This window comes from Streptomyces sp. NPDC033270 (assembly GCF_055576575.1).
In genome coordinates, this window is the sequence record NZ_JBVIRA010000030.1 from 1 (window position 1) to 49,413 (window position 49,413).

General features: G+C 70.1%; 32 protein-coding genes and 7 pseudogenes. 20 read left to right on the forward strand and 19 right to left on the reverse strand.

Annotated features, from left to right (window positions below):
- Nucleotides 1–137: 137 nt before the first annotated feature.
- Nucleotides 138–782, reverse strand: a complete 645-nt coding sequence (locus ACZ5XZ_RS32360) for a LysE family translocator (RefSeq protein ID WP_468984598.1) — start codon at nt 780–782, stop codon at nt 138–140.
- A gap of 459 nt (nt 783–1,241) precedes the next feature.
- On the opposite strand from ACZ5XZ_RS32360, the gene ACZ5XZ_RS32365 reads away from it, so the two are divergent.
- Nucleotides 1,242–1,769: a hypothetical protein gene (locus ACZ5XZ_RS32365; protein WP_468984601.1), complete on the forward strand. Its 528-nt coding sequence runs from the start codon at nt 1,242–1,244 to the stop codon at nt 1,767–1,769.
- Nucleotides 1,770–1,776: 7 nt separating this feature from the next.
- On the opposite strand, the pseudogene ACZ5XZ_RS32370 reads toward ACZ5XZ_RS32365, so the two are convergent.
- Both ACZ5XZ_RS32370 and ACZ5XZ_RS32375 read right to left on the reverse strand, forming a co-directional pair.
- Nucleotides 1,777–2,204, reverse strand: a pseudogene (locus tag ACZ5XZ_RS32370) (transposase); the annotation flags it as partial.
- Between the two features lie 322 nt (nt 2,205–2,526).
- Nucleotides 2,527–3,555, reverse strand: a pseudogene (locus ACZ5XZ_RS32375) (MFS transporter); the annotation flags it as partial.
- A gap of 20 nt (nt 3,556–3,575) precedes the next feature.
- Here ACZ5XZ_RS32375 and ACZ5XZ_RS32380 point away from each other — a divergent pair.
- Nucleotides 3,576–3,968, forward strand: coding sequence for a tyrosinase family protein (locus ACZ5XZ_RS32380; protein ID WP_468984604.1), 393 nt, complete (start codon nt 3,576–3,578; stop codon nt 3,966–3,968).
- A gap of 65 nt (nt 3,969–4,033) precedes the next feature.
- Here the strand turns inward: ACZ5XZ_RS32380 and ACZ5XZ_RS32385 are convergent, their stop codons facing one another.
- Together ACZ5XZ_RS32385 and ACZ5XZ_RS32390 are read right to left on the reverse strand one after the other, a co-directional pair.
- On the reverse strand, nt 4,034–4,843 hold the full coding sequence (locus ACZ5XZ_RS32385) for a hypothetical protein (protein ID WP_468984606.1): 810 nt from the start codon (nt 4,841–4,843) through the stop codon (nt 4,034–4,036).
- Nucleotides 4,844–5,069: 226 nt separating this feature from the next.
- A complete protein-coding gene (locus ACZ5XZ_RS32390; RefSeq protein ID WP_468984608.1) occupies nt 5,070–5,534 on the reverse strand; it encodes a hypothetical protein in 465 nt (154 codons plus the stop codon).
- Nucleotides 5,535–5,675: 141 nt separating this feature from the next.
- Between ACZ5XZ_RS32390 and ACZ5XZ_RS32395 the strand changes: the two are divergent.
- The 3 pseudogenes from ACZ5XZ_RS32395 to ACZ5XZ_RS32405 all read left to right on the forward strand — a co-directional run.
- Nucleotides 5,676–5,804, forward strand: a pseudogene (locus ACZ5XZ_RS32395) (FTR1 family protein); the annotation flags it as partial.
- 247 nt (nt 5,805–6,051) lie between these two features.
- Nucleotides 6,052–6,612 (forward strand): annotated as a pseudogene (locus ACZ5XZ_RS32400) (EamA family transporter); the annotation flags it as partial.
- A pseudogene (locus tag ACZ5XZ_RS32405) lies at nt 6,612–8,021 on the forward strand (amino acid adenylation domain-containing protein); the annotation flags it as partial. The pseudogenes ACZ5XZ_RS32400 and ACZ5XZ_RS32405, both read left to right, overlap by 1 nt.
- A 7-nt stretch (nt 8,022–8,028) precedes the next feature.
- Here the strand turns inward: ACZ5XZ_RS32405 and ACZ5XZ_RS32410 are convergent.
- The gene (locus ACZ5XZ_RS32410) at nt 8,029–9,123 is read right to left on the reverse strand and encodes a hypothetical protein (RefSeq protein ID WP_468984611.1); all 1,095 of its coding nucleotides are present in this window, start codon (nt 9,121–9,123) and stop codon (nt 8,029–8,031) included.
- 113 nt (nt 9,124–9,236) lie between these two features.
- On the opposite strand from ACZ5XZ_RS32410, the gene ACZ5XZ_RS32415 reads away from it, so the two are divergent.
- The 5 genes from ACZ5XZ_RS32415 (at nt 9,237) to ACZ5XZ_RS32435 (ending at nt 16,724) form a co-directional block, all read left to right on the forward strand.
- A complete protein-coding gene (locus ACZ5XZ_RS32415; RefSeq protein WP_468984613.1) occupies nt 9,237–9,512 on the forward strand; it encodes a hypothetical protein in 276 nt (91 codons plus the stop codon).
- Nucleotides 9,513–10,288: 776 nt separating this feature from the next.
- A complete protein-coding gene (locus ACZ5XZ_RS32420) occupies nt 10,289–11,395 on the forward strand; it encodes a radical SAM protein (RefSeq protein ID WP_468984616.1) in 1,107 nt (368 codons plus the stop codon).
- 1 nt (nt 11,396) lies between these two features.
- Nucleotides 11,397–14,195 carry a class IV lanthionine synthetase LanL gene (gene lanL, locus ACZ5XZ_RS32425; RefSeq protein ID WP_468984619.1) on the forward strand — a complete coding sequence of 933 codons (2,799 nt, stop codon included), beginning with the start codon at nt 11,397–11,399 and terminating at the stop codon, nt 14,193–14,195.
- Nucleotides 14,196–14,200: 5 nt separating this feature from the next.
- Nucleotides 14,201–14,302, forward strand: a complete 102-nt coding sequence (locus ACZ5XZ_RS32430; protein WP_220377855.1) for an ALQxL family class IV lanthipeptide — start codon at nt 14,201–14,203, stop codon at nt 14,300–14,302.
- 121 nt (nt 14,303–14,423) lie between these two features.
- Entirely contained in the window at nt 14,424–16,724 is a 2,301-nt protein-coding gene (locus ACZ5XZ_RS32435) for a M14 family zinc carboxypeptidase (protein ID WP_468984622.1), read from the forward strand.
- Here ACZ5XZ_RS32435 and ACZ5XZ_RS32440 read toward each other — a convergent pair.
- Together ACZ5XZ_RS32440 and ACZ5XZ_RS32445 are read right to left on the reverse strand one after the other, a co-directional pair.
- Nucleotides 16,687–17,400 carry a response regulator gene (locus tag ACZ5XZ_RS32440; RefSeq protein ID WP_468984624.1) on the reverse strand — a complete coding sequence of 238 codons (714 nt, stop codon included), beginning with the start codon at nt 17,398–17,400 and terminating at the stop codon, nt 16,687–16,689. The genes ACZ5XZ_RS32435 and ACZ5XZ_RS32440 overlap by 38 nt on opposite strands.
- Entirely contained in the window at nt 17,393–19,441 is a 2,049-nt protein-coding gene (locus ACZ5XZ_RS32445) for a sensor histidine kinase (protein ID WP_468984626.1), read from the reverse strand. The genes ACZ5XZ_RS32440 and ACZ5XZ_RS32445 overlap by 8 nt, the downstream gene beginning before the upstream one ends.
- A 170-nt stretch (nt 19,442–19,611) precedes the next feature.
- Between ACZ5XZ_RS32445 and ACZ5XZ_RS32450 the strand changes: the two genes are divergently transcribed.
- On the forward strand, nt 19,612–21,723 hold the full coding sequence (locus ACZ5XZ_RS32450; protein WP_468984628.1) for an AfsR/SARP family transcriptional regulator: 2,112 nt from the start codon (nt 19,612–19,614) through the stop codon (nt 21,721–21,723).
- 244 nt (nt 21,724–21,967) lie between these two features.
- On the opposite strand, the gene ACZ5XZ_RS32455 is transcribed toward ACZ5XZ_RS32450, so the two are convergent.
- The 8 genes from ACZ5XZ_RS32455 to ACZ5XZ_RS32490 form a co-directional block, all read right to left on the reverse strand.
- Nucleotides 21,968–24,367: an MMPL family transporter gene (locus ACZ5XZ_RS32455; protein ID WP_468984629.1), complete on the reverse strand. Its 2,400-nt coding sequence runs from the start codon at nt 24,365–24,367 to the stop codon at nt 21,968–21,970.
- Nucleotides 24,368–24,581: 214 nt separating this feature from the next.
- Complete coding sequence (locus ACZ5XZ_RS32460) at nt 24,582–28,463, reverse strand: SDR family NAD(P)-dependent oxidoreductase (protein WP_468984631.1); 3,882 nt, start codon at nt 28,461–28,463, stop codon at nt 24,582–24,584.
- Nucleotides 28,460–32,101: a type I polyketide synthase gene (locus ACZ5XZ_RS32465; protein WP_468984632.1), complete on the reverse strand. Its 3,642-nt coding sequence runs from the start codon at nt 32,099–32,101 to the stop codon at nt 28,460–28,462. The genes ACZ5XZ_RS32460 and ACZ5XZ_RS32465 overlap by 4 nt, the downstream gene beginning before the upstream one ends.
- 77 nt (nt 32,102–32,178) lie before the next feature.
- Nucleotides 32,179–32,985: a GNAT family N-acetyltransferase gene (locus ACZ5XZ_RS32470; RefSeq protein ID WP_468984634.1), complete on the reverse strand. Its 807-nt coding sequence runs from the start codon at nt 32,983–32,985 to the stop codon at nt 32,179–32,181.
- A 499-nt stretch (nt 32,986–33,484) separates the two neighbouring features.
- Nucleotides 33,485–33,895 carry a RidA family protein gene (locus ACZ5XZ_RS32475; protein ID WP_468984636.1) on the reverse strand — a complete coding sequence of 137 codons (411 nt, stop codon included), beginning with the start codon at nt 33,893–33,895 and terminating at the stop codon, nt 33,485–33,487.
- 611 nt (nt 33,896–34,506) lie between these two features.
- Entirely contained in the window at nt 34,507–34,635 is a 129-nt protein-coding gene (locus ACZ5XZ_RS32480; protein WP_468984638.1) for a hypothetical protein, read from the reverse strand.
- 91 nt (nt 34,636–34,726) lie between these two features.
- On the reverse strand, nt 34,727–36,424 hold the full coding sequence (locus ACZ5XZ_RS32485) for a DUF885 domain-containing protein (protein WP_468984641.1): 1,698 nt from the start codon (nt 36,422–36,424) through the stop codon (nt 34,727–34,729).
- Nucleotides 36,425–36,818: 394 nt separating this feature from the next.
- Nucleotides 36,819–37,217 carry a hypothetical protein gene (locus ACZ5XZ_RS32490; RefSeq protein WP_468984643.1) on the reverse strand — a complete coding sequence of 133 codons (399 nt, stop codon included), beginning with the start codon at nt 37,215–37,217 and terminating at the stop codon, nt 36,819–36,821.
- A 421-nt stretch (nt 37,218–37,638) separates the two neighbouring features.
- Here ACZ5XZ_RS32490 and ACZ5XZ_RS32495 point away from each other — a divergent pair, with 421 nt between their 5' ends.
- From ACZ5XZ_RS32495 to ACZ5XZ_RS32510, 4 genes and pseudogenes are all read left to right on the forward strand, one after another.
- A complete protein-coding gene (locus ACZ5XZ_RS32495) occupies nt 37,639–38,655 on the forward strand; it encodes a sensor domain-containing protein (RefSeq protein ID WP_468984646.1) in 1,017 nt (338 codons plus the stop codon).
- The gene (locus ACZ5XZ_RS32500; protein WP_468984648.1) at nt 38,652–40,424 is read left to right on the forward strand and encodes a DNA/RNA non-specific endonuclease; all 1,773 of its coding nucleotides are present in this window, start codon (nt 38,652–38,654) and stop codon (nt 40,422–40,424) included. Before ACZ5XZ_RS32495 ends, ACZ5XZ_RS32500 begins: the two co-directional genes overlap by 4 nt.
- A gap of 46 nt (nt 40,425–40,470) precedes the next feature.
- The gene (locus ACZ5XZ_RS32505; RefSeq protein ID WP_468984650.1) at nt 40,471–41,514 is read left to right on the forward strand and encodes a hypothetical protein; all 1,044 of its coding nucleotides are present in this window, start codon (nt 40,471–40,473) and stop codon (nt 41,512–41,514) included.
- Between the two features lie 45 nt (nt 41,515–41,559).
- Nucleotides 41,560–41,709: pseudogene (locus ACZ5XZ_RS32510) on the forward strand (IS21-like element helper ATPase IstB); the annotation flags it as partial.
- Nucleotides 41,710–41,753: 44 nt separating this feature from the next.
- On the opposite strand, the gene ACZ5XZ_RS32515 reads toward ACZ5XZ_RS32510, so the two are convergent.
- Together ACZ5XZ_RS32515 and ACZ5XZ_RS32520 are read right to left on the reverse strand one after the other, a co-directional pair.
- Nucleotides 41,754–42,929 (reverse strand): GNAT family N-acetyltransferase, encoded by a 1,176-nt coding sequence (locus ACZ5XZ_RS32515; RefSeq protein WP_468984653.1) that lies wholly within the window; start codon nt 42,927–42,929, stop codon nt 41,754–41,756.
- Nucleotides 42,916–43,410, reverse strand: coding sequence for a type II toxin-antitoxin system RatA family toxin (locus ACZ5XZ_RS32520; RefSeq protein ID WP_468984655.1), 495 nt, complete (start codon nt 43,408–43,410; stop codon nt 42,916–42,918). Before ACZ5XZ_RS32520 ends, ACZ5XZ_RS32515 begins: the two co-directional genes overlap by 14 nt.
- Before the next feature lie 572 nt (nt 43,411–43,982).
- On the opposite strand from ACZ5XZ_RS32520, the gene ACZ5XZ_RS32525 reads away from it, so the two are divergent.
- The 5 genes and pseudogenes from ACZ5XZ_RS32525 (at nt 43,983) to ACZ5XZ_RS32545 (ending at nt 47,972) form a co-directional block, all read left to right on the forward strand.
- On the forward strand, nt 43,983–45,005 hold the full coding sequence (locus tag ACZ5XZ_RS32525) for an SDR family oxidoreductase (protein ID WP_468984658.1): 1,023 nt from the start codon (nt 43,983–43,985) through the stop codon (nt 45,003–45,005).
- The gene (locus ACZ5XZ_RS32530; RefSeq protein WP_468984661.1) at nt 45,002–46,252 is read left to right on the forward strand and encodes an aspartate aminotransferase family protein; all 1,251 of its coding nucleotides are present in this window, start codon (nt 45,002–45,004) and stop codon (nt 46,250–46,252) included. Before ACZ5XZ_RS32525 ends, ACZ5XZ_RS32530 begins: the two co-directional genes overlap by 4 nt.
- A gap of 191 nt (nt 46,253–46,443) precedes the next feature.
- Nucleotides 46,444–46,638, forward strand: a pseudogene (locus ACZ5XZ_RS32535) (hypothetical protein); the annotation flags it as partial.
- Nucleotides 46,639–47,055: 417 nt separating this feature from the next.
- Nucleotides 47,056–47,577 carry a cupin domain-containing protein gene (locus ACZ5XZ_RS32540; RefSeq protein WP_468984764.1) on the forward strand — a complete coding sequence of 174 codons (522 nt, stop codon included), beginning with the start codon at nt 47,056–47,058 and terminating at the stop codon, nt 47,575–47,577.
- Between the two features lie 11 nt (nt 47,578–47,588).
- Nucleotides 47,589–47,972, forward strand: a complete 384-nt coding sequence (locus tag ACZ5XZ_RS32545; RefSeq protein ID WP_468984766.1) for a VOC family protein — start codon at nt 47,589–47,591, stop codon at nt 47,970–47,972.
- 424 nt (nt 47,973–48,396) lie between these two features.
- On the opposite strand, the gene ACZ5XZ_RS32550 is transcribed toward ACZ5XZ_RS32545, so the two are convergent.
- The gene (locus ACZ5XZ_RS32550) at nt 48,397–48,891 is read right to left on the reverse strand and encodes a DUF6233 domain-containing protein (RefSeq protein WP_468984664.1); all 495 of its coding nucleotides are present in this window, start codon (nt 48,889–48,891) and stop codon (nt 48,397–48,399) included.
- Nucleotides 48,892–49,413 lie beyond the last annotated feature (522 nt).

Sequence of the window (49,413 nt, forward strand, 5' to 3'; positions counted from 1 at the left end):
GAAAGGCCGCGGCGTCTGGTGCGGTGCATCGCAAGGCGCCGGAGCGTCTCGATAGCGGAGCTATCGGGACGTTTCGGCAACGCCGCGAGGTGCCGCACCAGACACCGCGGCCCCGGCCATGACCCATCGGACAGGCCCTAGTCGGCCCGGCCCGTCGCCGCCACCGTCACGCCCAGGCCGATCATCGCGAAGCCGCCCGCCCCGCCGACCATCGAAAGGCGGCGGTCCGAGCGGGCGAACCAGGAACGGGCCGCCGAGGCGCCCAGGCCCCACAGGGTGTCGGTGACCATGCCGATGGTGACCGGGACCAGGCCCAACGCCATCATCTGGAGGGGGACATGTCCCGTGGAGTGATCCACGAACTGCGGCAGCACCGCCGCGAAGAAGACGATGCCCTTCGGGTTGGTGACGCCCACGAGAACACCGTCCAGGATCGTGCGCAGATCGCCGCGCCGCTCACCCACCGGTGCCTCCATGCCCGCCGCGCGCATCTCCTTGCGGTGCCGGAACGCCTGCACGCCGAGGTAGACGAGGTACGCCGCTCCCGCCAGCTTCACCCCCATGAACACCGCCGCCGAGGTCTCCACCAGCGCCCCGAGTCCCCACGCCACAGCGATCACCAGGGCGTACGAGCCGATCAGGTTGCCGAGTACCGTGGCGAGCGCGGTGCGGCGGCCGTGTGCGAGGGCCCTGCCGATCACGAACAGCACACTCGGCCCCGGAATCACGATCACCAACAGCGACATCGCCGCGAACGCGAGGATGCTCTCCGTGGACACCATGTGCCCCTCACCTCCTGAAATGTTGCCCGGGGGCATACAAACAGATGGCGGACCATCGGCTCTAGGCTCATCCGCATGCCGATATCAGCCGCACGGCGCCCCGGTGGTTGCGGAGGGGCGAGCGAGCGCCTCCGTGGACCACTCGCACGTGCCTCCCAGGCCGCCCGAAGTGGTCCGGGAGGTGCGCGCGGCCGCTGGGCAGGTGTCGCGAATCGACTGTTCGGGGTGAGGGGCGCCGACGTGAAGGCAGCCGTTGGCCGGTCTCACTCGCCCGACCGGCCATCCGGACTGTCTCTTCCGGCGCCCCGGACGGTAGCGGCTCAGGCGCAGGAGGGGCCGACGCACACGGTGTTCAGGAGTGTCAACAGGCCGACGCAGTCGTGGGTGCTCGTTGCCGTCATCCGTGGGCTTCAGGCTCCGGGATACGCTGCGCCGATCCCCCTGACTGGAGGCATCTGAGTGTTCCCCGCACGGGCACGGGCCGCTGCTCCGTTGGCCCTGGTAATTCTCTCCCTATCCGGCTGCTCTTCGCCCTGGGGCTGTACCGACACGACGGCAGAGCGCGGTGAGGCCGGTGTCAGGGTGCAGGTCGTCGACACGTCAGGTCGGCCTCTCGGCGCCACCGCCGAGGTCGTGGACTGGCGCCTTGAGCCCCACCCGCAGGTGCCCTCCGAAGGCGACCAAGTCCACTTCCACTACCGCTTCAACGGCGCCGACGAGATAGACGGCCCTGCAGTGGACGCCTGCGCGGTCGACAAGGAACGCGTGGCGTTGATGTGTCGGACGGTCTATTCCTCTGAGGCGTTCGGGCCGGGCGGGGATCACACGGGCGACGACTGGCTCGCCATCGAGCACCCTGAACGGGTGGCCGGGGTGCTATTGATTCCCAATGACCAGTCCTACGACCGGCGAACCTGCGAGCAGGACATCAAGGATGGAGGTGGGATGCACCCTCCGGATCCAGCCAGCGTGGGGGACCAACTGTAAGCCGTTGTCAGTTGGTGAGGCGGCGGTGGCATATGAAGGTCGCGGCGATGGCGGTGAAAGCCAAGAAGTGTCGAAGTGTTCCGGCTTGCGCTCGTAGCAGCGGTGGATGCGTCAGCAGCCGGACAGCCAGGACACGGTCCGTTCCACGACCCAGCGGTGTTTGCCCAAGTGTTGGGATGACTTGATGCCCTTGCGGGCGAGGCGGTGCCGGATGCCGCGAGAGGACAGCCATCGCCGCAGGTGACGATAGTCGTAGCCTTTTCTCCGTGTAGTTTTCCAGAGCCGTCGACGTCGGGGGCCGCGGCGGGAGCGGATGGGTGGGATGCCGCAGACCATCGGGATGAGGGCCTGGCTGTCGTGCAGACTCGCGGCAGAGACACCGGCCGACAGGGGCAACCCTCGGCGGTCGACGACGAGGTGGATTTTCGATCCCTCCCACCACCGGCCGCCCGCCTACGCCCGCACGTGACCGTCCACCCGCTGCGCTGCCTGCGCACCCACCACGGCTACCCTCTTCACCTGTCACCCCGTTGCCTGTCACGCGGCGCGCGTTGCGTGCGCCGGCCCAGTGGTGCGGCAGCCAGCAGCACGGCCAAGGCGGCGTAGCCAGTGCTGAGGGTGGACGCGGCGGCGATTCCGGCGACCAGCAACGGACCGCCTGCGTCGCCGAGTTCGCGGCCGATTTCGGCGGCGCCCATGTCTGCCCGAGACGCTCGGGGGGTGTGGCGGCGGCGAGCGCCGCAAACGCCAGCGGCGTGATCAGCCCCGTACCCACGCCGACGCCGACCGCGGCCAGTACCACTCCAGCCACGCCGGGCAGCATCGCGGCGGCCAGCCCCGCGGCGGTGAGCAACAGTCCCGCGCCGATGCCACGGCGCGCCGTGATACGTCCGGTGTCCAGGGCGCGACCCGCCCGGGGCTGGACGATCGCGGCGCAGGCTGCGAGCACGGACACCACGGCGCCGGTGGCCACGGACCCCAGCCCGGCAGCCGCGCCGGACACCGGCAGGAAGCCCACACCCACGGAAAGCGCCGCAGTGGCGGCGGCCAATGCACCGGTCGGCCGCAGGAATCCCGGTTCGCTCAGGCGCCGGGCCAGGTCCAGCACGGTCTGCCGGGCCCGAGGCAGGGGCGGAGCGGTGGGCACCGCGACGACGGTCCAGAGCGTCACGGCCGCGGCAAGGACGGCCATGACGGCGAACAGCAGCGACAGGCCGCCCCACGCGACCAGCACGCCGCCGAGCAGCGGTCCCGCGGTGTAACCAAGGCCCTTGCAGAAGCCGTAGGAGCCGAACGCGCGGCCGTGCCGGGCCTTGGGATTCAGCCGTGCGACCAGCGCGCCGGCGGCCGGGGAGAACGCGGAGGCGGCGGCGCCCTGTCCCAGCCGGGCCGCCCACAGCCAGCCGCTGTCACCGGCGAGCGCAAACGCGGCCGATGCGGCGGCGAAGCCGACCAGGCCGCCGAGCAGCACCGGGCGCGCCCCGATCCGGTCCGCCAGGGTGCCGAACACCGGCTTGAGCACAACTTCCGCACCGTCGTAGAGGGCGAGCAGACCACCGAGGGCCAGCAGGGAGGCATGGCGGCTCTCGGTGTACCCGCCGAGATTGGCCGCAATGCCGTGCGCACCGAACGCGGTAGTGAACCCGGCCGCGTACAGCGGCCACCTCCGCCACCCCGGCGTCGCCACGGCGGTGTCCGGTCCGCTTCGAGCCGCGGAAGAATTCATCTGTCCTCCTCGTTCCTCGGCCTTGAGCCACTGCATGGCTCCCCTACCGGGAAACTGCATGGCTTCCCTACTGGGACTACGTGAACGATCACGGCAGACCGGACGGCCGGGAGATCGTCGCCCACAACAATGTGCACGACTGGTGCGACGGAACCGTCTCCAGCCCGCCCACCGCGGCCAAAGACCCGATCTTCTGGCTGATCCATGCGCACGTGGACCGGGTCCGGGACAAGTGGGAGCTCACGCACAGCGGCATGCCGAATGTGACCGGAGCGGACGCCGGGCTGGCCGCCTGGTGGTCGTCTTCTGCTGGAGGGGGCACCACTACGGACGTCAAGGACGTCACTGTCCTCGGCGCGACGGACGTCAAGGACGTCGCTGTCCTCGGCTACTCCTGCCAAGAGCCGCACCGCGGCGGCCCCGTCGCGCGACCTCCATGGCGGTCACAAGGCTCGGCCCCAGGAGCCGATTGACTTGACCTCACCTGTCGCACCTGACGGCTGGGGCGGCGTTTGGCCCGCCGCCCCAGCCGCCGGTGTCAGCCGACGCGCAGCGTCAGCGCTGCGGTGTGCAGTTTGCCGCCGGTCTGGAACTGGAGGAACAACCGCCAGTTGCCGGGCTTGGGCAGCATGGCCTGGAACGCCAGGTCCGGCCTCGGCCTGCCCTTGCCGCCCTCCGCCTTGGTCTCGGGGTGGAGGTGGGCGAACGCCTGGTCGCCCTCGTGGAAGGCGGTCAGGTGGGCGTAGGTCTCCAGGTACGGCTGAAGGTCGGTGACCGGCTTGCCGTCCTTGCTGATGCTGACGGTCACGGGGTGGGTCATGCCGGCCGTCACATCGCCCTTGACGGTGACCGTGTAGCCGTCGACCTCGGCGCCGGTGGTGGCCGCCGGCAGCGGGGTCTTCTTGGCGTCGCCGGGGACGGTGACGGTACGGCTGAGGACGAGGCCCTTCCCCTTGCCCGGTCCGTTGTCCGGGGTGAAGGAGGCGTACGTCCGCCAGGTGCCCGGCTTCAGTGCCGCAAGGTCGGCGGTCCAGGTGCCGTCGTCGGCCATGGTGGGGTGCAGGTGCTGGAAGCCGGTGAGGTCCGAGCGGATGGCGTAGAAGTGCAGCCGCTTGGTCTGGTCGACGGCGAAGCCGGTGACCCGCTTGCCATCCGGGCCCGTGATCTTGAACCTGTACGTGGTGCCCTTGCCCGCCGGCAGTTCGGTGGCGGCGGAGGTCAGCTTGTAGCCGTCCTTGGTGTCGGCCAGGCCGTCGCCCATGCTGCCGTGATCCATGCCCGGCATCGAGGAGTGGTCGTGCGCCGACGACGAGGCCGTGGGCTGGGAGCCATGGTCCATGCCCGGCATGGAGGGGTCGGACTCCTTCGGCGAGCCGCAGGCCGCCAGCGTCACCGCGAGAACAACGGCCGTACCGGCCACTGCCAGGCCGCGACGACGGGGAGAGAGACGGGGAGAGAAACGAGAAGTGAACGACATGAAGCAGAACTTTCGGTGTGTGCGTGCCGCACCGGCGCGCGACTGATCAGGACACGTGGCCCGAAGCCCCGAAAAGCGGGCACGGGCGAGATGCCTGTCAGTTCCGCGCTACACCCACCGCCAACAGCAGGTCGCGACCGTTCCCCGGTGGACCGCGCCGCCCCGCCTGCCCTGCGGCCGGATGCCGCCGCGCGAGTGTCCACGCCGTGAGGCCCGCGAAGGTCACAGCGGCCAGGAGCCATACCGTCGGCAGCAGGATGCGGTCACGAGCGGGAGTCGCCACGCACTGGGTCCCGTGCTCGCCCGTCATGGACTGTGTGGCCACGTGCGCCGAGGCAGAGGACTTGCCCGGGCTCATGCCTGGGCTCATCTCGGCTGCAGCGCTGTGCCCACCGTGATCAGCGTGGTCAAGAGGCGCGGCAGCGTGCTCCTGCATGAACCCGTGGCAGCCGGTGGCCGCGCCGGCCGGTGCGCCGTGCATGAGGAAGAGCCCGAACAGCACCGCGCACGCAGCCAGCAGCCGGGCGAGCGCCCGCTTGCTGAGCTGTCCGCTGCTCGTCACTGCCTCGTGCCTCTTCCTTTTTCCTTATTCCTTCACGATCAGCCCAAACCCGGGGAGGGTCGGCCGCTGCCCACGATCGGACCATACCCCCGCCCCGTATCGCTAGTAGCTGGATCACATTCACGGGCAGCTGCGGCGGAGATGGCCCTGGTGACCTGGATGGTCTTCTGGATGCGCCGCACCGCCCGGCATTTGAAGGCCGAGCTGCACGGAAAGCTGGACCAGACCCTGGCCCTCACTTCCATGGTGGCAACGAGGTCGATCGACGTACATCCGACCCACGACATGGTCGACAGGCTGCGTCCATCAATCCTGCACCGCGGCGCCTGTAACGCGCCTCCTACGCCTCCGCATTGATCGGGATCCGGAACGGGTCGTGGCGGCCCCGGCTCGGCTGCCTCACGCGGCCGTGGCGGCAGCAGCCCGGTCGGTGGCGACGCGCGAGGGACACGAGTCGATCACTCCGGACGCCCGAGCAAAAACCGACCAGTGAGGTTGTTAGGTAAGGCTCACCTCACTTAGTGTGCTGGGCGTGGCGCTGCTGGTGCTGCAGCCGCAGGCGGGTGTGGATGCCGTCGGCGTTCTGGCCGGGCTGGCGGGCGCAGTCTGCATGGCGTCCGGCATCGTGCTCACCAAGCGGTGGGGCCGCCCGGAGGGTGTGGGCGTTGTGACCTTCACCGGTTGGCAGTTGGCCGTCGGAGGTCTCGTTCTGGCGCCGGTCACGCTGGTCGCCGAAGGGCTGCCCGGCCGCATCAACGGCACGAACATCGCCGGGTTCGCGTACCTGAGCGTGATCGGGGCCCTGTTCGCCTACGCCATCTGGTTCCGGGGCATTGGACGGCTGCCCGCACTGGCAGTGTCGATCCTGGGGTTCGCCAGCCCGCTGGCCGCGACGGCCCTCGGATACGTCACCCTGGGCGAGGCATTGACGCCCTTGCAGATGACCGGCGCCGCAGCCGTCGTCGCGGCGGTTGTCCTGGCGCAGCCCAGGCAGCCGCGCAGTGTCCAAGAACCGGCCGAGGAGCCGCCCGTCACGCGCGCGTCCCAGCACGTACCGTCCGGCCGAGGGGAGCTGTGATGGCGACCGCGCCGTTCAGCGCACGAATACACAGCACTCATCTGGGCGGTTGCCTGACGGGCCTGCTCAGGGAGCAGGCCGAGGTGCAGCCCGAGGCCGTCGCGGTGGTCTGCGACGACCAGCGCCTGACCTACCGGGAGCTGGAGAAGGCGGGCAGTCGGCTGGCCGCCTGCCTGCGGGATCTGGGTGTCGGCTCCGATGACTGCGTGGGGCTGTACGTCGAGCCGTCCCTGGAGTTGATGACCGGGGTGTGGGGCATCCTGTTCGCCGGGGCCGCCTATCTGCCGCTGTCCCCGGAGTACCCGGAGGACCGGCTGCGCTACATGATCGAGGACAGCCGCACCCGGGTGATCGTCACCCAGGACCACCTGGCGGTTCGCGTCGCGGAGCTTGCCCCGCCGGGGACGCGGGTCGTCACCCTGGCCGACGCGGCGGACCGCGCTGAAGTGAGCCCGGCGACGGTGCGGCCGGATGCGCTGGCCTACGTCATCTACACCTCCGGCAGCACCGGCAGGCCGAAGGGCGTGATGGTCGAGCACCGCAGCATCATGTCCCAGATGCGCTGGATGCACGCCTACGGACACGTGGGCAAGGGCACCACGGTGCTGCAGAAGACGCCGATGAGCTTCGACGCGGCGCAGTGGGAGTCCTCGCCCCCGCGGTAGGCGGCCGGGTTGTCATGGGCACTCCGGGCATCTACCGGGACCCCGAGGCCGTGATCGAGGCCGTCGTCAAGAACGAGGTGACCGCACTCCAGTGCGTGCCCACCCTGCTGCAAGCGCTGCTGGACACCGAGGAGTTCCACAGGTGCACCACGCTGCGACGGGTGTTCTCCGGCGGTGAGGCACTCTCCTGGCGGCTCGCACGGGCCTTCGCCGCCGATCTCCCGTGGGCGTCGCTGGTCAACCTGTATGGGCCGACCGAATGCACCATCAACGCCACCGCGTGCCTGGTCGACCCGGACGCGGCCGACGACGGCTCGGGCACGGTCCCCATCGGTGTGCCGGTCGACAACACCCAGTGCTTCATCCTCGATCGGAACCTGGCGCCGGTGGACATCGGTGAGACCGGCGAGCTGTACATCGGCGGCATCCAACTGGCCCGCGGTTACCTGCACCGTCCCGAGCAGACCCGGGAACGGTTCATCCCCTCGCCGTTCGTCCCGACCGAGCGGCTCTACGGGACCGGCGACCTGGCGTACTGGAACCCTGACGGCACCATCCAGTTCGCGGGCCGGGCCGACAACCAGGTCAAGCTGCGCGGCTACCGCGTCGAGCTGGACGAGATCGCGCTGGCGATCGAGGAGCATCCCTGGGGTGCGGCATGCGGCCGCGATCGTCACCGACGACGAGCGGACCGGCTTTCAGAACCTGGTGGCCTGCATGGAGCTGAACCCCAAGGAAGCTGCAACCCCCTTTAGGACCGCGTCGCCCTCCCGCACTCGTCCCCAGAGGGCTCGCCCCGCCCGACCGGCACGCTGCGGTCGTACGGGTCGATCTCCGTGCCGGCCTGGTCCCCCTGGCGATCCGTGCCGAAGGGAGGGGTGAAGTAGCCCGTCGGGGCGCCGCAGCCGCCGTTGGTCATGTCGTACTTGTACGAGACGATCGAGAACGTGCCCGGCTCGGTGATCACCTTGTCAGGGTCGTCCCAGCTCAGGACCAGCTCGCGCCGGACGATCGTGCGCACGATCTCGTCGTTGCCGCCCTCGTCCGCGCGGGTGACCGGGTAGACGAAGGTGACGTCGGCGGTCACCTGGAGTGCGCCGCGCTCGCCCTCCCGGTAGGTGAGCCGGCCACGGGTCTTCACGACGTCGCCGACCAGGTGGGTGCGGGAGGGCTGGAAGCGGCTGAAGAGGAGGAGGGGGTCGTCCTTCTCGCTCGGGGTTCGGAAAGCGGTTTTCAGAAGGTCTTGGACGTCCTTCTGGTGCGGGTTGATCAGTGCAATCGCCTTCTCCGGGCGCTCGCCCCGCAGCACCCCGCGGTCCAGGCCGGACGCGACGAGGAAGTCCCGGCTGCGGGCGAGGGCCCGCTCGACCTCGGCGGCGCTCATCCAGCCGACCGCCCCGGCCTTCGGCACGGTGATCCCGGCCGCTCCGCTCGCCCAGCTCGCCGCCGGCGAGCCGCGGAACGGCTCGTCCATGGTGGGGCGTTGGGCCGCCGTCACCGCGGGGGCCTGAGTCGGGCGGGCGGTCTCGGCCGCCAGCGGCGGGGAGTCAGCGCCGGCGAACAGGCCCACTATTCGCCCCGGCGCGAGCGCCACCACCAGCAAAATTAGCGAGGCCAGCAACCCAGCCGCGTACCAGCCCGTGCGTCGCTTGGGCCGCGCGGGCGTGTAGCTGCGCCAGCCGTCCAGCCCGCGGCCGGGCTCCGCGCGCAGCCGATTTGCCACGTCGCGGGCCCGAGCCGACGGCTCCTTGGGCGCGTCGGCGGCACCGGCCACCGACTCGCGCAGAAACCGCTCCCACTCCTCGTCGGATCTGGACGAGCCGTCCGGCTCCGTACCCGCACCCATCCCCAACCCCCTGGCCACCAGTAGACCGCGGCCCGCTCCTCTGGGGACGCGTCCGCATAATGACACAGAGCGAGAAAGGGGCAGGTCCGGGGCGGGCATTTAGTGTGGAGGCCGTGAAGTGGAGTGAGGTGGACTACCTCGACTGTCTGCGGTCCGAGCGGCGCGGCTACGAGTGGGTGATGCGGCACCATGGTGGGCTCACGCCAACGCAGGCGCGGGAAGCTGCCCTGGAGCAGTACCCGTACGAGCCAGACGACGCCCCGTACCGTGGGCTCTTGTTTCACGATGAGGCGTGGCACTGGGCGATGCTGGCGATTCACGGCGATCGGTACGTGGTGGAACACCCCGAACTAGCCTACCCGTCACCCGAGTACCTGGCCCTTGAGTGAGCGTCGTGCTCAGCGGCACGTTCCACTTCTCAGGCCGGTGATGGCCGTCCGCTTCTGCTGAGTCGGTGGCAGCCGATGGCGGCTCCCTTTCTCGCTGGGACTTCAGAGCCGATCCTTCAAAGAGACGTACACGGACGAAGACTCGCGCGTGTACCGCCAAGAAGCGCCCTTCACTGGAGAGATGGCCACAAAGGGACGGCGAAGGTCGACTGACCAGCCTCGTGAACTACGTCGAGGGAGTCGAATGCGGGCCCGCTACCGGCGGGAAGCGGCGTGGGGCGTGGGGGCTGGTGGACCGCCGGGCCGCCCGGGCCTCGGTCCGTCCTGAGGCGTGCGGATGATCCCTTCGTGGCTGACGAGCAACGGGCGGTGAAATGGAACCGCCTGGCGGTGTCCAGGCCGAACCGGCCGACCACGGGCTCGGCTGCTCGCCGCCGTCGCGCCAACCGAGGCTCGCCCCGAAGCTGACGTCAAGATTCGGACCATTGACGGACCAAGGCTCCCTCGACGGCAGTCACATTCGCCGTTTCAGCAGGTCGCACGGTGTGAGTTCAGTGCCACCGGCGAACGAAGAGCCCGCTGGTGTCGTATGCGCCGAAGAAGCTCGGCTTCTTCCGGACGCCCGGGACGAGGCGTCTGACCTGGGCTTCGCCCGTCAGGCCCGTTTCGCGATGCCGGCGCCCTAAGGACGGACTAAGGCAACGCACAGAGTCGTGAGCACCATGACGGACAGGGGACATCGCCCCACGATCCCTCAGGAAGGGGGTACTCAGGCAATGGACGGTCCGGCCGATGCCACGACGGCTCCGAAGCCCGGCTCCACCGGGCCCAGGGACGTCATCTGGGACCTCACCTACGCGTGCCCGCTGCGCTGCACCCACTGCTACTCGGAGTCGGGCCGGCGCCCCGCCCAGCAGCCGGGTCACGAGGAGTTGCTGCGGATCGCGGATGCCATCGTCGCGCTGCGGCCCGGTGTGGTCTCCCTGGCCGGGGGCGAGCCCCTCCTGGTGCCCAGGATCGCCGAGATCGCGGCGCGGCTGACGAACTCCGGTGTCCAGGTGGTGCTGTACACCGGCGGATGGCGACTGACTCCCGGCATGCTGGACGATCTCGCGGACGTGTGCCACCGCGTCGTCGTGAGCCTGGACGGCGCCACCGCGGAGGTGCACGACCGGATCCGTGGCAGGGTGGGGTCCTTCGAGCGGGCGCTCGACGCGCTCGACCTCCTCGACCGGACCTCGCGTGCCCGCCGCGAACAAGGCGTGCGGCCCGTCCAGTTCGGTGTGGACTGCGTGGTGGTCCGCAGCAACTTCGACCGGCTCGAAGAGTTCTGCACCCGGATCGCGCCACGCTTTCCCGAGATGCGGATCCTGTCGTTCGGCGCGGTGATCCCGGCCGGACTCGCCAGTCGGACCGGCTTCGCGGACCATGAGCTGCTCTCCGACGCACAGATGGCCCAACTCTCCGGCGTGCCGCTCCACCAGCGGCTCACCGCGCTGGCCCCGTCGTCCGTGCTCGTCCTGGTCACCGACAACCTGCATCTGCAGATGCACCCGGGCCAGATCGCGCGGGGCCTCGACTTCCAGGCGATCCAGGTGGAGCCCGACGGCGCGGTGCGGGCCATGCCGGTCTACGAAGGCACGGTCGGCAATCTCCTCACGGACCCCCCGGACGTGCTCTGGCAGCGCGCGGTCTCCCGGTGGAGCGACCCGTTCGTGGTGCGGACGCTCACCCCGGTACGGACCGTGCGCGACTGGGCGGAGGCCGCCCGGCGGATCGACTACCGCTTCGGCTCGGACGCGGTCCGTGCCCGTATCGACCGGCGGCCCGCCTTCGTACCCCACGATCTCCCCTCCCCGGCTGATGGAAACCGAGGTCAGTGACATGGATTCGATGCCGCCGCGGGACGCACGACGCGCGGGCGACGACGCCTTCCTCGTCGATGTCGTGAAGTCGGTGTGCTCCCGGCACCAGGACGAGGGCGGCGCATGGCGCGTCCGCCCGGGGGACTTCTGGTGCTATGTGTCCCCCGTCGACGAGCCCACCAGGGTGCAGGGCTGGAAGCTGCACATCTCCGCGACTCCGCTGTCCGCGCCGCTGGTCCTGTCCCGTGCCGCACAGGTGCTCGTACGCCGGCGGTGCAGGTTCAAGTTCGCCGGCACCGTCGGCCGTGCCGCGGAGCTGGTGTCGCACCGCTACGACCGGGGCGGCGGAGGCAAGTTCCTCACCGTCTATCCGGAGTGCGACGACGACGGGCTGCGCGCCCTGGCGGAGCAGCTGCACCGCGCCACCGAGGGGCTGCCGGGGCCGGGTGTCCTCTCCGACCGTCCGTGCTTTCCGGGCAGCCTGGTCCACTACCGGTACGGAGTGTTCAGCGGTGTACGTGCCCTGAGCGACGACGGCATGCACGAGGCGATGCTGATCGCTCCGGACGGCTCACTCGTGCGTGACCGGCGCAAACCGTGGTTCTGCCCGCCGCCCTGGGCGCCCCGTGACCCCTTCGTTGTGGAGCAGGCCCCCGCGCCTGGTACGGCCGCGGCTCCGGCCCCCAAACCGGTTCTGCTGGACGGCCGCTACCTGGTCCATGAAGTGATTCGGCACGCGTTCGCCGGCGGCGTCTACCGGGCCACCGACCAGGCGACCGGCGCCCCCGTCATCGTCAAGCAGGCACGCCCGCACACCGCCGCGACCCTGACCGGACAGGACGTCCGCGACCGGCGACGCCATGAGGCCGCCATGCTGGACCTGTTCGCCGACAGCGGCTACACCCCGCGCCCGGTCTGCGTCTTCGAGCAGCAGAACGACATGTTCCTCGTGCAGGAGGCCGTTCCCGGCACGACGCTGCGTCAGTGGGTGCTCGACCACCTCGTCTTCGACGACGGGGGCTCCTGGGGAATCCCCCTCGCAGACGCCCTGCACCTGGCGCGCGGCCTGACCGGCGTCATGCGCTCCGTCCACACGACGGGGTGGGTGCTGCGGGACTTCAACCCCAACAACGTGATGATCGGTGGCAGCGGCGAGGTGCGCCTCATCGACCTGGAGATGCTCGCCCGGCCCGGCGAACCCACGACCCGTATCTACACACCGGGATACGCCGGCGCCGAGCAGAGCACCGCGCCCAGCATCGGTGCGGCGCCCCGCCCCGCATCCGACCTCTACAGCCTCGGTGCCACCCTCTTCTACCTGGTCAGCGGCGTCGATCCGCTGCTCGCCGCCGACGCACCGGCCACCCGCCCGTACGGCGAACGCCTCGCCGCCTGGCTGCTACGCCTGTCGTCCGGCAACGCGGCGGCGCACCGGCTCGCCCCGCTGATCCTGGACCTCCTTCACCAGGACCCGGAGCTGCGACCTGGTGTGGACGAGGTCCTGGACCGGCTGGCGGAGACGGCCGTCGACGAGAGGTCGCCCAGCGGCCTCGCCCCGGCGCGCGGTCTCGCGGGCCACGGGCTGAAGCAGCTCGTCTCGGACGGCCTCGACCATCTCCTCGTCACCATGGACCCGGAGCACGCGGAGCGGCTGTGGCCCACCGGCGCGGTGGGGGCGGCGACGGAGGCGTTCAACGTCCAGCACGGTGCGGCGGGTGTCCTCAGCGTGCTCGTCCGTGCCCACTGCGATGAGCCGCATCCGGGGCTGCGTACGGCCGTGGAACAGGCGGCCCGGTGGATCAGCCGACAGGTCGGGCGGGAGCCACGGACCCTTCCGGGGCTGTACTACGGCAGGTCCGGGACCGCCTGGGCCCTGCTGGACGCGGCCGTAACTCTCGGCGACGCGGCGCTGCTGGCCCATGCGAAGGAGCTGGCGGTGCGGGTTCCGGTGCGCTGGCCCGGTCCCGACATCTGCCACGGGGTGGCCGGTGCGGGCATGACCCAGCTGCGGTTCTGGGAGGCCACCGGAGATGAGCGGTTCCTCGACCGGGCGCGGCAGGCAGCCGACCATCTCTCGGCAGCTGCCGTCCACCAGGAGGGCTCCGTGGTATGGCCCGTGCCGGGGGAACTCCTGGCCAGCCCGTCCGACCTCACTCACTACGGGTTCGCCCATGGTGGCGCCGGAATCGGCGCGTTCCTGCTTGCGGCGGCGCGGGCCACCGGCACCGCCGCGTATGGGGAGCTGGCGGCCGAGGCCGCACGGACCCTGCTGGCTCTGGCCGAGGTGGCGGAGGGCGCCGCGTACTGGCGCAGCGGGGAGAAGAACAGCCCCCGCAAGACCCACTGGTGCAGCGGCTCCTCCGGTGTGGGGACGTTCCTGGTGCGGATGTGGCAGGAGACCGGCGAGGACGCCTTCCGGGAGGCCGCACACGGGGCCGCCGTCGCCGTCCGCCGCTCCCGCTGGCACGTCGGCACCGCTCAGTGCCACGGTCTCGCGGGCGACGGGGAGTTCCTGCTCGACCTCGCCGAGGCGTGCGGCACGGACACCTACCGCGAGTGGGCGGGAGAGCTCGCGGCAGGGATCCATGTCCGTCATGTCCTGCGGGACGGGCGTGTCGTCCTGCCGGACGACGGCGGGACAGAGGTGTGGGCCGACTTCAACACCGGCCTGTCGGGAGTCCTCGCCTTCCTGCTGCGCCTCACGCACGGCGGGCCCCGGCTGTGGCAGCCGCGTTCCTTCACGGGGCGCGGCGACGAAGACTCCGGCACGGCAACGGCCGTGCCGGTCCAGCACCGCCGGACAGCGGAGAGGGGGTGAACATCATGGAGTTCGACGTGAACGCTCTCCAGCTCCTGGAGGAGGAGACCGCCGAGAGCGGCGCCTGGCCGCCGCCGACCGCGTGCTCGTGCTGCAGCACCTTCTGACGCAGCGGCACCTTCGGCCCACCGTTCCCGCCCTCCGACGGCGGGAGCGGTGGGTGCCTTCATGGGGGCACCGGCCGCGGACCGGCGCGGGCCCGGCACGGCGACACGACAGGAGCGGGACATGGGGACACGGCATCCTTCCGGCAGGGCGGTACGGGCCAGGCTCGCGGCTGCGGTGAGCGGTGTGGTGCTCCTCGCCGTGCTCGCGCCGGCATCCCCCGCACCGGCCGCCTCCTCGCGGCAGGTCCTGTCCGCCGAGCGGGCGGTGCCCCGGCCGTGCCACACCGCCCTGCTGCCCCCGCACACACCGGGCGTGGCCGCGCGCCCGGTGACCGCCACTGCGGACGGAGTGCTGCGCGCCCGGCTCGCGCCCCTCTCCGGGGCGGAGGGCGACTGGGACATCGCCGTCTTCGACGCGGACAGCGGCACGCTCCTGGCGGCCTCGGCAGCGCCCCGCAGCCGTGAACTCGCCGAGACCGCCGTCGCCGGGGGCCGGCACCTTGTGGTGCAGAGCTGCCGGAGGCTGGGGCCCGCGCGCACGGTGTCGCTGCGTGTCGACCTGTTGGCGCAGCCTCCAGGGAGCGGCCCGGCACCCGCCGCCGCTCACACCGAAGGCGCCGCTCCACACAGCTCTGCGTTGCCGTCCGGACGGTCCGGCTACCGCCAGCTGTACGAGTACGAGTACGAGCTCAAGGAACTCGCCCGCGCCCACCCGTCCCTCGTGCGCTCCTTCGTTCTGCCGGACCCGACGGTCGAGGGCCGGGACGTCTCCGGAGTCGAGGTGAGCAGCCACGCGCCGCACATCGCCGACGGCAAACCGGTGCTGCTCACCCTGGGGCTGCACCATGCGACCGAATGGCCCAGCGGTGAGATCGCCCTGGAGTGGGCCTATGAGCTGGTGCGCGGCTACCGCACGGATTCGCGGGTCCGGGGCCTGCTCGACCGGACCCGTGCCGTCATCGTCCCGGTGGTGAACCCCGACGGGTTCTCGGTCTCCCGCGAGGCCCCGCCGCTGGGTGACTTCACCCGCTTCGACTACGAGAACAAGCGCAAGAACTGCAGCGCCGTGGACGCCCCGCCCTCCCACGCCTCGGGGGCGTGCGGGGCCAACCCCGCGGGCCGCGACCGCGGTGTGGATCTCAACCGCAACTACGCCGGGTTCTGGGGCGGTGTGGGCGGTGACCCGCAGTGGTACGCCGACCACTACCGCGGCCCCGCTCCCTTCTCCGAGCCCGAGACCCGCAATGTCCGCCATCTCGTCTCCACCCGGCAGGTCACCGACCTCGTCTCCCTGCACACCTACGGCAATCTGGTGCTGCGCCCGCCGGGAGCCCTCGACACCCGTCCGCCGCTGGACGAGCCGGCCTACCGGGCCCTGGGCGCGCGGCTGGCCTCCCGCACCGGCTACCTCAGTGAACCGGCCTGGAGGCTGTACGAGGCGACGGGCATGACGGAGGACTGGTCTTACTGGGCGACCGGAGGCTTCGGTTTCACCCTGGAGATCGGTCCCGCCAGGGCCCATGGTCCGTACGCGGACGCGGTGGTGGCCGAGTACACCGGCAGGGGGCCGGCGGCCGGCGCGGGAAAGGGCGGAGTCCGCCGGGCGCTGTTCGATCTGCTCGCCCACACCGCTGACCCGGCCGGGCACGCGACGCTGACCGGCACGGCGCCCCGCGGCCACCGGCTGCGGCTCCACAAGACCTTCCGGACCCCGACCTCGCCGGTGCGCGGGGCCGACGGCTCGACCGGGCCGCCGCTCCAGGTCACCGACACGCTCGTGTCGGACCTGGTCGCCCCCGGCGGCCGGTTCACCTGGTCCGTCAACCCCTCCACCCGGCCGTATGTCGCGGGACGCTACGGAAGGGACCCGCAGGGCCCGGCCCAGCCGGTGGCCGAACTCGCCAATCCGCCCGGTCTGCCGCCCGAGAACACCGGGTTCCCGAAGGACCCGGCCGCGGACCGGGTCCCGTTCATCGTCCTCGGTCCGCCGCAGGCCGACGCCGGCCGGATGACCGTGTCGGTGTCCTGGACGTCGCCCCGCACCGACTGGGACCTCTACGTCCTCGACGCGGACGGCCGTCCCGTGGCCCAGTCCGTCACCGGCGGGGCCAACTCCGAACAGGCGGTCCTCCTCGACCCTTCCGCGGGCCGCTACACCGCCGTCGTCGTCAACTACGACCAGACGGAGACGGACCCCGACGACTGGACGGGCCGGGTGACCTTCCAGTCGCCGCTGCCCGCCACCCACGGCCCCTCGGAGTCGTACTCCCTCAGCTGCTCGGACCGCGCCGGGCGCACCCTCGGTGTCGCCGAGGTGCGGGTCGGGCGGGGTGAGCGGGTGGACCTGGGCGAGGTATGCGCCCGGCCGGCGCGCGGCGCCGCGTTCACGCCGGCCCGGTCGGGCCGTGCCGCAGATAGGTGAGCACGGCGGTGACCCGGCGGTGCAGCTGGGACTCCTCCGCCAGGCACAGCTTGGCGAACGTGGAGTTCACGTGTTTCTCGATGGTCGACTCCGACAGCGACAGCGACTCGGCGATGGTCCGGTTGTTCATGCCCTGCGCCATCTGCCGCAGTACGTCGAGCTCGCGGCGGGTGAGCTGGGCCAGCGGTGAGTCGGTGGTACGGATGTGGCTGCCGACCAGCACCTCCACGATGCGCGGATCGATCACCGAGCGCCCCGCGGCCACCTCGCGCAGGGCCCGCAGCAGCTGATCGAGTTCGCCGATCCGCTCCTTGAGCAGATACGCCAGGCCGTCCGTGCCGCGCTGGAACAGGGCGAAGGCGTACTGCTCGTTGGCGTGCTGCGACAGGACGACCACGCCGGTGTCCGGGTGCCGTGCCCGGATGGCGTGTGCGGCGGTGATGCCTTCGGTGTGGTGGTCGGGAGGCATCCGGATGTCCGCGATGACCGCGTCGAGCCGGAACCGCTCGACCGCGTCGAGAAGTTCCCCGGCCGTACCGACCGCCGCAACGACATCGACCTCGCCGGTGTCCTCAAGGAGCCTGCGGGTGCCCTCCCTGACCAGATAGTGGTCCTCGGCGATGACGATGCGCAGCCGCTCGGGGGCGGTCGCGCCGGGTGCGTTCCGGTCAGGCATGGGTTGTTTCCCTCCGCCGCTCGGTGAGCCGTGCATGGACGGTCGTGCCGCCCCCGGGCCGGGATTCGATGGACAGCTCCCCGCCCACCGCCTCGATCCGGTCGCGCATCCCGGTCAGCCCGGAGCCGAGCCGGGAACCGGTGGGGAAGCCGACTCCGTCGTCACTGATGGCCAGGAGCAGGGCGGCTTCGACGTGCGAGATCCGGATGGTCACCCGGGTCGCGTCCGCGTGTTTGAGCACATTGGTCAGCGCCTCGGACACCAGGAAGAACGCGGACTCCTCGATCTCGGGCGCGAAACGCCGCGCGCACACCGTGGGTTCCACATGGACGGTGACGGGGATCGGCAGCCGGCGGGCCCGGGAGGTCACCGCGGCTGCGAGGCCCTGGTCGGTCAGGACCGGGGGGTGGATACCGTGCACGAACTCCCGCAACTCGTCGATGACCCGGACGGCGTCCTCCTGGATCTCGGTGAGGGTGCCGTCCACGGTGCCGCCGTTGCCGCGTAGTTGATTGCGCGCCAGCCGCAACTTCGCTACCAGCGCCACGAGTTCCTGCTGGATCCCGTCGTGCAGCTGCCGTTCGATGCGTCGCCGCTCGGTGTCCTGTGCCTGCACTATCCGGGTCCGTGAGGCGTCGAGTTCGCTCGCCTGGCGCTGGACCTCGTCGACCCGCGCCGACAGTTCGGCCGTGAGCCGGGCGTTGTGCACGGCGAGCGCCGCCTGTCTGGCCAGGGTCTCGACCAGGTCCCGGTCCTCGGGGGTGAACCAGCCCTCGTTCTTGGGCCCGTACTCGATGGACCCGAGGATCTCCTCGCCGTGCCGCAGCCGCACCCCGGCCCGTGAGCCGGTATCGCCCGCGGTACGGGAGCCGGCCGTCGCCACGGCGAAGGGCCCGTCCCCGGATTCTGCCGCGCCCAGCTCGACCCGTACCCAGCGCAGGTTGAGTCCCTCCCGCAGGCTGGTCGCCAGTTGCGGTGCCAGCCGTTTCACGTCGTAGGCGTGTTCCAGCGTGGTGCCGCATTGCACGAGCAGTTCGAAGTTGGAGGGGCGCGCCCCGAACACCCGGCGCGCCGCGAGCTGGTTGAGCCGCCCGCGCACCGGCTGGAACAGCATGGTCGCGCTCACCGCCACCAAGACAGCCAGACCGATGGGCAGGTACTGCCCCGCCGTCAGGCCCAACGCGGTGGTGGTGCCCAGATACCAGCCGCCGATGATCAGCCAGAGCAGCCCGTACACCACGGGTTTGCGCAGGGCGATGTCCATGCCGGGCAGCAGATGCCGGAACCCGGCGTACACCACGCCGACCGAGATCAGCAGATAGGGCAGCGCCCCGAGCACCGCACCGATGAAGTACGCGACTCCCGTCTCTCCCTGCCACATCCGGAACAGCCGCGATGAGCCGCGCCCCAGCAGTACGGCGAACGCCACCGCCGCGACCAGCGTCAGACGGTTGCTTCGGGCACCGCGGTCCCGCGCCGGCAGCAGGGACCGGAGGAGCAGCAGGCCCGCGCCCACAGCCGGCAGCCACGCCTCCGGCTGCACCAGCAGCCGGGACAGCTGTGGTTCGGGAATGTCCGACGCCATCAGGGCGGGCGGGCAGAGCGTCAGCAGCCACAACGCGTTGAGCAGGACACGTTCGTGGACGTACCGGTGACGCCCGTCCGGCAGCAGCGCCACCAGGCGGACCAGCAGCACGCTCACGACCACGTCGAGCGTCCTGGCCACCAGCACACCGGTCCACACCAGCGGCGTGGGCGGGTGCCAGCCCGACGGCTCGACGAAGAGCGCCAGCGTGAAGCGGACGACCAGCCCCAGTGCCGCACAGGAGCCGGCCGTCACCAGCCGCCGGGCCACCGGGTGTGCCGGAGCGCGCCACCACAGGAACAGCCCGGCCGCATAGCAGGGCAGCACCGCGCCCAGGCTCCAGGCCAGCGTCCGCTCGGCGGAGATCCAGATGCCGCCGGCGGGCACCGCGTAGAGCAGTCCGAGTCCGCCGCACAGGGCGAGGGCGCGGACCGGCCAACCGTGAACACCTGCCATCCCACGAGTTTCCCGGCCCCGCCGCACGGTGTACAGAAAGCCTGCCTCCACTCCCCCATGGCGGCAAACCTCCATACCGAAGCGAGGCCGCCCGGGTGCCACGCGCCCCGAGCGCCGGACCACACTCGTCATGTCCGGGGTCGTGCCCCGGAGCTGGGGGGGGGAGCACGATGACGATCACACCGACCGAGGAGTCCGGCCGTGCGGCGGGCTGTACCGGGGAGGGCTGGACCGTCGCGCCCGGCCTGCTGCGCCGGGCCGCGTCCTGGACGGATCCCATGGAACCGGCGCTCGGACAGCGACTGGGAATGACCTACCAGTTGCTGGGTGAGCCGGCCCGCGCCCTGGACATCCACCGCAGGACCGCCCTCGCCGGGTCCGGGACCCCGGACGAGATCACGTCCCTTGCCTGGGCCGCCGCCGCCCACTGCGCACGGGGCAGGCTGCGCCCGGCCCGCGCGCTCGGACAGCTCGCCCTGCGGGGCCTGCGGCACTGCTGCGATCCCCGGGCCCGGGCCGTCACCCACACCACCGCCGCGACAATCGCCGCGCTGGGGGGCCACGGCAGTCTCGCCGGGCACCACGCGGACCGGGCCGGGGAGGCGGCGCGTTCCTCGGGGGACGCGATGCTCCATCTGTTCGTCCATACGAGCCTGGCGGCACAACGTCTTGAGCACGGCGCTTGCCGGGACGTCTGCGACACGCTCGACACCGCGCTCCGGGCCCTCGGCGGGGGTCGTGACGGCGTCGATGTGCCGCTGGTGCTGCTGGCTCGCTGTCGGCGTGGCGCCGCGCACCTGGCCCTCGGCGAACTGGACCGTGCCATCGCGGCCTTCACCGACGCGCTCGACGGCTACCAGCGGCTCGGCGAGTCCTTGGAAAGCTGCCAACTGGGCGCCGCGGCGCTGGTCGGCCTGGGGGACGCGCACCGGGAGCGCGGTGATCTGGGCCCGGCACGGGCGGCCTATCAGGAGGCGGTGGTGCGCACGGAACACTCGGGCGACGCCCAGCTGCTGGCCTCGGCGCTGACCGGTCTGGCGCTGACACGATGTACCGACGCGCCCGGTACCGCGGCTGTGCTGGCGCGCCGGGCGGCCGACGGGTGCGTGGGCCCACAGCGGATCCGTGCCCTGCTCGCCGGCGGCTGGATCGCTCTCGCGGACAACCGCCCCGAGACGGCGGCCGAGGCGGCCCGGCAGGCGGCCGGGGAACCGGCCGCGCAGATCTCGCGGACGGCGTGCGCGGAGATCCTCGAACTGGAGGCGATGTGCCCGGCCGACGAGCACGCGCGGCAGCGGCTCCTCGACGACGCGGAGGCGTTGTGGGCCACGGCGCAGCGTCCGCTGGCGGTGGCGCGAGTGGCCGTGGCCCGGGCGCGGCTGCGTCCCGCGCCGGCACAGGGCCCGGTTCAGGCGCTGCGTGAAGCGACGCTCTGGCTGAGGCAGTTCGGCGTGTCGCCCGCGGCGGCCGAGGCGGCCGGTCTGCTCAACCGGGTCATGGCGGACCAGGAACCGTGCGTGAGCGTCCGCGTCCTGGGCGGCTTCCGGGTGATCCGGGACGGTGTACCGGTGGGTGCCGAGGAGTGGCAGTCGAAGAAGGCCCGCGATCTGCTGAAGGTGCTGGTCGCCCGGCGCGGCCTGCCCACGTCCCGCGAGGTCCTGATCGACACCCTGTGGCCGGACGAGGATCCGGCCCGCTGCGCCAACCGTCTGTCGGTCGCCCTGTCGACGGTACGGCTCGTGCTCGACCCCGGACGCCGGATGCCGCAGGACCACTTCATCACCGCCGACAAGCATGTCGTCGGTCTGGCCCGGCTCCGCGTCGACGTACAGGAGTTCCTGGCCGCCGCCCGCCATGCGATCGGCAGTGCGCGGCGCACCGGAAGCGGCGCCTTCGCCTCCCTGGCCGCCGCCGAGGGGCTGTACCGGGGGGACGTGCTGGAGGGCGAGCCGTACGCGCCGTGGGCGGCGGGCCTGCGCGAGGAGGCGCAGGCCGTCTATCTGGAACTCCTCACCCAACTCGCCGCGGCCGCCGCCGAGAGCGACGACCACCACTCCGAGGCGCACTACATCCTGCGGCTCCTGGAGCGCGACCCCTACGACGAGGACGCCCATCTCGGCCTGGTCTCCCTGCTGACCACCACGGGCCGCCACGGCGAAGCACGCCGCCGCTACCTCCTGTACGCCACGGCGATGGCCGAGATCGAGGTGACCCCGGCAGCCTTCCCGTCTGCTCGCGTCGCTGCAGACCGTCGTCAAGCTCCTGCCGGCGCTGATGGGTGACCGGCCTGCCCACGGCCTTGTACAACACGCTCCAGCTGACATCAAGATCCGGCCCATTCACGGACCAACGCCACGCCGATAGCCGTCGCTGTCGCCGTTTCAGCAGGCCAGATGGTTGTGCGGGCTGTACCGCCAGCAGACGAAGAATCTGCTGATCCATCGCAGTGACCGCGGCGCGCAAGGCGCTTCCATCCGGTACTCCGGCCGGCTCGCCGAGATCGGTGCCGCCGCCTCGTCGGCTCCGTCACGGACTCCCATGACAAGGAGGTGTCGGGGGCGACGTGGCGAAGGGCCCTGTGACGGTTGCAGCCACGTGGCGAGGCGGCAGGAAGCGGTGCAAGGGGTGGGGAAGCCACCAGTTGGCGGATCCGGCGAGCTTCATGACCGCGGGCACGAGCAGCGGCCGGATGAGTACGGTGTCCAGCAAGACGGACAGGGTCGTGCAGACAGCGATGAGTTTCACAGAGACGACCTCTGCGGTGGCCAGGGCCAGCAGGACGGTGACGACCAGGGCGGCGGAGGCGATGAAGAGCGGTGCCGCGGCTTGCAGGCCGACTGCGGTGGCCTGCACGGTGTCACGGGTACGGGTGCGGGCTTCCATGATGCGGGACAGGAGCAGGATCTCGTAGTCCATGGACAGACCGAATGCCAGGCAGAAGACCACGATGGGCATCATCACGTCGATCGTGCCCGTGGGGACGAAGTCGCCGACGAGCCAGCGCAAGTGCCCGTCCTGGAAGATGAGGACCATGGCGCCGAAGGTGGCGGTGAGGCTGAGCAGGTTGAGACAGAGCGCTTTCAACGGCAGGAACAGGCTGCGGGTGTAGGCGAGGAGCAACAGAAAAGTCGCTGCGGTGGCCAGAATGAGAGCGGCGGGCATGCGCTGCGAGACGATGGTTTGGGTGTCGAGGAATTCGGCTGTCGGCCCGCCGATCAGGGGGCGCGCTGGGGCAGGCAGGGCGCGGATCCGTCGCACCAGGTCCACTGTGGAGGGCGCGTAGGTGTCGCTGGAGGTCGTGATGGACAGCCACACGCCGGACTGACTGCGGTAGCGCTGGAACAGGGGACAGCCGGACGACGTGGCGGTGGTGTTCGCGGGTGGGTGGCAGACAGGACTGGCCGGCGCACCGTTGAGGTACTCGCCGGTGGCTGTGCGCAGTGCCTGCACGCCCGGCAGCCGTGACAGGCTCCGGGCGTAGGCGTCCAGTGCGGTCGTGCTGCCCGGGCTGTTCGATTCGGCGGCGCGACGCCGGCCTGGGAGGACCACGTCGATCTGCGTACCTGGCTGGGGGAAGGCAGTGCGCAGGGCGCGCGCGGCTTGTGCCACGGGAGCGTCGGGGGACAGTCCTCGTTCGTCGCTGAAGCCGAAAGCGGCGTGGTGGAAGGGCAGTACGAGGGCCGCCAGAAGCCCGGCGGAGGCCACGGTGACCGAGACAGGGCGGCGCATGACGGCCAGCGCCAGTCGCTGCCAGGCTCCGCCCTTCGAACGGGTACCACGTCGCCATCGGGCGAGCACGTCGCCACGGCCGATGCGATGGCCGAAGCAGGCCAGTCCAGCGGGGACGATCAGCAAGGACGCCGCGGCTGCCAGGATGGCCACGCTGATGCTGGCGTAGGCGAGTGAGCGCAGGAAGTAGAGGGGGAAGAACAGCAGTCCCAGGAGTGAAAGTGCCACGGCAGCGGCGGAGACGACAACGATGCGTCCTGCCGTGCGGACGCAGCGGTTGAGCGCATCGTCGTGGGTGTACCCCGCAGTGATGTCCTCGCGGTACCGGGTGACGAGGAACAGGCTGTAGTCGGCCGAAAGAGCGAGCCCCACCGCCGTGGTGATGTTGAGCGCGAAGGTGGACACCTCGGTCACCGTGGTCAGAGCACGCAGCAGGGCCGCGCTGCCGGATGTGGCCACCAGGCCGACGGCCAGGGGCAGGCAGGCGGCCGGGACGCTGCCGAAGATGAGCACCAACAGCAGCAAGGTGGCGGGAAGCGCGAGCATCTCGGTCCGGACCAGGTCTCTTTCGCTCTGCTCCCCCAGCGCGCGGGAGACGACGGCCGCGCCGGCGGCCTGCACGAGCAGTGAACCGTGGCGGCCGTTCGCGTAGCTCAGGATGCGGTCAGTGGTGATGCGCCGTTGATGGGTATCACCCTCTAGGCGCACAGCGACCAGGGCAGCGCGGCCATCCGCCGAGCGGAGCCGGGATGCCTCTGCCACGGCGGGCTGCGCAGCGTTCGATCTGCCGACAGTCGCCGTCGGCTTGGGCGCGCGGTAGCCGGTCCAGTACGACTCGAGGCCGATGACACCTGGCTGTTTGCGCAGACGGTCAGTCAGTGCTGCTCCCGCTTGACGGGCCGGGGCACTGTCCACCGACGTGTTCGCGCGGACCAGGAGCAGGACGTCCGCCGGACCCGCATGGAATTTCGTGTCCAAGAGGGTTCGCGCACGTGCTGAAGCGGAGTCTTGGGAAATCCATCCGCCATTGACCAGGCGCGAGGACAGGCCAAGTGTGGACGGAACGCTGACGATCACCACCAGCACGGCAGCAACGAGGATCTCCCGCCGTCTGCGCACACTGAAGCACGCGACCCGTTCCAACAGTGCGGACAGACCAGGGCGGGTGGAGCACGCGTACCGGTTAGGGCGGTCCATGGGCAAGCTGACTCCTGACTGGGGCCGTCTGCTGGCCCGGCGGTCTTCGGCAAGGTGAGCTGGACCGGCGGCGTCGAGAGACCCGGACGGACAGGTACCGGGCAGTGGGGGAAGCGAGGGCCGGCAGCGCGCCTGTCGGCCGAACGCAGTGGGTGCGTGCGACCGCCAGTGAGTTCCGATGGTTTCGTCACGGCTTCGGTGGTGCGGTTCATGCTCATTCTTTGCTTGCTGGTTCCGGTTGTGCTGCGACTGCCGGGCCGTGGAGACCGGTGGGCTGCGGCTCCTGTGAGGGTGCTCCTGAGGGGCTTGTCGGGCGGTGGTTCAGCCGGTGCAGGCAGCGTCGGGCGAGGTCGCTGATCGAGGCGCTGTTCACGATCTCCAGCATGGGGAATTCGCAGCCGAACCTCTGCTGGATGGCGCTCTTGAGCTCCATGCCCATGAGAGAGTCCAGACCCAGTTGTGCCAGGGGCCGGTCGGCCGACAGTCGGTCTGTGGTCGTCTGGAGGATGTTCGCGAGGTTTTCGGTGAGGGCTTCGGTGAGCAGGGAGAGGGCGTCCTCGGGCGTCGCCGTGGCCAGTTGCCGGAGCAGGCTGTCGTCGGTCCGGTGGACGACTTGGTCCGCGGGCAGGACTGTGGAGAAGCGGGCGGCCAAGGCGGCCGGGCTCAGACGCTGTGCCTGGTTCCAGTCGACCTCGGCCAGGACAGTCACATCGCTGCCGTCGGCCAGGAGGGAGCCGAGCGGCTGCAGGAGTTCGGCGGGAGGGACAGGGGGCAGACCGATGCCCCGCAGGTATTCACCCATGTCGTTCCGGGCCACGTGGCCGACCTCGGCGACGGCTCCCCAGCCGACAGCCAGCGCCTGCCGTCCCGCATAGCGGCGGGCCCGGGCCAGGGCCTCCAGAAACACGTTGGCCGCCACGTAGTTGCTCTGGTGCAGGTTGCCGATCAGCCCGGTGACCGAGGAGTGCAGCAGGAACAGTGCGAGGTCACGGTCGCGGGTCAGTTCGTCCAGGACGGCGGCGCCCGCCGCCTTGGGAGCCAGTACCTGCCTGAGGCGTTCGTCGGTCAGCTCCGTCAAGGGCGCGTCGTCAAACACCGCGGCTGCGTGGACGACGCCCCGCAGCGGGTGTTCAGGGGTGTCGACGGCGTCCAGGACGGTGCGCATGGCCGTGGCATCGGAGGCGTCTGCGGCATGGGTGGTGACATGCACGCCGTGCCGGCGCAGCGCGTCGAGGAGCGCGGGCGCTCCGGGCGTGTCCCCACCGCGCCTGCCGGTCAGTGCGAGGCGGCGTGCTCCTTGCCTGGTGAGCCACTGGGCGGTGGCGGCGCCGAAGCCGGCGAGTCCCCCGGTGACGAGGTAGGTCCCCTGAGGATCCAGGGTGACTGGTGTGGGCTCGTACTCCAGGTGCGGCGCAGGGTCCAGGGAGATGACGACTTTGCCGATGTGGCGTGAGTGCTGCAGGGCCTCGAACGCGTCGGTGATCCGATCGGCGGGGTAGACGTGATGCAGGATGGGCCGGTAGACGCCGTCGCGTACCCGCTCGGTGATTTCGGGCCCTTCGACGCTCGCGATCTCCGGGTGGTGGGTGAGCAGTTCGTTGACGTCGCCCACTGCTGACAGGGTGAGGTTGTTGAGGAAGGGGCGCAGCAGCAGTCGGCTGTTGCCGTAGAGGTCGCGTTTGCCCAGTTCGATGAAGCGGCCGCCGCTCCTGAGCGTCTCCAGGCCCCGGCTGATGGCTTCGCCGGCCAGGGAGTTGAGGACGACATCGACTCCTTGGCCGCCGGTGAGGTCCTTCACTTGGTGGGCGAAGTCCAGGGAGCGGGAGTCCAGTACGTGCCGGACTCCGAGCAGCCGTAGCAGGTCGCGTTTGGCGGGGGTGCCGGCGGTGGCGATGACCTGGGCGCCTGCGTGTGCCGCGTACTGGAGCGCGGCCAGGCCGACGCCGCCGGCTGCTCCGTGTACCAGGACCGTCTCGCCGGGCGCGAGCCGGGCGAGACGGTGCAGGCCATGATGGACGGTGAGGTACACGGCGGGCAGCGTGGCGGCCCGGCAGAAGTCCATGCCGTCGGGGACATGACCGACCAGGGATGCCTGGATGGTGGCGTGGGAGCGCAGGGTATCGGAGCCGAATCCGAAGACCTTGTCTCCCACCGCGATCCCGTTGACGCGGGAGCCGACCGCGGTGACCACCCCGGCGCATTCGAGGCCGAGGGCGCCGTCCTTGCCGGCCGCCCCGTCCTTGGGGGCGCTGAGCGGGATCATGCCGAGGGACTGCAGGACGTCGCGGTAGTTCAGTGCTGCGGCGCGTACGGAGATGAGCACGTCGTCCGGCCCGGGACGGGGAACGTCGGCGGGCACCCATGCCAGCTGGTAGGCGCGCCCGGGGGTGCGCATCCGCAGCGCGAAGGGGGTTGCCTCCGGGGTCGGTCCGGATGTCGTGTGCGCGGGTCGGGCGTGGATCCGGGGCACGAAGCGACCGGAGGGGGTGAGCAGGATCTCGTCCTCGGCGGTGGGGTCGGCGAGTTCCACGGCCAGCCGGGCGGCGTCCGTCTCGGGCCGGTCTCCGCTATCCAGTGAGATGCGGCGGACGGACAGTTGAGGGTGTTCAGCGGCGAGGCAGCGTCCCACGCCCCAAACCGTCGCGGTCTCGGGGGCCAGGGGGCGTTCGGGGGCCGGCAGCGCCCCGGTCGGGGGTGTGACCAGCCACAGGTCGACATCGTTGCGTCGCGAGGCGGACGTGACCAGGGCTCTGAGCGTCGCGAGGCGGCGCACGGTACGGTCCATGTCCAGGTCCGGGCAGGCGTCGGTGTCCTGGCCGAGCAGCAGGACGACTCCGGTCTCCCCGGGCCGTTTGTCGAGCAGGGTCGACCAGTCGGCGGGTTCGGTGCTCAGTGCGGCGCGGCACACGTCCGGGCCGTCCTTCGTGCGGAGCTGTCGGACGAGCGCGTCGGCGAGCAGGTCGTGCTGCGGCTCCGCGGCGACGAGCCAGGCGCGCGTCTTTGCGGTGGACGCGGCCGGAACCGTGGCGCTTGCGGGTTCGGTGCGGTGCGGTCGCCGGGCGAGGAGGACGGAGGCGTCGTGTTCGCTCTGGCCCAGCACGACCGCGTCGTCATAGCCGGCGTGTGCCAGGACCTTTGTCCACGCGTCGGCGGACAGCAGTGGCCCGTCAGGCCGCAGACCGGTGTCGTCCTGCTGCCAGAAGCCGGGGAGGAGACCGAAGAGCAGTGCCGAGGCGGCCGGGTCGTGGTTCTCGGTGGCGAGGAGGTGGCCGCCGTCCGAGAGGAGCCGGCCGATGTGGCCGAGTGTGCGCTGCACGTCCCCTGCCGTGTGCAGCGCGTGGCCGGCGACCACGATGTCGAATCCTGCCTCGGGCAGCCCCTGCGTCACGGGGTCCTGGTCGAGGTCCAGCGTCCGGTAGCTGACGAAGTCATGGGCGCGGAAGCGCCGTTGGGCCCGGGGGAAACAGCTTTCGGAGACGTCGGTGTACACGTAGTGGGTTCGCTCGGGCGGCAGTACGGGCAGCAGGAGCCCGGTGGTGCCGCCGCTTCCCGCGCCGACCTCCAGAATGCGCAGGGGCCGGTCGGCGGGCCAGGCGCTGACAAGGGTCTCCAGGGCCGTGCGGGCTGCTCGGGCGCTGAACCAGGACATGCCGCCCCCGGTGTACATCTCCTCCAGCAGGGGCCGGTTGGTCTCGGTGAGCAGCACGTCCTCCGGGGCCTGGCGGCCTCGCAGCACGTCGGGCAGTTGCGCGCCGCAGGAGCCGAGCAAGGTGAGCTCGACGGCGAGGCTCGGATGCCGGCCGGCGAGTTCGCGGAAGCGCTCCTGCGGGACGGCAGGGCGTACGATCCGCCACTCGTGGGCGTCGGAGGCGACGAGCCCGTGGGATTGCGCCGTCTTCAACAGCAGGCCGAGCAGCTTCGCGTGCCCGTCCGGTACACCCGCCTCGATCAGATCGGCCACCGTGAAGCCGTTGGTGCCCGCGTCGGGCAGTACGTTCGCGATCGCCGCCGTACCGAAGTGCGCTGCGAGTTCTCGTGCCACGTCGAAGGCATGGGCGCGGTCGCTGCGGCGTAGGGACGAGCGCAGTTCGTTCACGCCGGGTCCGCACGCGCGCGCGACCTTGTGGGGGCTGGGCAGCGGGCTGGGCCTGGACCGTGGCCGGGGCGGCAGGCCGCGCGCATCACGGTGACGTGGTGGGCGCCGGCGGTTTTGGGCTTGTCGATCCGCCGCAGTCGGACACCTTCCAGGAGCAGACAGACCTGCCCGTCGGTGTCGAGGACGGTGAGGTCCAGGAGCGACTCACGTGCGGACCGGGCCCGGAGTCGAGCGTGGAAGAGGCCGGCGGCAGGCAGCGGTTGCCATGCACGGACCCGGTCGACGGACGCGGGGAGATGCGGAACCCCCTGCACGGCCAGGTCCTCCAGCAGGACAAGGCCGGTCTGAACGGCTCCGTCCAGCAGAGCGGGGTGTGCCTCGTAGCCGGACAGATCGGCCTCGGTGGTGTAGCGGGTCAGGGCCTGGTCCTCGCCGATCAGGAGATCTTCGCTCAGCACCAGGAAGTCCGGGCCGTACCGGACGCCCGCCCGCTCGATCCCGCGGTAGAACTCCTGCGGCGTCCGGCGCTCGGTCAGTCCGTCCGCGAGACCGTCGACGTCGATGCGTTCGGGCCGGGGTTCGAGCAGTCTCCGGGCCCGTCCCCGGGCATGCTCCTGCCAGGCATCGGTGCCTTCGCCGCAGCTGGCGATCCGGGCCAGACCGTCGTCTGTCGACAGCGTGGTCTGGATGTGGACCTGCCGGGCGTCGTCGAACGGCAGGACGAGCGCTCGGGGAATGATGAGATCGGTGACCTCCACGGCGGTGTTCCATGCCCGCCGGCCGGCGGCCAGCACCATCTCCGTGAAGCCTGTTGCGGGCATGAGCACGGCGTCGGCGATCTTGTGGCCGGCCAGCCAGGGAGCGCGTGCGGGGTCGAAGGCGCCATGCCAGGTGGGCTCGGCCACGGCCGCGCGTTCGCCCAGCAGAGGGTGGTCGACGGTGCCGTCACCACAGCCGCGCACCCACACACCGGGGCTGCCGTTCCAGTGGGACTCGCGCTCCCAGGGGTAGGCGGGCAGATCCACCACGCGACCGGGCCGGGAAAGGAACGCGTCCGTAACACCTTGGGCCCCCGCCGCCACCAGATGACTGACCGCGGTGCGCACCGCCACCGGCCCAGGAAGGTCACGGCTGACGGTGGGCACGACGGCGACCGGGGAGGAGAGCCCTTGAGCGCGCGTCGACCGCCGCAGGTAGCCGCTCAGCACCGGATGCGGTCCGACCTCGAGGAAGATGTCGCAGCCCAGTTCGCGCAGTTGGCCAACCGCCGACGCGAACAGCACCGGGTGGCGCAGATTACGCCACCAGTACGCCCCATCCATCTCGGGACCGGCCAGCACGGTCCCCGTGGTGGCCGACGCGTACGGCGTGTGCGCGCGGTGGGTCTTCAGGCCGGCCAGTGCTGCCAGCAGGTCGTCCTCCAAGCCGTCCATGGCATGGCTGTGGAAGGCGTACCCCAGGCCCAGGTCCTGGAAGAAGACGTCCTGTCGCCGAAGGTCCCGGCCCAGTGCCGCCAGGGCCGCCTTGTCCCCGCTGACCGTCACGTCCCGCGCGGTATTGACCCCGGCGATCTCCAGCCGCCCGGCATACGGCTCCAGCAGCAGCCGGGCGGACTCCTCGTCCGCGCCGACCGCCGCCATGCCCCATTCCCCGGCCGTGGACGCCTGCGCCCGGGAGCGTGCCACGACCACCTGCGCCGCGGCGTCCAGTTCGAGCACACCGGCGGCCCACGCGGCGGCCATCTCACCGGAGCTGTGCCCGACCACCCCGGCCGGCCGGACACCGAAGCCCCTGAGCATCGCGACGACCCCGACCTGCACGGCGAACAGCAGCGGCTGGGCGACATCGGTGGTGTCCGGCCGCCGGGACCCGGCGTCGGTGGTCAGTTCCTCCAGCACCGACCAACCAAGGAGCGGGCGCAGCGCCTCGTCCGCATCGGCCACCGCTTCCCGGAAGACCGGCTCGGCCGCCAGCAGGTCCGCCCCCATCCCGGCCCACTGCGACCCGTTGCCGGAGAACGCCAGCGCGACCTGACCCCGCTCAGCAGCGGCCGCCAGAGCGCCCGCGACATGCTGCTCCCCGGCTGCCAACCGACGCAGGATGGCGGCCGCTTCGACAGGGTTGTCCGCCAGCGCCGCTGCCCGGTGTTCGTGGTGGCCGCGCCGGCGGGACGCGGTGTACGCCAGGTCGTAGTAGTCCTGTTCCGCGCAGGTGTCGAGTCGCTCGGCCATGCGGCGGGCCGCCGTGACAGCCGCCTCGGGGGTACGGGCTGACACCACGACCGGCAGCGGACCTGTTACCTCGCGATGTGCGGCTTGCGGGCGTTCGGGGCCGGCGGCGAGGACGACATGGGCGTTCGCGCCGCCAAAACCGAAGGAGTTCACACCGGCCACGGGCTGTCCGCCCGGCGGCTGGTCCAGGGGACGGGTTTCAGTGACGGGGGCGATCCGCAGGCCGTCGAAGTCGATCTGCGGGTTCAGCGGGAGGGCATGGAGGTTCGCGGGCACCCGCTTGTGCCGAAGGACGAGCATGGCCTTGAACATCCCGGCCATGCCGGACGCCGGTTCCAGATGGCCCAGGTGGCTCTTGACCGACCCCACCGGGAGCACCCGGCCCGGTGTCCGCCTCATGCCGAGGGCCTGTCCGACGGCACGGCACTCCGTGGGGTCTCCGGTCGGCGTGCCGGTGCCGTGCATCTCCAGATACGCGACCGCGTCGGCCTCGACGCCCACCGCCTCGTACACCTCGCGTAACAGTTCCGCCTGAGCGTCTGGGCTGGGCTGAGCCAGTCCCGGTGTGCGTCCATCAGTGTTGACGGCACTGCCGAGAATGACCGCGTGCACGCGGTCGCCGTCCGCCAGCGCGCGGGACAGCGGTTTGAGGACCGCGAGACCGCCCCCCTCGGCGCGTACATAGCCGTCCGCCGCCGCGGCGAAGGTACGGCAGCGCCCGGTGGGGGAAAGCATCGACGCCTTGGCGAACCCCAGGAACTCGAAGGGGCTCAGCAGGACGTGGACACCGCCCGCCAGCGCCATCCCACAGCGCCCGGTGCGCACCGCCTCGCAGGCGTGGTGCAGCGCGACCAGCGCGGACGAGCAGGCGGTGTCCACAGCGAGGCTGGGCCCATGGAGGTCCAGGAAGTACGAGACCCGGTTGGCGACGTTCGACAGGGCGCCACCCGTCATCGTGTAGGGATCGGTCGACATCGCCTGCAGCCCTTGCATCACCCCGAAGGACGGGCTGGAGACGCCCGCGTACACCGCCGTGTCGGACCCGGCGAGCGACGCGGCGGCGATACCGGCGTCATCCAGCGCCTCCACCGCCATTTCCAGGAAGAGCCGCTGCTGCGGATCCAGACGCCCGGCCTCACGCGGCGACATCCCGAAGTACCCGGCGTCAAAACCATGGATGTCGTCCAGGAACCCACCGGCGACGGTGTACGTCTTCCCCGGGCGCCACGGAGTGGGATCGAGCCAGCGGGCCGGGTCGAACCGGTCCGGCTGTACCTCACCGACCAGATCTCGCCCCTCGACGAGCGCGGACCACAGCCCGTCCAACGTGCTGATCCCGCCTGGCAGACGGCAGGAGGCGCCCACCACGGCGATCGGGTCGGAGAGATCGGGCGGAGGCAGCGTCATGGACAGTCCTTGTATGTTGGGCGTGATCGGCCAGTGACGACGTTCGGTGTCACAGATGTGGTGTCACAGCGTCGGTCTCACAGAAAGGTGAGGCCGGGGAGGTCACGAAGCTGCGTCGGATCGGCACGGTGCATCGACATCAATACGTACAAGAAGGCTGTGTCGGATCTGGGGCTGTAGCTGGGCTCTCCGCATACCCACGCGCCGAGCGACAGGGCACCGCGCACCAGCGGCGGAATCAGACTCGGGTCCGGCGGCGCGGTGACGTCCGTCCGGCGCAGGGGTGTCCGTGGACTGACCCGGTACTCCTCGGGAGACAGATGCCGCGATGCGACCATCTGCCATACCGCCGAGGCCAGTTCGCCGCGTCCGCCGAGCGGCACCCGGCAGTTCCCACCAACCCACCCGAGCCCGGCTCGGAGGGCGTAGTGGGCGACGCCGAGTGTCATCAACGGGACGAGGGTGCCACCGCGGTGAGCGGGATGGATACAGGCTCTGCTGATTTCCAGGAGATCGCCGTGGAGTCGTGCGTGTGCCGTCAGGTCGAAGTTCTCCTCGGCGACGAGACACCCAGCAGTTCCCGCCCCCTTGGGCGGCAGCAACCGACAGGTGCCGACCAGGGATCCTGTGGCTGCTTCGTGGGCGAGCAAGTGGTCGCAGTGCTCGTCGAACCCGTCGATGTCGTGGCCGGCCAACGGTGTGCTGAGCCGGGCTCCCAATTCCTCCACGAATACGCGGTAGCGAAGCCTCTGAGCAGCCTGGACGTCACGTTCGAGCCGTGCCAGCGAAAGCGTGTAGCCAGAGCGCGGTCCGGCCGAAGAAGGGATTCCGGCAAGCTCAGGCGAGTCCACGGCGAACGTCCCTTTCAAGAGCCCGTCTCTCATGTGCGGACCACCTGGGTGAGGACGGCACCGGCAGCCAGGGGCGACGCCAACCGTTACATGCGGCAGCGCGACATGACGGGAGATCCACCGCACTGCTACGGGAGAAGGCCCGTTCGGCGGACACACGGAGCCGACATGCATCACGTCCGGCAATTCGTGCGGCCGGAAGCTCCCTCCTCGGGGACCCGCTCGATTCGGGCGGCGAGAACTGCCTCACCCACATCGGTGCAGCCTTGCAGCGTGACGACCCAGTGCGGCTGGGCGCGCCCTGAATTTTGACGTGCCCGGCCTCAGCCGCTCATTGAGCACGAACAACTCGTCGCCCAAATGTTCGACCAGCTTCCGGCCGGCAATTGAGCGAGCCCCCTGCTACGACAAGCGCGGGTACGTCTATCTAGGCACCGTCACCGCCGCCACCCTCCTCATTTGGCTCCGGTCATGATCGGAGCCAGAACATGTGCGGGCCGGTCGGTCACCGTGGCAGGGATGTTCCTTCGGCTCAAGAATCGAGCACAGCGGCGATGGCTTCGATCTCTACGAGCTGGTCGTCGTAGCCGAGCACGGTGACACCCATCAACGTGCTGGGCACGTCATGGTCGCCGAACGTGTTCCGGACCACCTCCCACGCCGTCACCAGGTCCTCCCGCCGGTGGGAGGCAACGAGAACGCGAGTGCTGATGACATCGTGCAGTGACGCGCCGGACTCTGCCAGAGCGGTCCGCATGTTCTCCACAGCCTTGGCCGCCTGCCCCGCGACGTCTCCGATCGCCGCAGTGGAGCCGTCCTCATTCAGCGGGCAGGCTCCGGCGAGGAAGATCAGCCGCGACTCGGCTGGAGCCGTGGCCGCGTAGGCGTACTCAGCGACATCGGACAGAGACGCAGAGCGAATCAACGTGACGGCACTCGGCACGGGCTTCCTTTCGCAGTAGATCCGGGGCACTCACGACCTTCTCAAAGATTTACTCCGCGTTCGACGCAATTCTCTGGCCGTCGACTCCCGCGATGGCCGCTGCCGCCGGCCGCCGAATGGATCTGCGCGGTCAACCCGTCAACACCCGCCACATGCTGATCCCGTACCCAAACCCGACGAATCGCGTGATCGAAGAGACACGACCTAGTTTCGTCCTCGATCAGCCCGTAAGGCGGACGGCCCTCGTTGCGGCCGTAACGGACCACCACACCGTCGCTCACACCCTCAACACCCCCTGGCGCGGCTGCGCCCTCGCCGGCGCCCCGGCCCGGGCGTGTGCCATGGCCGGGGCGGTGGTCGCGTCGCGGGGGCACCCCGACGCAATGGCCGACGGCCCGCTCGTCGCCATTCGGTAGCGGCGAACCGGTCGACCGCTGAGGACGTCATGTCGTAGCAGATGATCCGGCGGCCGCCCAGGCACAGGCAGTTGGCTGCCTGTCGGTACAGGGACTCATCCTGGGTGACGTCAATCATCCGCATGCCTGCGTCCCGCAACGCGTCAAGGATCTTCACCTTCTGTGTGCCGGTTTCGGTGAGACGGATGGCGGAGATCAGGCTTTGCGGGTGGTGAGGTGCTTGATGGCGCCGGCTTCCACCGGGTCGTGGACGACGACCGCCGACGGAGCGGTAGCGAACTCGGCGATGCCGATCGGTGAGGCTTGGTCGCGTACGTGGGTCACGGGACTCCCTACGGGTTGCGGTCCGAGTTCGATCTGTCACGCGAGCTCGCCCGTCCGTGACACACCGCAATCGGCGCCGTCCCCAGCCCTGTTACAACGATGCGAGGTTGTCGGCCAGGTCGGCGAGGCCGAGCGAGCCCTGGGTGAGCGCCTTCGTATGCCAGGTCCGCAGGTCGAAGCTGGTGCCGAGGCGGCGGCGGGAGGCGTCGCGGCCCTGGAGCCAGGCGCGCTCTCCCAACTTGTAGCCGATAGCCTGGCCGGGCCAGCCCAGGTAGCGGTCGATCTCGCTGGTGCGGCGGGCGGTGTCGCTTCCGTGATGGGCGGCCATGAACGCGGTGGCGAGGTCCGGGGTCCAGCGTTCGCCGGGGTGGAAGCCGGAGCCGGCGGGAATGGCGAGTTCCAGATGCATGCCGATGTCGACGATCACGCGGATGATCCGGAGCATCTGCTTGTCCAGGTAGCCGAGGCGGCGGGCGGGTTCGGTGAGGAAGCCCAGTTCGTCCATCAGGCGCTCGGCGCACAGGGCCCAGCCCTCCTTGTCGGCGTTGACCGCACCTAGGGTGATCTGGTAGCGGCTGAGGCGGTCGACGGCGGCGATCCATCGGGCAGTCTGCAAGTGGTGCCCCGGGACGCCCTCGTGGTACCAGGTGCTGACGATCTCCCAAGTGGGGAAGGTCTGCTGGCCCAGAGTGGGCAGGTAGGTGCGTCCGGGGCGGCTGAAGTCGAGGCTGGGGCCGGTGTAGTAGGGAGCGCCCGAGCTGCCCGGGGGCGCGATCCTCGACTCGACCCGGCGGAGCGGGCCGGAGATGTCGAAGTGGGTGCCGTCGAGGGCGTCGATCGCCTCGTCCATGATCTGCTGGAGCCAGGCGCGGATGTTCTCCTCACCCACGATGGCGTGACCGTGCCGGTTCAGGTGGTCCATGGTCTCCCGGACCGTGGCGCCCGGGAGGATCCGCCCGGCCTCGGCCTGCATCTCGGCGACCGTGCGGTGGAACTCCTCCCAGGCCCAGGCGTACGCCTCGGCCGGTTCCAGATCAGTGCCGTTGGCCCAGCGGGCCGAGCGCAGGTAGCGTTCGCGGCCGACGGCGTCCCGGGTGCCGTGCGCGGCGGGCAGGTAGGTGCCGCGCAGCCAGTCGCGGAAGCCGGCCACCGCGGTCGTCGCCCGGTCGGCGGCGGTGTCCAGCTCGGGCCTGAGCCGAACCGGACCGGCAGCGACGAACTCGGCGAACCAGCTTGCGCAGCCGACGTCCTGGCCGGTCCAGGCGTCGAGCTGCCCGATGACGGCACGGGCCTGGCGGGGCGCGCACAGCAGCCCGCGGGCGACACCCTCGGCCAGGGTCGCCCGGTAGCCGTCCAGCGCGCCCGGCAGATTGCGCAGCCGCCCGGCGACGGCCGCCCAGTTCTCGTCGGTGTCGGTGGGCATCAGGGTGAAGATGCTCCGCACCTTGTGCAGGGGCGAGCTGACGTTGCGCAACTCGCGGAAATGGTCACCCTCCTCGTGCAGGGCGAGTTCCGCGGTCAGCCGTTCCCGCAGCAGGCGGGCGCAGTTCCGCTCGGCGTCCTCCCACACCACGCCGTCCTTCTCAGCGTTCCGCTCGGTGGCGTCGAGCGCGGAGAGCGTTCGCCGGGCGAGTTCGGCGAACGCCTCGAAGCCCTCCGGCGACAGATCCGGCTGCCGGTCGTCCTCGGGGTGCAGGCCGAGTCGGGTCGAGGTCAGGGGGTCGAGGGCGGCCACCTGCTCGACGTGGTCGTCGGCGATCCGGCGCGGAGTGCTCGGCTTCTCGGGCATGTTCACCATGCTGGCGTACCGCCGCCGACGGCGTCAGCGGGCCGCCGTCGGCTTTCGGCCGCCTGGCACGCCACCGCACAGCCACGATGGCCGCCGCTGCGACGCACGGGCGTGGTGGTGCAGCCACCCTTCATGCGGCAGCCCATCGCAATCCGGCACTTCGCACGCCCACCGACGTGCCGACACCTCATCGGCACGCACCAGAGCGGCAACCTCGGCCCGCAGCCAGCTGGTCCAGGCTCATCACGCCCAGATCAGCCAGGCCCTCGATCGCCCGCCGCTCGCCCAACCGCCACTCACTGCGCGCCCCCCGCCCCCCCCCGGTAAGACGCCGCTCCAATTCACACAACGCAGCAGATCCATGCGGCTCCTGCGGTCCTCGTCACTCAGTGACTCAGTGACTCAGTGACTCAAGATCAGCGTCCTCCGGCTCGTCGTGCCCGACGCCACCAGCCGGTTCCTCACCAGCCGAACGACGCTCGATCTCCGCAGCCACCTGGAAGTACCGCAGCAGCTCCGACGGAGTCAGCTCACGCGGGTCCAGCCCCTGAAGCCCAGCGACCGCCTTACCCAAGATCGCCTGCGCCAACGTCGCCTGCCGACGGGCGACATCACGCCACGCCTGCTGCTGATCAGCCGGGAACAGACGACCCTGCTCCCGTCGTACGCACTCGTCCGCATCACCGCGGTAAGCAGCGAACGCCTCAAACGCCTGGGGAGATTCGCGTGCCTGCCGCTCCCGCACGTCAACGGCGCCCCGGTGAACCACCGGACAGCCTTCCTTCTTCCCCATGCGCCGCATACCAGCCACATATGGCACTCAGCCTAGCCACCACACGGAAGACACGCAGTCGCCGCCAGCCCCACAGCTCCATGCTGTCGTTGACGACGGTAGTGACCGAACCAGGCCGCGATCACCTGCGCAAGCGCGGCATCGCATCCCGCTATGAGAAGACCGCCACCATCTGCCCGGCCGGGCTCCACATCGCAGGCATCTTCTTGTGCTCAGCCCGCTGATCCAAACGAAACGCCCTAGGCGGACCCGGATCACGTGCGCGGCGCGCATTCATCGCCCAAATGCCCAGTACATAGCTGGGAGTTGACGGCTTTGACGAATGCTCAGGATGTCCTCAAATCGAACGGGTGGGCCTTGCTCTTGCGCACCGAATGAGTGACTCTACGTGCGACTTCTCGTACAGAGTGCGATCTGAGCCATGGGGGAGATCAGGGTGGCTGACGAAACCGACTTCATCATCCAGCCGGCCAAGGATCCGGGCACCGGTGGGCAGACCGGCGCGCCACCGCCCGCAGCCGGTGTGCCACCGCGTCCGGTCGGGCCGCCGCCTGGGCCTGCCGGGCCGCCGTCTGGGCCTGCCGGGCCACCGCCAGGCGTTGCCGGGCCCGGGGCCGGTTCCGGAGCATCGGGGCCGGGCGGGCTGCTTCGGGCGCTGCAGCCGAAGCGCCGGTCGCCGGGATCCGGTACGGCCTCCCTGCCTCAGCAAGCAGGTACGCAGCCGCGGCCGGACGCTTCACGGGGTGAAGGCAGGCGCGGCCTCGCCGGGCTGCGCCGCCACTGGCCGCTGCTCGTTGCTGCGGTCGTGCCCTGCCTGATTCTGGCCGGCATCGGATGGTGGCTATGGCCGGAGCAGCCGCCCGTCGGGCCGCCGCACATCGCAGCGGGCACCGTCCAAGCAGACCTCCTCAGCCCTGACAGCGTCAGCCGGGTGGCAGGGACGACGCTGGTCGCCGGCGCCCAGTCGGACCGGCCCGGCGCCGCGCTCAAGGTGTCGCCGTCGGCCTGCGCCGTCGCGGCGGGTCCGACGACCCAGTCGGTATACGGGGATGGCTGGAACGCGTTCCTGTCGGCTACCTATCGGGACTCCGCTGCCACCGGCTCCTACACCGTGAACCAGGTGATCGGTGTGTACCCGGACAGCAAGGAAGCCGGCGCCGCCTTCTCGACCCTCACCAAGGGCCTGTCCAAGTGCCCGTCCTCGACGCGTACCGACCAGGCCGGCCGTACCTCGAAGTGGACGTACAAGGCGAACCCCGCCACGGAGGTCGCCGTGGCGTGGACGGCGGCTCAGGACGCCGGCGCGAACTGGTCCTGCGCCCACCAGGCCCGGGTGAACGGCACGAGCCTGATCCAGGTCTCGGTGTGCCAGGCCGGTGACGGCCAGGCGACCGCCTCGAAGCTCACCGACAACCTCGCCAAGAAGGTGAGCCGATGACCGCGAACCCGCTCAAGCCTTCTGCTCGCCGCCGGGGCATACTGCGGCGCTTCCTCTTACTGGTGCTGGTGGCGCTCCTGCCGGTCGTCGGCACAGCAGCCCCGGCCACCGCAGCCATGGCGCCGACGGGCACCGTCGCACCACTCGTTCCCTCCGGGGACGTCTCGGCCGCTTCGGCGACTCTCGTACGGGAAGTCGAGGAATTCAACCGTCGCGAGGCGGAGTTCGCGGTGCAGGCGAAGGCGGTGGTCGCCGAGGCGGAGCGGCTCACCAAGAAGGCCGAGGCCCTGCGCGCCGCCACGTCGAGGCTCAACTCCAAGAGCACTTCCGTGAACCAGAAGGCCAGCAACTTCACCTCACGCTCGGCGTCCCTGAGTGCGAAGGTCAGGGCACACAACAGCAAGCCGCACACCTTCCGGTTGCCCGCGCAGGCCGCCGCGGCCGCCGCCTACGATGCCGAGGCGAGCCAGCTGAGAGCCGAGCAGGCCCAGCTGCGGAGCATGCAGAGCAGCCTGCAGAGCGAGCAGAGCCAGCTCAGGCAGGAACAGTCCACACTCAGCTCCCAGAAGTCCGAGCTCACCGCCGCCACCTCGGCGCACGACGCGAAGGCCGCCGCACTCCGGAGCAAGGAACAGCAACTACAGGCCCTGGGACAGCGGTTGCTCCAGGAGATGGCCCAGGCCGTGCAGAGTTTCGACGCCAATCCGCCGGACCCGGCGGCGACGATGGACCAGGGCGGCGACGCCGCCAGCCCGCCGCAGTACCGCGACCAGGCGCAGAGCCAGGAAGCCGGCCTCGCCGACACTCCGTCCGGGCAGCCGCAGGCCTCCGCTCTGAAGGCGTACGCCCAGCGGACCGGCACCACCGTGGACATGCACCCGGGTACGGCATATCTGACGCCTGAAGCGATTCGGCAGCTCCCCGCGTCGCAGGCAGCGCAGCTCGGCAGCCCGTCCACCACGTACGACGGTCTGGTCCGCAAGCCCAACGGGCGTTACAAGGCCCTGCGGGTGCAGGCGCCGGGGGCTACCGAAAGCCCGGGACAGAAAGTCTTCGAAAGGGCTTTGACGAAACAGGGTCGGCTCGTCGCCTACAACCAGGAGGTGAAGCTCATCATCGACGAGCTCCAGAATGTTCCGGCATCGGGGGCCTCGGACCCCGGGCCTGGTACACCGCCGCCTCGGCGGAACGGCAAGGCCGCCTGCCTCACCAAGAGGCCGGGCACGGCGAGGACCAGCGGCACCGGGTGGATCTCGAACACCAGCCAGAACATCAAACGTCGCAACCTGACCGTGCCCAGCCGTCCCAGCACTCGGGCCGCCACCGCGGAGGCATGCCTGACGGACCCCCTGGAGAAGGGGACCGAGCCTGGTCGCGCCAACATCACCGGCTGGGGGGACGCTCGGAAGATGTATCCCAATGGCGACCTGGCCCGGTGCCATCTGATTGCCAACGTCCTCGGCGGACTCGGCGCAGGGAAGCAGAACTGGTCGAACCTCGTCCCGTGCTGGCAAATCGGACTGAACATCAAAGGGGTGAGCATGCGGCACTACGAGATGGCGGTCCAGTCGGCGGTGGAGGGACTGCCTAAGAACGCCGCCGTCCATTACGTGGTGACTCCCTTCTACCGGACCGGCGACAGCACCATCCCGGAGGGTGTCACCATGAGCGCCGAGGTTCAGCTGCCCAACGGGGCCTCGTGGCCCGTCTTCAACGAGGTGAGCCTGCTGAACGTCCCCTACGACGGCGGGCCCAACCTGGGGAACTGAGCCCGGTCCGAGGCACGAGAGAGTCCGGTACCACCTGGAGTTCGGCATGACCCGTACCACCCCGCCACGGCCGGCCGACGTCGCTGCCGTCTTCCCACGGCTGGGCCCGTTGGCCCGGACGGCGACCCGGCTGCATCCGCGGCCCGGTTCGCCGTCCCGCCAGGACAGCTCGGTCGGGGGCCCGCTGCTGTGGCCCTCGGCCGAGCCGTGGCCGCACTGCGACGGCACGCACTGGGCGCCGGATGTGCTTCCGGCGACGTCACCGGCGGATGTCAGGCTGCTGCGCGAGATCCGGTCAGCAGCCACGAGCCGGCCCCCGGAGGACCGTTTCTACACTCCAGAGGAACGCGCCGTGGTGGAACGGATCAACGCCGGCCACCCGTGTCCGTCGGGTCCGGTCGCGTTGCTGCCCGTGGCCCAGCTGTACGTCCGTGAGGTGCCTGACCTGCGCCCGCCCGGAGGGGCGGACCTGCTCCAGGTGCTGTGGTGCCCGTTCGACCACCCGGGGGAGATCATGCCCAGAACCGAGCTGTTCTGGCGGTCCGCCGCCGCGGTCGGCGGTGTCCTCACCACGCCTCCGGAGCCCGCCGCGATACAGCACAGAGGCTACCTGCCGGAACCATGCCTGCTCTCCCCCGAGCAAATCACCGAGTACCCGCTGACCGTCGAGCTGGAGCCGGACCTGTGCGAGGAGATCGAGGCATGGAGTGTTCGGCAGAAGGCGGGGGCGCTGCCGGGCAGCGCCTATGAGGGGATGCAGGAGATGTACTACAACAGGGAGTTGGCCGTCTCCCCCGGCTGGAAGGTCGGCGGCTGGGCGCCCTGGAGCTTCACCGATCCCACCACCCAGCACTGCCGTGTCTGCAACAGCCCGATGGAGCCGATGCTGACCATCGCGTCGAGGGAACACAGGACTGGCATCGGCAGCTGGACGCCCCTTGAAGACCAGGCGGCGGCCGCCTCGTCCCCGGATGCCGTCCCCCCGGATCCCACGACCCCGACCCAGGTCACCATCGGCGACGCTTACAACCAGCAGATCTACGCCTGCCCCGCGTCTCCGGAGCACCCGCACACCGCCCTGGTGCAGTAGCCGTCGCCGTACGGTACCGATGGGTTGCCGCACGAGTGCGACAGCCTGGCGCTGGGCACCGAAGGCGCGATGAAGGGCTACCGCGTCGCCGCGAAGCTGGTGAACGAACTGGTCGAGGCCGCCGACGAGAAGCAGCTCAACCAGACCCTCGCCCGCTACGGCCGCGTCGATCTCCTCTGCATCGACAGACTCGGGCGCGGCCCAGTCAGCCAGGTTCCGGCGCATCGGCGAGGCGTGACCTATGTTCCGCCCCGCGACGGCCCGTCCTGACCGCCGCCTCCGGACCGGTTGAGCGCCATCGGGAACAAGTGCCTGAGGATCGTCCTGCACACCGGGTTGCTGTGCGTCACGGCATGTTCGAACGGGACGAGGTGGCACCCCATCTTGCGTTTCGCCTCATAGGCGGTCTGTGTGAGGTTGATGTCGGCCATTCCCATACGGATCGCCTCGTCGATTCCGCGGTAGTAGGTGACCTGGTAGAGGCGCAGTTCCCGCGAACAGTCATAGTCGATGCCGATCCGGATGGCCACCGCGCTCTTCTCTCCGAACAGGCAGACCAGGAACGCCACCATGCGATCCTTCTGCCAGCAGATGACCGCCTTGGCCGAAATCCTCGGGTCGGTGGAGAGCAGGGAAAGGAATTCCGGTGTCCACACGTCCAGTCGGCTCTCCGCATGGTCGAGCACCGCCGCGTAGAGCGGCATCATGGCCGATACGAGATCGTCGAATCGCTCGCGCACCTCCATGGTCACGTCGTCGTGCTCGGAGAACCTCGCCAGATTGCGTCGGGCGGTGCTCCGGTTGTTCCTGGACAGGGTGGAGACGAATTCCTCGAAAGTCGTGGCGTGCAAGGAGACGCGGGCGTCGGGCAGGCCGGGGGCTCGAAAGTATCCGGCTCTTCGCAGTGCCGGGTCCAGCCACTCCAGGTCCGCCTGGGGGAAGTCCTTGAAAATGGTCCACCGAGTGCCCATCGAAGCGGACAGTCGGCGCACCGCTTCGATCAGGAGGTGCGGTGCAGATTCATCGAGTTCGTCCGCGCGCAGGACTCTCCCTTCTCCCAGGAGGTGTCCGCACAGCAGGAGTCTGATACGCAGCGGTCTGCCCATGATGCGGCGCAGCGGCCGCAGGGCTTCTCGGCCCTCTTTTCCCAGTGCGTCTTCGAGAGACAATGCGCGGTGGACGCAGCTCGGCAAGACGGCCCTGATCTGCTGCCCTTGTCTGAGCACGAGGTATCGATAGGCGTCCGGGCCGATTCCGGTCCGTTCCATGGCCTGGAACATCGCGTACTCGTAGATCGGGTCGTCGGGCGGTGCAAGTTTCCGCCACACTTCCGGCGGGATCTCTGAGACGCTGTCGGCTACCTCCACCTGCCAGGGGGCCTGTGAGCCCGCTACCGTGCTTTCAGGGCTGACCACCGCGACCCTCCAAAGGTGCGACTGCCAGGTCCTGGCACTCTGTGACCTCTGCGGTCGGACCGAAAACCCCGTGCATCATCTTGGTCACGGTGTCCGTCATGGCCCGGCCGGCGACGGGCTCCAGGAGGTCTGCCATGCCGGGCACCCCGAGGTCGAAGCGGGCGCCGAAGCGGAGCGCGCTCCCGCCCGGGAGCGGCGCGATTGTCCAGTCGCCGGCCAGGGCGAGCAGGTCGCCGTCGATGAGTTCGAAGTCGATCCGCAGGCGCAGCTCGTCCAGACGGTCCCGCTCCCGCCACTTGAGGACTCCGCCGGCGAAGTCGACTTCCCAGGTGGAGATCCGGTCGCGGTCCGGGCCGTCCTCAAGGGAGACGGAGTGCACCACATCGGAATGCCTCGGAAAGCTGGCGAAATCCGAGAGTGAGTCGAATGCCTTCCTCGGCTGTGCACCGGGAATGTGAAGAGCAACGCGGACCTCGCGCACTGCGCCCCCAATTTTTCCGAGCTATGGATGACGGGAAGGCGTGATTTTCGGCAGTCCAGTACGAGTCAGGGATACCCACGCGAACCGGGTGCAGCGTTCCCACTGGAATTGCGGTCGATGAGTCGGCTTATGTCCTCTTCAGATACGGCGGCGACGCTCCCACGACAGTGGGGACAACGCCAGGTATTGCGTACCGTCATGCTAGGTCCCGAAGAGGTACTTACGCCTGCCGAGGGCTGCGGCCTTCCGCCATCCGGGGACAGTCGCGACGGGCACGGCACGAGGGACGGGGAAGAGTGCCGCTTCCGGATATGGGTGTGCCGGGTGAACACATTCCGAGGGGCGGGCGAGCCTGATGGTGTCTCCGGTGGTGGCCGCTCCGACACCTCTATAGCATGTTCCTCGGTTCCTGACGTAACGGTGCGCTGGGTCCGACAGCTTTCCGGCCGTCTCGACGGGCGGAGGTGAACCGTGGGTATCTCTTCTTTCCAGTGCCCCCCGTGTCCCCCAGTGCCCCCAGCCGGCCGGCTCGTTCTCCCGTGGAGAATTCCCGATGGAAGGACACAACATCCATGTGGCAGCAGACCGAAGTCGGGCGCCGACCACTGAATGTGCTCCTCACCGGCGCGACCGGAGTGGTGGGCAGTGCCCTGCTTCCACACCTCGGCACGCACCACGTCACCTGTCTCCTCCACGAGACCGCGCTGAGTGCGCCGAGGGTGAAGACCGTGCGCGGAGACATCAGACTGCCCCGCCTGGGACTGTCCCGTAGTGAATTCAAGGAATTCTGCGCGGTGATCGATGTGATTGTGCACGCCGCGGCCGACACCAGCTTCGGCGCCGAGCCCACGCTGGCCGAAACCAATGTCGCGGGTACCCAACGGATCGTCGAACTCGCCCGGGAGTCCGAGGCACGACTGGTGTACGTCAGTACCGCGTTCTCCGCTCTGGGCGCCGACGGTGGCTCCTCGACACCGGCCTACGCCAGGACCAAGGCGCAGGCCGAGGAGCTGGTGGGCGCCAGTGGCCTGTCGGCGGTGATCGTCCGGCCCTCGATCATCGTCGGCGACTCCCTCACCGGTCATATCGCCAGGCATCAGGGGTTCCACAAGGTGTGCGGCGCGATGATGGGCGGCCACGTCCCCATCATTCCGCTGGCTCCCACCCGGCTGGTCGACTTCGTGCCTCAGGACGTCGTGGCGCGGCACATCGCCGAGCTCCTCGAAGAGAAGTCCGACAGGACGGAACTGTGGTTGACGGCCGGCTCCCGCGCCCTGCGACTCGGCGAGATCATCAGTGAGATCCACACCGTCGCGGAGGAACTGGGCCGGCCCGTTCCGACCATGCGCTTCGTCGACGAGGATCTGTACGAGCGGCTGATCGTGCCGGTGTTTCTCAAGTCCCTGCCGGAGGATACCCAGAGGATGATCAAGGCCCTCGCCGAGCAGCTGACCCCCTACGTGTCCGTACGCGACCCGTTCCCCAGTGATGTGGCGGAACTACCCGACCAGAAAGAGACGCTGCGCGCCTCCCTGCTGAGGTGGGCGAAGGCGAGCAGACCTCATGCACGCGACGCTTCGGGAGCGGTGCGGTGACCCCCGCGGGCGCCGGCCGGGCGCGGGCGGTCGCGCTGGACCACCTCCGCGACCACGTCAATCGCGGCCACTCCCGGATCGCCTCGCTGCTCGGCCTGCCGCTGGAGGTGCGTTCGGAAGGCGCCCTGGTTTACGACGAGGAGGACAACCCCTATCTCGACTGTGGCGGGTACGGGGTGTTCCTCCTGGGTCACCGCCACCCGGACGTCGTCGACGCCGTCGCGGCACAGTTGGGCAGGCATCCCCTGTCGACTCGCGCCCTGATCGAGCCGAACGTGGCAGCCGCAGCAAGGGCACTGATCTCGGTGGCGCCCGCCGGTCTGCAGTACGTCTTTTTTGCCAACTCTGGTACGGAAGCGGTGGAGTTGACGATAAAGCTCGCCCGGGCGAACGGCTGCCACCGGCTGATCGCCGCGCAAGGCGGCTTCCATGGGAAGACGCTGGGGTCGCTCAGCGCGACCGGCAACGACCGCTACCGGACCGGTCTCGAACCGCTGCTGCCCGATGTGGAGTTCGTTCCGTTCGGTGACGCCGATGCCTTGAAGGCCGCACTGCGCGACGATCCGACACGGGCCTGCGTGCTGCTGGAACCGGTGCAGGCCGAGGGTGGGGTGCGCATTCCCCCCGAGGGCTATCTCCGGCAGGCGCGCGCGCTGTGCGAGGAGTTCCGCGCGCTGCTCGCCATGGACGAGATCCAGTCCGGGCTCGGCCGTCTCGGCGCATGGTGGGGGTGCGACGAGGAAGGGGTGCGCCCCGACATGCTGACGACGGGGAAGGTGCTCAGCGGCGGGGTCGTTCCGGTTGCCGCGACACTGGCTACGCCCGAGGTCTACGAAGTGCTCAATCGGGACCCGTTGTTCCACTCCTCGACCTACGGGGGCAATCCCCTCGCGGCCGTGGCCGCGGCCACCACGATCGAGGTGCTGCGGCGGGATCGCCTGATCGAGCGAACCGGAGAGCTCGGCGGACGGCTTCTGCCACAGATTTCCGATGCGCTCGCCGCCGCCGGCCCGCAGCTCATCCGGGAGGTTCGTGGACGAGGGCTGCTCATCGGGATCGAGTTCACATCCGAGGCGCTGGCCGGGCTGTTCCTGACCCATATGCTCCGCGAGCGGGTGCTGACCTCGTACACGCTGAACGCCAGCAGGGTGATCCGGCTGACCCCGCCGGCGATCCTGGAATCCGACCACATCGACTGGCTGCTGCGTGCCCTGAAGCGGTCCGCCGTGGCGCTGACCGGCGCCTGAAACCCAGGCGTCGGGCGGCGTCCGGCGGGTCAGCCGTTCAGCCGGGCCCGGATGGCCGAGGCGAGTCCGGTGACGCCGGCCTCTTTCAGCACGCTGTAGTGATCGGTGTCGAGGTCCATCACGGTCGAGGGGCGTGGCGGGGTAGACGGACCAGGTGTCGATGAACGAGGAGTCGTCACCGGTGGCCCCGAAGCCGGGGCGACCGCCCCACCTGCCACGACACCGACCTCTACAAGGAGCGGAACCGTCGAGCGCCTGATCAACAAGCTGAAAGCATGGCGGGCATCGCGACTCGATACGACAAGACGCCTGAGAGCTACCTCGTCGGCCTCCACCTACGAGCCTCGATGATCTGGATCAACGACCTCCTCAACGCAGCTGGCTGATCACCACGTCACACAGGCCCTAACTCCGCCCAGCATCTCGGGCCGAGCCACCTCGTGAGCGCAGCCCGAGGCGTTGGACGGGTGGGCGATCCATGCCGGCTCGGACGACTCGCCGATCGACCGACTGCGGGACCGGCACCTTCCCACGGCACCGCCAGCAGGACATCGGCTTCCCCTGCGGCGACCCAGACGGCGGCGGAGATCATCGTCGCTTCGGGTTCGTACCCGTTGGCCCAGGCGGAGCCCGATGGATTTCGTCTGGTGCGCAAGCTCTGGCGCCGCATCACTGCGTCGAGTTGGCCCTGATGCTTCGGTGATGTCTTGGACCGGTTCGGTTGTGGAGTTGACCATTGACCCACGGAATCAGCACTGAATTGACCCAGGCAGCAGGTCACACTAGACCGTAGAGTCGTGATCATGACGGAGAAGACATCCACCGGATCCACGACCGCGGCCCCTTTTCAGGCCGTGCTGACCCGCCGTGCGGACGCCGAGACCTGCGCTGACCCGAGCAGCGTGATGACCCTGCTGGGCGAGTCACACGGCACCGGAAGCGGCTTCACGAGCTACCGGTCAACCTTCGCCAAGGGAGCGGTGGGGGCACCAGCCCATTTCCACACCAAGGCGACGGAGCTGTTCTTCGTGATCAGCGGATCCCTGCGGGTGCTGGTGGGCGAGAAGGTCACCATCCTGAACGCGGGTGACTTCCTGGCGGTGCCGCCGCACACCCCGCACGCCTTCGCCGCGGCGCCCGGCGCCGAGGCAGACGTCCTGTTCGTGTTCACCCCGGGCATGGATCGGTTCGACTACCTGCGTCTGCTCGGCCGGGTGATGCGCGGTGAGGCCGACCCTGAAGAGATCGCCGAGTCCGCGGAACGTTTCGACAACCATTACGTAGACAGCCCTGTATGGCGTGCCGCCCTGGAGGGCTCAGCGTGATCGACTCCAAGATGCACATCCGAGTAGCCCGGCCCTCTCGGGACCTCGGTGCCGCGGAACGCTTCTACGTGGACGGCCTCGGGCTCGACGTGTTGTGGCGGACCGCCGAGCGGATCCCAGGCGAGCACGATCTGCTGATGGTCGGCCCTCCTGGCGGGGCTTGGCATTTCGAGCTCACCCACAACCCCGAGGACCCGCTGGAGCCGACCCCGACCGTGGACGACCTGTTCGTGGTCTATCTGGGCACACCCATAGACGAGGCCCTGGTCGACCGCGTGGTAGCCGCCGGCGGAACCCGGGTTCCCGCGCACAACCCGTACTGGGACGAGCACGGAGCAACGGTTGCCGATCCGGACGGCTACCGCCTCGTGTTGTGCTCACGCACCTGGGAGTAGACACGGTCCGGCGCGCTACGGCCGAAGCCAGAGACACATGGCGGCGACGGCCACAGTGCCGCGGAAGGCATACGCCCTCTTGCCGCACCGTGTGGCAACGGTGCGAAAGCTCTTGAGCGCGTTGACGGTTCGCTCCAATTCGTTACTGCGCAGGTGGACCTACCGGTCGAAGCCGCCGTGGGGCCGAGCACGCAGGAACCCGGCAGCCCACGGGACAGCCCTTAGGGAAAACGGTCAGGCGGACCGCCCGCCAACCGACCGCCGACCGACCGCCACCGGGCCAGCAGGCGAAGGCGAAGGAGCCGGGGCTTGCCGGATGCGGCGCTGCCGGAAGCCGGTCTGCTGTTGCAGGCTTCCTGGGCGCGGCGGTATTCGTCGGCCTCTCGGACGAGCTTGTGATGGCGGAACAGGTGTATGTGGAACCTCATGCCGCTGATGCTGTGACCTGCCCCAGGGTGAAGGTCAACGCCGGGCGCGGCTCGGCGCCGATGCCGCAGGACCGTTCCGAGTGGCACACCGGGCACGGCACCGTGACGATGTCCCGCCCGGCCAGCGCCGCGAGCGCCTCCTGATCCTTCACCATCCCGCCCGTCGCCGCTGCCTGCGCGCAGTCGGGGCGGTGAAGGTAGGCGTCGCCCCAACCGTCCTGACGTGGGGGCGGGGACAGCCGCCACCGCTTGCGTTTCTCCGCCGGGGGAAGATCGAGGCTGGCGTAATTCTCCCCCGGCAGGCCCTGGACGACGGGTCGGTGACCGAGGTCCAGCAGTTCACCGTGCAGCCCGAGGCGGTCGGCCATCGGCCGCCGCCGGCCGACACCGTGTCCAGCCCGGCGGCCACGTGATGGCGCCACCCGGTCAGCGAAGCCGCGTACCGGCGCCGTCACCAGCGCCCGGAAGGCGGCCAGGTCACGGCCGGGCAAATCACCTCCGCCCGGGACGCCGTCCACACCGCCGTCCACCGGCGTGTCCACCCCCGGCGCCGTCCCCAACGGTGGCGCCCCTGCCCATCCTGCGGGATTACCGACCGCCCGCGCACCCCAGCCCCATGCCAGCGCTGCATCCTCCGCGAACGTCTCGACCAACTACTCACTGCCCCCGACGGCACGACCCACGCCCAATTCACCGAGCTCCACCGGGCCCTGATGCTCGCCGAACGCCCTGCCTCAGCAATGCAGTGGCTCGCGCGCCCGGGGTTCCATGGTCTTGGCCGACATCGCCCGCGGACAACTGCCGGCCGCTCACCACAGCCACGACCAACAACCCCGCAGCAAGGCCCTTGGCCACCTGCGCGCCGTCCTGGTGGCCACTGGCGGGGGGGGGGGGGGGGGAGGGGGGGGAGGGGGGAGGGGAGGGGGGGGGGGGGGGGGGGGGGGAGGGGGGGGGGGGGGGTGGTCGTCTGAGGGGGGGATTAGGGCGGATGAGTACGGTAGGAGGGGGGGGAC

Excerpts from the sequence above, each read along its gene's own strand:
- ACZ5XZ_RS32540 (WP_468984764.1), top strand. The coding sequence starts at position 47,056 with ATGACGGAGAAGACATCCACCGGATCCACGACCGCGGCCCCTTTTCAG.
- ACZ5XZ_RS32430 (WP_220377855.1), top strand. The coding sequence starts at position 14,201 with ATGGAGTTCGACGTGAACGCTCTCCAGCTCCTGGAGGAGGAGACCGCC.
- ACZ5XZ_RS32500 (WP_468984648.1), top strand. The coding sequence starts at position 38,652 with ATGACCGCGAACCCGCTCAAGCCTTCTGCTCGCCGCCGGGGCATACTG.
- ACZ5XZ_RS32385 (WP_468984606.1), bottom strand. The coding sequence starts at position 4,843 with ATGCCGGGCATGGACCATGGCTCCCAGCCCACGGCCTCGTCGTCGGCG.
- ACZ5XZ_RS32490 (WP_468984643.1), bottom strand. The coding sequence starts at position 37,217 with ATGGGGAAGAAGGAAGGCTGTCCGGTGGTTCACCGGGGCGCCGTTGAC.
- ACZ5XZ_RS32470 (WP_468984634.1), bottom strand. The coding sequence starts at position 32,985 with ATGAGAGACGGGCTCTTGAAAGGGACGTTCGCCGTGGACTCGCCTGAG.
- ACZ5XZ_RS32440 (WP_468984624.1), bottom strand. The coding sequence starts at position 17,400 with ATGCCTGACCGGAACGCACCCGGCGCGACCGCCCCCGAGCGGCTGCGC.
- ACZ5XZ_RS32485 (WP_468984641.1), bottom strand. The coding sequence starts at position 36,424 with ATGCCCGAGAAGCCGAGCACTCCGCGCCGGATCGCCGACGACCACGTC.
- ACZ5XZ_RS32445 (WP_468984626.1), bottom strand. The coding sequence starts at position 19,441 with ATGGCAGGTGTTCACGGTTGGCCGGTCCGCGCCCTCGCCCTGTGCGGC.
- ACZ5XZ_RS32545 (WP_468984766.1), top strand. The coding sequence starts at position 47,589 with ATGCACATCCGAGTAGCCCGGCCCTCTCGGGACCTCGGTGCCGCGGAA.
- ACZ5XZ_RS32525 (WP_468984658.1), top strand. The coding sequence starts at position 43,983 with ATGTGGCAGCAGACCGAAGTCGGGCGCCGACCACTGAATGTGCTCCTC.
- ACZ5XZ_RS32505 (WP_468984650.1), top strand. The coding sequence starts at position 40,471 with ATGACCCGTACCACCCCGCCACGGCCGGCCGACGTCGCTGCCGTCTTC.
- ACZ5XZ_RS32360 (WP_468984598.1), bottom strand. The coding sequence starts at position 782 with ATGGTGTCCACGGAGAGCATCCTCGCGTTCGCGGCGATGTCGCTGTTG.
- ACZ5XZ_RS32450 (WP_468984628.1), top strand. The coding sequence starts at position 19,612 with ATGACGATCACACCGACCGAGGAGTCCGGCCGTGCGGCGGGCTGTACC.
- ACZ5XZ_RS32420 (WP_468984616.1), top strand. The coding sequence starts at position 10,289 with ATGGACGGTCCGGCCGATGCCACGACGGCTCCGAAGCCCGGCTCCACC.
- ACZ5XZ_RS32495 (WP_468984646.1), top strand. The coding sequence starts at position 37,639 with ATGGGGGAGATCAGGGTGGCTGACGAAACCGACTTCATCATCCAGCCG.
- lanL (WP_468984619.1), top strand. The coding sequence starts at position 11,397 with ATGGATTCGATGCCGCCGCGGGACGCACGACGCGCGGGCGACGACGCC.
- ACZ5XZ_RS32465 (WP_468984632.1), bottom strand. The coding sequence starts at position 32,101 with ATGACGCTGCCTCCGCCCGATCTCTCCGACCCGATCGCCGTGGTGGGC.
- ACZ5XZ_RS32435 (WP_468984622.1), top strand. The coding sequence starts at position 14,424 with ATGGGGACACGGCATCCTTCCGGCAGGGCGGTACGGGCCAGGCTCGCG.
- ACZ5XZ_RS32410 (WP_468984611.1), bottom strand. The coding sequence starts at position 9,123 with ATGGGTGCGGGTACGGAGCCGGACGGCTCGTCCAGATCCGACGAGGAG.
- ACZ5XZ_RS32455 (WP_468984629.1), bottom strand. The coding sequence starts at position 24,367 with ATGGACCGCCCTAACCGGTACGCGTGCTCCACCCGCCCTGGTCTGTCC.